Below are 54163 nucleotides of genomic sequence, written 5' to 3' on the forward strand. Positions count from 1 at the left end.
GGCAGCCGTTCGTTCGTACCGCCTGATCGGCTACGAGAACCGCGCGATCGCCGACGAGGACTTCCGCGACGACCGGGTCGACGGCGGCGAGGTGGGCCCGGGCCACAGCGTGACCGCGCTGTACGCGGTGCGGCTCACCGCCGAGGCGGCCGGAAACGCGCGGGTGGCCCAGGTGCGGGCGCGCTGGCTGGATCCGGGCTCGCGGGACGCGGCCGAGGTGTACGAGTCCCTCACCGTCGCCGACCTGGGCGCCCGGTTCGACGCCGCCGGGCCACGGCTGCGGATGTCTTACGCCGCCGGCTATTTCGCCGAGGCGCTGCGCGGAAGCGGTGTGGTGTCACTCGGATCGCTCGCTCCCGTGGCCCGCCGGGCCGGCGACGACACCCGCGACCCCGCAGTGGACGACCTCGCCTCGCTCATCGGTCGCGCCGCCGAGCTGGACTGAGCCCGCCTCACCGCGCGCGGCGGGTGGCCCGCAGCAGCACGTAGGCGCCCGCCGCGAGCAGCACCAGGCCCACTCCGCCGGTGGCCAGGCCGATCCAGGCGGGCGTCTCGACCACGGTCGTGCCGCCGTTGTACCGCACGCGGACCGGCGCGCCGGGCACATACTGATCGCCGTCGAGGTCAAGCTGGGCGGTGCGGGTGTGCTCACCGTCCATCCAGGACACTTCACACCGCTGCCGGTACGTCCGGGTGCCCGACGTCCCGGTGCGGTTCGAGACGGTGGTGCACGACTGTACGGTGCCCGTGGCCGACGGCCACGTCTGGCTGGCGGTCAGCGTCGCGCCGACGATGGCCGCGACGACGCCGACCAGGATCACCAGGATGCCGGCGGCGACGCGGAACAGCCGGATCCGCCGTGCGACGCGGGCCGCCGGCGATAGCGGGTCGCTCATGATCCGAGACCCTAGGGCCGGGACGTGGGTGGCCGGATCCGACATCCGGCCCGCACTCGCTGGACCGTCGGCGCAGGTCCGCGACCGCTATCGACCGGCGAGTAGCGGCGCGCCGTCACCGTTCTGCGTTGTCAGCCCCGGTTGGGCCGGACCGCCGCCGTCGCGGGCCCGTGCCCGCGCATAGGGTGGGCGGCATGTTGCCCCACAGCCTCACCGTCCCGCGCGATACAAGTGCGGCGCTACTCACGTACTGCGACGACGCTACCGGCGAGCGCACCACCCTCACCGCGGTGGAACTGGGCGAGTGGGCGGCCCGCACGGCCGCGCTCCTGACCGAGGGCCGCCTGGTGGCGGGCGACCGCGCGGCCGTGCTGCTGCCGCCGCACTGGCAGACCGCCGCGGTGCTGCTCGGGGCCTGGTCGATCGGCGTCACCGTCTCGTACCGTTCGTGGGCGACCGCGGGTCTGCCGGCGGTGGGGCCGGGCGAGTACGAGCCGTTCGACGCGGTGTTCGTCTCCCGGCAGCGCCTCGACAGCTGGCTGGAGCGGGTGCCCGAGGCACGGCACCGCTTCGTGCACGACCTCGCACCCGGCGCGGCCGACGAAGTGCCCGAGGGCTACCTCGACTACATCTCCGAGGCCAGCCGCCACTCCGGCGACGTGCCGGCCCGCCAGGCGGTGCGGTACACCGACCCGGCCAGCCCGGACGGCACCACCTACCGCCAGTGGGGCGGCCTGGCCGCCGAAATCGCCACGACGCTCGGCCTCGCCCCGGGCGACCGCGTGCTGGTCGACGCCGACGCCGCGCATGTCCAGCCGGTCACCTGGCTACTCGCGCCGCTCGCGGCCGGCGCGTCGATCCTGGTCTGCGCCAACCTCGACCGCGACGAACTGGACCGGCGGGTCGCCGCCGAGGGCATCACCCACGTCCTCTGACGCGCACCCCGGCTCGCCCAGCGGCGGTCCGTTCAAGCGGAGCCGGCGCGGCGGTCACCCTCGGCCGATCGGCTCACCCGCGCGGCGGTCGCCGTCGGCCGGCGCGGCCCCGACTCAGCCGGCAAGCTCGCCCAGCGCGGCGGTGAAGATGTCGTGGTGCCGGGCCACGTCGTCGTGTGTCGTCTGTGGACAGGCCAGGGCCATGTTGTGGAACGGGGTGAGCAGGACTCCCCGGTTGGCCAGGTAGGCGTGCAGGTAGTCCTCCAGCTCCGCGTCGGCGTGCGCGGCCGACTCGCCACCGCTGCGGGGCGCGGGGGAGGCGAAGCGGTACTCCACGCGGGCGCCGAGCTGGCTGACCGACCACGGCAGCCCGTACCCCTCGATGATTTTCCGGGCTCCGGTGGCGAACCCGGTCGCCACCTCGACCATGCCCGCGAACGCCGCGTCGGTCAGCACCTCGCCCAGCGTCGCGCGGGCGGCGGTGAGGGAGAGCGGGTTGCCGGCGAGCGTGCCGCCCACGCCGCCCATGTCGACGAGGTCGAGGTCTGAGCGGCCACTCAGCGCGGCGGCGAGTTCCTCGGTGAGGCCGTACGCACCGATCGGGATGCCGCCCCCGATCGCCTTGCCGATAGTGACGACATCGGGCTGGAGGTCCCAAGCTGCGGTGGCGCCGCCCGGCCCGGCGGAGAACGTGTGCGTCTCGTCGTTGACGAGATACGTGCCGTGCTGGCGGGTCAGCTCGCGGACGCCAGCGAGATAGCCGGGCTCGGGTAGCACGATGCCGATGTTCGTGAGCGCGGGCTCCATCAGCACCGCGGCCACGTCGCCGTGGGCCAGCTCCCGCGCCAGGCCGTCGAGGTCGTTGTATTCGGCGACTCGGCTGGTCTCCGTCACGTCGTACGGGGCGCCCACGTTGCCTTCACGGCTTTGCGCCTGCCCGTCCGGCCCGACCACGATGAGCGACTCGTCGACCGAGCCGTGGTAGCAGTAGCTGTTCACGAGGATGCGCGGGCGGCCGGTCACCGCGCGCAGCAGGCGGATCGCCCACCGGTTGGCGTCCGTCGCGGTCAACGTGAAACTCCACTGTGGAACTCCGAAGCGCCGCGCCAGCTCGGCGCCGACCACGTCCGCTTCCTCGGTGGGCAGCATCGTGGCCAGTCCACCCCGCTCGGCCAGCCGCCGGGTGACCGCCTCGACCACCGGCGCGGGCGCGTGGCCGGCCATCGCGCCCGTGTCGCCTAGGCAGAAGTCGACGTACTCGTGTCCGTCCACATCGGTCACCCGCGCGCCGTACGCGGTCTCGAAGTAGATAGGGAAGCCGGCCGCGGTCTTGTTCATCCAGGTCATCGGCACGCGGCCGAAGAGGTGCCGGGCACGCTCGTACGCGGCGGCGGAGCGGGGATGCAGGTCCGCGTAGGCCGCGCGCTCGCGGGCCAGCAAGGCGGTCAGTCGGCTGCGATCGAACATCCGGAACGCTCCTCACCTGGGCTTTCACCGCAGCCTAACTGGGCATCCCGATTACTCACGACAGCGGCGCCCGCGGCTCCTACCCTTTCGGCAGGCCTTTCCGGAAGGAGTCACCCACATGTCCGCACGCCTCAGGCTGCGCCGGCTCGCCGTCGCGTCCACAGCACTCGCCGGGGCGGCGCTGATCGCCGTCGTCTCCGGCGGCGCGCAGATGCTCTCCACCGCCGCGACCGCCATCGAGTACGGCTTGATCGCCGCCCTCATCGCGGTGGCCTGAATCCGTCCTATCCCCTCGGCGACAGCGGCCGGGCCCACCGCGGGTCCCGGCCGCTCAGCCCGAGCGCACGGTCCAGCAGCGCCGCGTCCCGCGCCACCGGTACCGGGGCCGCGAAGATGCCCATCTGCCGGCCCTGCTCGCCGGTCTCCAGCACGAAGCGGTAGGTCAACTCGGCCACTTCCGGGTCGCACCGGTACTCCTGTCCGGTCGCGCGGGCCAGGTCCCACCCGTGGAGCACCGCGTCGCTGACCAGCATCGCCGCCACCACCGACGCCGGCATCTCCGCCTCGCCCACCCGCGCCATCCCCGCCCACTCGGCCGGTACCGCGGGCGCGGCCAGCGACTCGAACCGGTCGGCCCACCCGTCCGCCATCAGCTCCCGCCCCCACAACTCGCCCGGCACCGGCTCGCCCCGCCCGGCCAGGCTGAGCGCGGTGGCCACCTGGAGCAGGTGGTTGGCGAGCGTCTGTACGTCCCAGTCCCGGCACGGCGTCGGCAGCCCGAGCTGGTCCGGCTTCACACCCCGCATCACGGCCGCCGTCTCGGTGATCGCTTTCTCCAGTACATCGCGCATTGGCGAAGGCTAGACGCGGCCGTGCGGCACCGTCTTGAAGAAACGCGACGCTGCTACCGTGCCGGTATGCCGGCGATCCTGCACCCCGGCGCGGGGCTGCGAAAGTTCCGGTTCAGCACGCCCGAGGCCGCGCCGGCGCTGCGCCCGTTCGTCGCGCATTACTGGGTCGTGAGCTGGGACCTGCGCGGCGAGGAGCCGTACGAGCAGCACGTTCTCCCGTACCCCGCCGTCAACGTCACCTTCACCGCCGGCCGCTGCCGCGTCGCCGGAGTACCGCGCGGCCGCTTCTCCGAGGTGCTGCACGGCGTAGGTCGCGTGTTCGGCGCCCGCTTCCTCCCCGGCGGGTTCCGCCCGTTCCTCGACGCGCCGGTCTCGTCGATCACCGGCCGCTTCCTCCCGGTCGAGGCCGTCTTCGGCCCGGACGCGCGCGACCTCGCGGACGCCATCCGCGCCGCCGGCGACGATGCCGCCGCCACACTCATGGACGATTTCCTGGGTACCCGCGCCCCGCGCGAACCCGACCCCGCCGCCGAACTTGTCGCCGAAGTAGTGGCCCGAGTCGCGGCCGAGCCCGGCATCACCCGGGTCGACGACCTGGCGAGCGAGTTCGGTGTGGGGATGCGGCAGCTCCAGCGGCTCTTCTCGGAGTACGTCGGCGTCGGCCCCAAGTGGGTCATCCGCCGCCACCGGCTACACGAGGCCGCGGCCCGGGCCACGTCTGGCGCTACCCTCGACCTGGTAGCGCTCGCGGCTGAGCTCGGCTACAGCGACCAGGCGCACCTCACCCGCGACTTCGCCAGCCTGGTCGGCCTGCCGCCATCCCGCTACGCGAGGGCCCAGTGAGTCCCCAGCTGCGCTGGCGGTGGCTCCAGCCCGGCGTGTCCGGGCCCGGCTTGGTCGGTGGCGCCGGGGGCCGCGCGCGGTGGGCCGGGCGGCATAATGGCGACGATTCGGAGGTACCGCCAGCAACATGATCATCCTGATGCACAGCTCCAAGACCATGCGTCCGCCCACGTCCGGGCTCGCACCGACCGGCACGCCGGCCCTGCTCGACCGGGCGGAGGAGCTCGTCGCGCACCTGCGGGCCCACTCGCCGAGCGAGCTGGCCCGGGTCATGAAGGTCTCCGACGACCTCGCCGCCAAGGTGCGCGACCTGCATGATGAGTGGAGCACCAAGCCCGACCGCCAGGCGCCCGCGGCCGCCACCTTCGTGGGCGACATCTACAGCGGGCTTCAGGTCGACACCTTCAGCGCGGCCGACCGCGCGTACGCGGACCGGCACCTGCGCATCCTCTCCGGCCTTTACGGCATCCTGCGCCCCTTCGACGGCATCAGCCCGTACCGGCTGGAGATGGGCTACCGCCTCCAGCCCGGGCGGCACTCGAACCTGTACGCGTTCTGGGGCACCGCGATCGCCGAGCAGCTGCCGGCGAAGGGGCGGATCGTCAACCTCGCGGCGAACGAGTACAGCCGCACCGTCCTGCCGCACGTCGACGCCGCCCGCGTGGTCACTCCTCGCTTCCTGACCGTGGACGCGGCCTCTGGCGAGGCGAAGTTCGTGGTCGTCCACGCGAAGATCGCGCGAGGTGCCTTCGCGCGGTGGCTCGTGACCGGGCGGGTCAAGGAGGGCGCGATCCGGGAGTTCGCGGAGATCGGCTACCGGTACGACGAGGCGCTCAGCACGCCGGCCGAGCCCGCATTCGTATGCGAGGAGTTCGGCGGCAAGGGCCTGTCGGTCCGCCTGACCTGATCTCGTCTACCTCCACGTGTGGACGCCGATCTCCACCGCGGTGGGCGCGTAGGTCAACCCCGCAGGTACGCCAGCACTGCCCGCACCCGGCGGTGGTCGTCCTCCGCGGGCGGCAGGTCGAGCTTGGCGAGCAGGCTGCTGATGTGCTTGGCTACCGCCGCCTCGGTGACGAAGAGCGCGCGGGCGATCGCCGTGTTGGAACGCCCCTCCGCCATCAGCGCCAGCACCTCGCGCTCTCGCGGCGACAGGCGGGCGAGCGGGTCGCGGCGGTCCCTGATCAGCTGCCGCACCACCTCCGGGTCGACCACAGTGTGGCCGCTGGCAACCCGGTCGAGCGCCTCGACGAAGTCCACGATGTCGCCGGTCCTCGAACGCCTGCCGTGGGGCTTCCTCGCCCTGTATCTGGCGGTCGGCGCCGCGGTCGGCGTGCTCGCCGCCCTACTGCCGGCGGTTCGCGCGTCCAGGGTCGACGTTCTGCGGGCGATCTCCTATGAGTGACCGGAGCACGGCGCCGGAGCCGGCGCGGTCAGGGCTTCGGCGGGTGCGGCCGCAGCCGCCCGGCCGGGGGAGCGGCGAGCACCCGGGCCCAGAGCGACTCGTAGCGTGCCGCCATCCGATCCGCCGTGAATGCGGCCAGTGTCCGCTTCCGGGCCCGCTGGCCGAGCTGCTCCCGGGCGGCTGGATCGGAGGCAAGCCGGCTGATCGCCTTGGCGAGCGCGGCGCTGTCGCCGACCGGTACGAGGCGCCCACACCGGCCACCGTCGAGGAGTTCGGGCACGCCACCGGTGGCGCTCGCGACGCACGGCAGACCGTGCCCCATGGCCTCGATGAGGGCGAGCCCGAGCGTCTCGTAGCGGGACGGCTGACAGTAGATGTCCACGTCCCGGAGCTGTTCACTGACCTGGTCGGTCCAGCCGGTCAGCTCCACCCGGTCCGCGACACCGAGGCTCGTGGCCCGGGCCCGCAGCGCGGCCTCCTCGGCGCCCGCGCCGACCAGCCTGGCCCGCATCCCCGGCAGCCGGGGCAGCGCGTCGATCAGCACGTCCTGCCCCTTCACCGCGTCGAGCCGCCCGACGCAGCCGATCACGATCTCCCCGTTCGGGCGGCTCGCGGGTGCCGGACCCACCACTGTGGACTCCGCGATCGGCACGCCGTTGTGGATCACCTGGACCGAGCCACGGCCCAGGGCGTAGAAGTCCTCGACGCGCTTGGCGCCGTTCGCACTGACCGCGACGTTCCCGTCCAGCCGGAGCGCGAGCGCACGCGTGCGCAGCAGGAGCGCCAGGTCCACGGTGCGCGCGGCCATGTGCTGCACGGCGACCACCCGTGGCCGCCGCAGCGCGAGCGCCGTACCGAGCATCGTTGGCGACGCCCACGGCACCTCAAGGTTCGCCTGTACCAGGTCCGGGCGCACCCGCCGCAGCAGGCGTACGTGGGCCAGGGCCCCGGCCGCGGTCACGTGGCATGGCGTGCCGGGCGAATGCCCGGCCAGCCACCGCACCACTGGCTCGTCGGTGCCGGCAACGTGTACCTCGTACGTGTCGCCGAGCCCTCCGACGAGGTTGCCCAGCGCGACCTCCGCGCCGCCGATCGCGTCGACGCTGGTGTAGAGCAGGACCCGTGGCCGCCCGGCCACGCGTCAGGCGTCCTCGCGGTTGGGGTTCTCCAGCCGGAAGAAGTTGCTTTGGCGGCCGTCGCTGCGCTCCTCCTGGTACATGAAGTTCAGGTTGCGCTCGTCAAAGCTGCGAAACCAGTCGTCCCAGCTGATCCGTCGCAGCCGGCTGCCGCTGTTGCCGAGTGGAAAATCGAATGTCAGGACGCCCGCTCGATCTTCGGGCCCGGTCCCAGTAATCGTCGCCGGCGCGGCGTCTCGCCGATCCGCCCACTGCTGGATCACCTCGCGGCTGCTGGTGACCAGGCTGCGCCCTGGGCGCTCGGGCTGGTCGTCGGTCGACGTGATCTCCTGTGCGTACCGCAGCGACCGCGAGGTGTCCGGACCCGTGCGGATCCCGCCGCGCTGCCCCTTGTGCTGAGCCATCCTGCGTTCCTTTCCTCATCGTCGCTAAGCAGATGGCTACCCGCCACCGCGGATCCGATTCCTCCGTGCGGCCGCCGTTCGCCCGCGGAAACCCGAACCTCGGGCACGAACACCCCATGCAGCCGGGCGTGCCGAGGCAATGCACTCGTGGGACATACGGTCAGGATCAGGGCGTTGTCGAAGCCAGGTGACGCTGAGCTACGAGCTGGCAGCGGTCGCCGACGACCACCGGGCCGGGACCGGGCCAGTCCAATGAGGACGCGGGTACCCCGGCCACCCCCGACGCGGCCAAGCTGGCCGACGCCCGGGGCGCCGCCAGCGCGACCGCCGCCGGAGCGGGCGGTGCATAGCGGTGCCGGCCCTGGGTATCCGCGCGGCGTGAACACAGCCAATGAGCCGAACCCCTACGGCTACGCCGGTGGGGGCACGTCGCCGGACCCGCGCCTGGAGGACCTCGAGGACACGGCCGAGAGCATCACCGTGCCCGACGACCTGGCGGAGCCGATGGGCGATACCGACGACGAGCAGTAGCGGCGGAACGGCCGGCGGCGAGGGCGGTAGCCCGGGTCACAGACCCCGGGCGAGTCGGTAGTAGGCCGCGTTCCAGCGCAGCTCCTTGGCGAGGCCTCGGCGGGTGGTGTCGGCGTCGATGTGGACCAGTTCGATGCCGAGGTGGTCGGCCAGGATCTGGATCTCGTCGCCCTGTACCGCGGTGGACAGCACGGTGTGGTGCGGTCCGCCGGCGTTCAGCCAGCCCTCCGTGGCGGTGCCGAAGTCGGGGCGAGGCTGCCAGATCGCGCGGGCTACCGGCAGGTTGGGCAGCAGCTCGTCGGGCGGTACAAGGTCGATGTCGTTGGCGACCCAGCGAAACCTGTCGCCGAGGTCCGCCCAGCCGACCACGACGCCGGGGCCTGTACCGGCGGTGAACACAAGCCGGGCCGGATCCTCGCGGCCGCCGATGGACAATGGGTGCACCTCGACGCGGGGGCGTTCGCCGGCGATCGTCGGGCAGACCTCGAGCATGTGCGCGCCGAGCACCTTCGGAGTGCCGGGAGCCAGGTGGTACGTGTAGTCCTCCATGAAGGACGTGCCGCCGGGGCGGCCGGCGCCGACCACCTTGAGGACGCGCAGCAGGGCCGAGGTCTTCCAGTCGCCCTCGCCGCCGAAGCCGTACCCGGCCGCCATCAGCCGCTGCACCGCGAGGCCGGGCAGCTGGCGCAGGCCGCCGAGGTCCTCGAAGTTCGTGGTGAACGCCCCGAACCCGCCCTCACCCAGAAACTGCCGCAGCGCCGCCTCGACCCTCGCCTGGTAGCGGACGCTCTCGTGCCGGTCGCCGCCGGGGCGCAGGTCGGGCGCGATCTCGTACGCGTCCAGGTACTCGTCGACAAGCGTGTCGACCTCGCTGCTCTTGACCCCGTCGACGATCTGGACGAGGTCGTTCACGCCCCAGGTGTTGATGGATACGCCGACCCGCAGCTCGGCCTCGACCTTGTCGCCCTCGGTCACCGCGACGTCCCGCATGTTGTCGCCGAACCGGGCCAGGCGCAGCGACCGCGCCTCGGCAACCCCGGCGGCGGCGCGGGCCCAGGAGCCGATCCGGGCCGCGACGGCGGGGTCGCTCACGTGCCCGGCGACCGTGGTACGCGGTACCCGCAGCCGGGTCAGCGCGAAGCCGAACTCGCGGTCGCCGTGCGCGGCCTGGTTGAGGTTCATGAAGTCCATGTCGATCGTCGCCCAGGGCAGGGCGGCGTCGGCCTGGGTGTGCAGGTGCAGCAGCGGGCGGCGGAGCGTGTCGAGGCCGGAGATCCACATCTTGGCGGGGGAGAAGGTGTGCATCCACGCGATCACACCGATGCAGGCAGGGTCCTCGTTGGCCCGGCCCATCAGCTGGCGGATGGCATCCGCGCTGGTCAGCACCGGCTGCCAGGTGACCTTGACGGGTACGTCGCCGGCGCTGTCCAGGGCCGCCGCCACCCGCTGGGACTGCTCGGCGACCTGGCGCAGTGTCGCCTCGCCGTACAGTCCCTGGCTCCCGGTGAGAAACCAAACCTCTTTGCCGCTGTAGAAGTCGCCGGTCACGGCCGTCCTTTCGAAGTGCTCCAGAAAAATCCTCAACCAGGACGCTGCGCTGGGCGCGGCGGACGCCAGCGGCGGGGTCACGATCGGCGCGACGAATCAGCGCGTAGCCCCGGCGCGGCGCTTGTTGTAGATGTCGAATGCCACGGCCAGGAGCAGGACCAGGCCCTTCACCACGTACTGCGTCGACTGGTCGACGCCCTCGAGCTGCATGCCGTTGCTCATCACCGCCATGATCAGACCGCCGACCATCGCCCCGACGACGGTGCCGACACCGCCGGCGACGGCCGCGCCGCCGATGAACGCGGCCGCGATCGCGTCGAGCTCGAACATGTTGCCGGCGGCCGGCTGCGCCCCGTTGGAGCGCGACGAGTAGATGACGCCCGCGATGCCGGCGAGCAGCCCCATGTTCACGAAGATCCAGAAGTTGACCTTGCGGACCTTGACGCCGGAGAGGGTCGCGGCGGACAGGTTGCCGCCGATCGCGTAGATCTGGCGGCCGAAGACGGTGTTCTGCGTCATCAGCCCGTACACGATGACCAGGGCGGCCAGGATGATCAACACGATCGGCAGGCCGCGGGCGTGGGCGAGCTGCCAGGCGAAGTACATGACGACCGCGGCGACCAGCAGCACCCGCGCGACGAAGAGCGGGAACGACTCCACCGACTGCTGGTACCGGATCCGGGCGAGCCGCGTGCGGAAGACGCTCACCGCGTACCCGATGATGGCGAAAGCGGCGATGAAGAGCGTGAACGCGTCGTAACCGTGACCACCGAGCAGGCCGTTCAAGAAGCCGGTCGCGACCTTCTGGTATTCGGCCGGAAACGGCGAGAGCGAGACGTTGTCGAGCACCCGCAGCGTCAGGCCGCGGAAGAGCAGCATGCCGGCGAGCGTCACGATGAACGCGGGCATACCCACGTAGGCGACCCAGAAGCCGTGCCACGCCCCGACCGCGACGCCGACGGCGAGCGCCGCCGCGACGCCGATCCACCACGGGTACCCCTGCTGGATGACGAGCACGGCCGAGACCGCGCCGGTGAGCGCGACCACCGATCCGACCGACAGGTCGATGTGTCCGGCGATGATCAGGATCACCATGCCGATCGCGAGCACCAGGATGTACGAGTACTGGAGCACGATGTTGGTGATGTTGCCCGGACTGAGCAGCACCCCGTCGGTCAAAAACGCGAAGAGTGCCACGATGACCACGAACGCGATGTAGATGCCGCTCTGGCGCAGGTTGCGCAGGATGAGCGTGCGTGGGTCGCGGATCCCGCCGTGCAGCGCCGCCGCGGGGGCGCTGCCCTCGGACGCGGTCGGGGGCGGCTTGAGGCTGGTCATCCGGCGAGCTCCTTCTCCTTCGTCATGAGCGCCATGAGGTTTTCCTGGGTGGCCAGCTCGACCGGCAGCTCACCGGTGATCCGCCCGGCCGACAGCGTGTAGATGCGGTCGCACATGCCGAGCAGCTCGGGCAGCTCGGACGAGATCACGATGACCGCCTTGCCCTCCGCCACGAGGCGATTGATGATCGTGTAGATCTCGTACTTGGCGCCGACGTCGATGCCGCGCGTGGGTTCGTCCAGGATCAGCACGTCCGGGTCGGTGAGCAGCCACTTGGAGAGCACGACCTTCTGCTGGTTGCCGCCGGAGAGGGTGCCAACCGGGTCCATGACGCTCTGCGTCTTGATGTTCAGGTCCTGCCGGCTCTGCTCGGCGACCTTGATCTCCTCGTTGCCGTTGACCCAGCCGGCGCGCGAGAGCTTGTCGAGGGCGGCGGCGGAGACGTTGGCCCGCACGTCGGCGATGAGGTTGAGGCCGTACCGCTTGCGGTCCTCCGTCGCGTACGCGATGCCGTTGTCGATCGCCTCCGCCACGGTGCGCGCCTTGATCGGCTTGCCGTGTTTGTAGAGGCGGCCGCTGATGTCCCGCCCGTAGGCGCGGCCGAACACGCTCATCGCCAGCTCGGTGCGACCGGCGCCCATCAACCCGGCGATGCCGACGACCTCGCCGGCCCGCACGTTGAGGCTGGCGCCGTCGACGACCTTGCGGGGCTGGACCGGGTGCCACACGGTCCAGTCCTCGATCCGCAGCACCTCCTCACCCGGCGCCGACTCGCGGCTGGGGTAAAAGCTGTCCAGGTCGCGGCCGACCATGCCGCGGATGATCCGCTCCTGGGTCACGTCACCGGAGCGCATGTCGATCGTCTCGACGGTACGCCCGTCGCGGAGCACCGTCGTGGAGTCGGCGATAGCGGTGATCTCGTTCAGCTTGTGCGAGATCATGATGCAGGTGATGCCCTGGTCCCGCAGCCGCCGCAGCAGGTCGAGCAGGTGCGCGGAGTCGATGTCGTTGAGCGCGGCGGTCGGCTCGTCGAGGATCAGCAGACGCACCTCTTTGGACAGTGCTTTCGCGATCTCGACAAGCTGCTGCTTGCCGACGCCGAGCTGGATCACCGGCGAGACCGGGTTTTCGTCCAGGCCGACCGAGGCCAGCAGCCCGGCCGCGTCGGCGTTGGTGCGGTTCCAGTCGATGAAACCGGCACGCCCGCGGCGCTCGTTGCCGAGGAAGATGTTCTCCGCGATCGACAGGTACGGCACCAGCGCGAGCTCCTGGTGGATGATGACGATCCCGACCGCTTCGCTGTCCCGGATACCGCCGAAGTGCACAGCCCGCCCGTCGAAGACGATCTCACCGTCGTAGCTGCCGGCGGGGTACACACCGGACAGTACCTTCATCAGCGTGGACTTGCCCGCGCCGTTCTCCCCGCAGATCGCGTGGATCTCCCCGCGCCGGACGGCGAGCGACACGTCCTCGATCGCGGTGACACCGGGGAAGCGCTTGGTGATACCGCGCATCTGGAGCAGTACGTCGGCGTCCAATCCGTCCTCCGTTCGTGGCCCGGTGCCCGGCGGCCACCGACCGCCGGGCACCGAGTCGCGGCCTACTTGGCCTGGCCGGCGGCGACTTCCTCCGCCGTGTAGTAGCCGGAGTCGACAAGTGCGGTCTTGATGTCCTCCTTGTAGACGGTCTGAACCGGCAACAGGTAGGACGGCACGACCTTCACGCCATTGTCGTACGTCTTGGTGTCGTTCGCCTGCGGCTGCTTCTTCTGCAGGAACGCCTCCGCCGCGACGACCGCCTGCTCGGCCAGCAGCCGGGTGTCCTTGAAGATCGTGGAGTTCTGCACGCCGTCGTCGATGAGCTTGACCGAGGCGATCTCCGCGTCCTGCCCGGTCACCACCGGAATCGGGTTGGCGGCCGTGCCGTAGCCGGCGTTCTGCAGAGCGGTGATGATGCCCCGGGACAGCCCGTCGTACGGCGACAACACACCATTGACCTTCGTGCCGTCGTTGTACGTGGAGGTCAGCAGATCCTCCATCCGCTTCTGCGCGGTCTCCTGCTGCCAGCGCAGGATCGCCACCTTCTCGATGTCGGTCTGCTTCGACTTGACCACCAGCGAACCGTTGTCGATGAACGGCTTCAGCGTCTCCATCGCACCGTCGAAGAAGAAGTGCGCGTTGTTGTCGTCCAGCGACCCCGCGAACAGCTCGACGTTGAACGGCCCGGTCTTCGTGCCCTTCGCGCCGTCCTTCGTCTGCAACCCCAGACCGACCAGCAGCGCGTTGGCCTGTGCCACGCCCACCTTGAAGTTGTCGAAGCTGACGTAGAAGTCAACATTCTGGCTGTCCCGGATCAGCCGGTCGTAGGCGATCACCGGAATCTTCTTGTCCGCCGCCGCCTGAAGCTGGCCACTCAGCGCGGTGCCGTCGATGGCCGCGATGATCAGCACGTCGGCGCCCTGCGTGATCATCTGGTCGACCTGCTGCGACTGCGTCGGGATGTCGTCGCCCGCGTACTGGAGGTCGACCTTGTAGCCCTTCGCCTCCAGCTTCTCCTTCACCGAGTTGCCGTCGGCGATCCAGCGCTCCGAGGTCTGCGTCGGCATCGACACGCCGATCGTCAGGTCCTTAGGGTCCTGAGCGGACGTGTCGGTATCCCCTCCGGCGCCCTCACCGCCACAGGCCGCGAGGCTCAGGGCCAGGGCGGCGGCTCCCAGCGTGGCCAGGAGTTTTCTGTTCACGTGATCTCCCCTCCGGAACAGGTCACATCCATGGACATGATGATCAGGACGAGCACATTGTTAGCGCTCACATCTATGCTGGTCAAGCCCCTCTCTCGACCTCCAGTCGTCACGGTCTCGTAACGAGTGCTCCGCCTGTCCGCGCACGGCTTTCCACATAGAAATCGAGCTACCGCGATGTCCGCGGTGGTCCGGACCGTCGCTCCCGCGGCCTCACCCTGATCGTTTCCACACCGCCGTGACGACCAGGGCCAGCCAGCGCGGTCGCAGACCTTGTCCCGCCGCCGCGCCGTCGCGGAAAGATCGGATCGGGCGGCAGACCAGGTGGCACCGGGGCCCGCGGGCCGCAGCCTTGATCGCGCGGTGGGCCAGGTGGCGCGGGATGGCCCGCGCGGTGCGCGGGCCGCAACCCCGAGTGCGCGGTAGGCCCGGTCCTGCCTCGCGGCTGGCTTTCATTGCTTGCGTGGCGTGATCAGGCGCTGAAGGAGGATGAACGCGAACAGCAGCGCGCCGATCACGATCTTCGTCCACCATGAACTGAGCCGGCCGTCGAACGTGATCAGCGTCTGGATGATGCCCAGCACGAGCACGCCCAGCACCGTCCCCAGCACGAAACCTGACCCACCCGTCAACAACGTGCCGCCGATGACGACCGCGGCGATCGCGTCGAGCTCCATGCCGACCGCGTGCAGGCTGTTGCCGGAGAGCATGTAGAAGCTGAGCAGCACACCGCCGAGCGCGGAGCAGAAGCCGCTGATCGTGTACACCCCGATGCGGGTACGCGCGACCGGCAGGCCCATGAGGTGCGCGGAGCGCGGGTTGCCGCCGATCGCGTACGTGTTGCGGCCGAGCCGGGTGAACGCCAGCACGTACGCGGCGACGAGCACCACGACAAGCGCGATGACGACGCTGGGGGAGATGAAGTTGTCCCCGAAGCGGACCTTCGACTGCGCCATCGTCGTCCAGAACGGCTCGTCGATGGTGATCGACGAGGTGCCGATCGTGTAGCAGAGGCCGCGGGCGAGGAACATGCCGGCGAGCGTGACGATGAACGGCTGTATCTCGAAGTAGTGGATGATGCAGCCCATGCCGAAGCCCAGCGTGGCACCCATCAGCAGCACCAGCGGCAGCACGGCGAACGCGGGCCAGCCCTGACCTTCCAGCAGCGTGGCCGACACCATCGTGGTGAGCGCCACCACCGCGCCCACCGACAGGTCGATGCCACCGGTCAGGATCACGAACGTCATGCCGACCGCGACAACGAGCAGAAAGCCGTTGTCGATGAACACGTTCAACACAACCTGCGGATCGCTGAACGCCTCGTACTGCACCACGCCGCTGCCGTACATCAGGGCGAGCAGGGCGAGGGTGGCGTAGAGCGGCAGGTACCGGCGCTGCCGCGTCCCCGCCAGCCGGGACCGCACCTCGGCGAACGTGGTCACGCCGGCACCTCCACCTTCTCCGTCGTGGCCGCCGCGGGGCCAGCCGGTGGCGCCGAGGGTCGCCGGCGCCGGCCCTTGAAGACCTTGGCCCGGAACGCGGGCGACTGGACGAGGCAGACGACCGTCACGACGAGCGCCTTGAACAGCAGCGTGGTCTCCGGCGGGATGCCGGTCGTGTAGATGGTCGTGGTGAGCGTCTGGATGAGCAGCGCGCCGACGACCGTACCGGCGATGGAGAACCGCCCGCCGGCCAGCGACGTACCGCCGATGACGACCGCGAGGATCGCGTCGAGCTCGTACCAGAGGCCGGCGTTGTTGCCGTCCGCGCTGGAGACGTTCGAGCTGATCATCAGGCCGGCGATGCCCGCGCAGAGCCCCGCCACGATGTACGCCATCAGCGTGATCCGCCGCGAGTGGATGCCGGCGAGGCGGCTGGCCTCGGCGTTGCCGCCGACCGACTCGATCAGCATGCCGAGTGCCGTGCGCCGGGTAAGCAGTACCGCCAGCGCGGTGACCGCGAGCGCGACGAGGATCGCGAACGGCACGGTGAACAGGTAACCGCCGCCGATCAGCTTGTACGGCGAGCTGTTGACCGTGATGATCTGCCCGTCCGTGATCAGCTGGGCCAGGCCGCGGCCGGCGACCATCAGGATGAGCGTGGCGATGATCGGCTGGATGCCGACGACCGCGACGAGGAAGCCGTTCCACGCGCCGAGCAGCAGCGCCAGCCCCAGCGCGAGCGCGACGGCGACGAGCACCCCGGCCACGCTGTTCTGGTCGCCCTGCTCGCTGATCCGCCAGCACGCGAGGGCGCCGCAGATCGCCACGACCGAGCCGACCGACAGGTCGATGCCGCCGGTGGCGATGACAAGCGTCATGCCGAGCGCCACCATGATCAGCGGAGCGCCGAAGCGGACGATGTCGATCAGGCTCCCGTAGAGGTGGCCGTCCCGCACCTCCACGCTGAAGAAACTTGGGGTGAAGGCCAAGTTGGACAGCAACAGGGCCACCAGCATGGCGACCGGCCAGAAGAGGCGATGTTTGACCAAGGTGTTCACGGCTTGGCTCCACTGGCGATGGTTTCCATGACGCGGTCGACGTCGAGGGTGTCGTCGTTGGGCAGCTCGGCGATCAGGTGGCGGTCGCGCAGCACCGCGACCTTGTGGCTGAGCCGCAGCACCTCCTCCAGCTCGGCCGAGACGAAGAGCACCGCCATGCCGCCGTCGGAGAGCTGGGCGACCAGGCGCTGGATCTCCGCCTTGGCGCCGATGTCGATGCCGCGGGTCGGTTCGTCGAGGATCAGCAGCCGCGGCTCGGTGATCAGCCACCGGGCCAGCAGTACCTTCTGCTGGTTGCCGCCGGACAGGTCGCGGACCGGTGCGTCCGGGTTGGCCGGCCGGATGTCCAGCGCCTTGATGTACCTGTCGACGAGCTCGTCCTGCCGCCGGCGCGGGATGGGCCGGGTCCAGCCCCGCGTGGCCTGCATGGCGAGGACGATGTTCTCCCGCACGGTGAGCTCCTCGATGAGCCCTTCGGTGCGGCGGTTCTCCGAGCAGAACGCGATGTTCTTCGCCATCGCCGACCGCGGCCCGCGCATCGTGACCGCCCGGCCGTCGACGGCGAGCTGGCCGTGGTCGGCCCGGTCCGCGCCGTAGAGCAGGCGGGCCACCTCGGTGCGGCCGGAGCCGAGCAGGCCGGCCAGGCCGACCACCTCTCCCTTGTGGATGGTCAGGCTGAACGGTGCCACCGCCCCCTTGCGCCCCAGCTCCCGCGCGTCCACAAGCGGTACGTCACCCTCCTGCGCGCGCTTGGGCCGGTCCTCCAGCCGCTCCAGGACCTCCAGCTCCTTGCCGATCATCTTGCCGATCAGGTCGATCAGCGTCAGCTCGGCGGTCCGGTACTCGCCGACCCGCCGGCCGTTGCGCAGCACGGTGATCCGGTCGGCGATCTCGTACACCTGGTCCAGGAAGTGCGTGACGAACAGGATCGCGATGCCCTCGTCCTTGAGCTGCCGCATGACCCGGAAGAGCTGCCCCACCTCACCGGCGTCCAAGCTCGACGTCGGCTCGTCGAGGATCAGCACCTTGGCCGAGATGTCGATCGCTCGGGCGATCGCGACCATCTGCTGCACCGCGATCGAGTACGTGCCGAGCATCGCGGACACGTCGATGTCGAGCTGGAGCCGGCGCAGCAGCTCGCTCGCCCGTCTCTCGACAGTGGACCACCGGATGTGGCCGAGGAGGCGCGGCTCGCGCCCGATGAAGATGTTCTCCGCCACCGAGAGGTTGGGGCAGAGGTTGATCTCCTGGTAGACGGTGCTGATGCCGGCGTGCTGGGCCTGGAGCGGCCCGCTGAACTCCACCGGCCGGCCGTCCAGCACGATGCTGCCCTGGTCGATGTCGTACACACCGGTGAGCACCTTGATGAGGGTGGACTTGCCGGCGCCGTTCTCGCCCATGAGGGCGTGCACCTCACCCGGCAGCAGCCGGAAGTCGACCTCGCTCAGCGCCTTGACGCCGGGAAACTCCTTGCCGATCCCGGTCATCGTCAGGATGGCCTCGGTCACCTGCCTGCCCTTCTCGGGAGCGGCCGCCCCGCCCGCCGCGCTGAGGACGGGGCGGCCGCTGTGGGGTCAGTACTGCCGCTCGGGCAGGACGGCTTTGGCCTGCTCCTGGGTGAAGGTGGTCTCCTTGGTGATCACCCGAGGCTCGACGGTCTCACCCGCGTTGACCTTCTTGACCAGCTCCATCAGCTGTGGGCCGAGCAACGGGGAGCACTCGACGATAAAGTTGATCTTTCCGTCGGCCAGGGCCTGCATGCCGTCGCGGACCGCGTCCACAGTGATGATTTTGATGTCGGTGCCAGGTTTCTTGCCCGCGCCTTCGATGGCCTCGATCGCGCCCAGGCCCATGTCGTCGTTGTGGGCGTAGAGCACGTCGATGTCCGGGTTGGACTTCAGGAAGGCCTCCATGACCTCCTTGCCCTTGGCGCGGGTGAAGTCGCCGGTCTGTGAGGCGACGACCTTGAACTTCGGCTCGGCGGCGATGACGTCGCCGAAGCCTTTCTTGCGGTCGTTGGCCGGGGCGGAGCCGGTGGTGCCCTGGAGCTCGACGATGTTCACCGGATCGGTCGCCGAGGCGTACTCCTTGACCAGCCAGTCACCGGCCTTCTTGCCCTCCTCGACGAAGTCGGAGCCGATGAAGGTCTTGTACAGGCTGGTGTCGGGGGAGTCGACCGCGCGGTCGGTGAGGATGACCGGGATGTTGGCGTCCTTGGCCTCCTTCAACACCGTGTCCCAGCCGGACTCGACGACCGGGGAGAAGGCGATGATGTCGACCTTCTGCTGGATGAACGAGCGGATTGCCTTGATCTGGTTCTCCTGCTTCTGCTGGGCGTCGGAGAACTTGAGGTCGATCCCAGCTTCTTTCGCCGAGTCCTGGATGGACTTGGTGTTCGCGGTGCGCCAGCCGCTCTCGGCGCCGACCTGGGAGAACCCTAGGGTGATCTTCCCGTCGTCGGAACCGGAGCCGGCGCCGTCATCACCGCCGCCGCACGCCGTCACGGTGACGGCGGCCAGCAAGCCGGCGACCACCGCCGCGGACCATCTCCTGATCATCGCTTCCTCCTGCCACGAAACTTGGTGCGAACCGCGCTAGGTGAGCGTTAACATTGACAACCGTGACGATCCTCGTCCGCTGAACGAGGATCGTCGTACCGCTGGCCGTATCAGGTCTTTGAAGATCCACACGCCATGGGAGATCGACATGGGTCGCGGAAGTGGCCTGTATCACCCTCCGCGAACGTGAATGTTACCGTTCTCCACACGCGCGTCAAGAGATGGTTCCGAATCTGTTGCCGATGCGTTGTCACCGGGCAGGACTCACGCATTGCGGCTCCGAGCGCTAACTTGTGATCGGTAACAACTGGGCTCAAGGGGGCGATGTGTCAGGGAAGCGACCGGCGGCCGACGACGGGCAGGCCGCCCGGACCGAGGGGGCGGCGCCGGCCCAGCCCCGCGGCTCGGTCATGCGCGACGTGGCCCGGCTGGCCGGGGTCTCGCACCAGACCGTGTCCCGTGTGCTCAACGAGCACCCCAACGTGCGTCAGGAAACCCGGCGGCGGGTCCTGGAGGCGATGCAGGCGCTCAACTACCGGCGAAATCTCGCCGCCCGCACGCTTGTCACCCGCCGTTCCGGGACGCTCGGCGTGGTCGGCCTGGAGACCACGCTCTTCGGGCCGGCTTCGATGCTGTACGGGATCGAGGACGCCGCCCGCACCGCCGGCTACTTCGTCACGGTCGCCTCGGTCCGCACGCTGGAGCGCCGCTCGGTGGTCGAGGCCGTCGACCGGCTGTGCCAGCAGTCGGTGGAAGGCATCATCGCGATCGCGCCAAAGCCTGCGGTGACCAACGCGCTCGTCCAGGTGCCGCCCGGGCTGGCCAGCGTCGGAGTGGGCGGCGGCGCGGACGACGACGCCGTGCCGACCGTCCGGATCGACAACGCCGCCGGCGCCCGCCTCGCCACCCAGCACATGCTCGACTTAGGACACTCCACAGTGCACCATGTGGCCGGCCCGGCGGACTGGCCGGAGGCGCGCGAGCGCGTCGAGGGCTGGCGCAGCACGCTGTACGCGGCCGGTGCGCCGGTGCCACCGGTCGAGCCGGGGTCGTGGAGCGCGCAGTCCGGGTACGAGCAGGGCCAGGTGCTCGCCCGCGATCCCAGTGTGACGGCCATCTTCTGCGCCAACGACCAGATCGCGCTCGGCGTGCTCCGCGCGCTGCACGAGGCCGGCAAGCGGGTGCCGCGGGACGTGAGCGTGGTCGGCTTCGACGACATGCCCGACTCCGGCTACTTCCTGCCCCCGCTGACCACCGTCCACCAGGACTTCGCCGAGCTCGGGCGGCGCAGCCTCGCCGTACTCCTGGACCAGCTCAAGCAGGGCGGCGAGCGACCGCCGGACCATGTCCTTCTCGCGCCGGAGCTGGTGGTCCGGGCGAGCACGGCCGCGGCCCGCCGGGCACGTCGCGGACCCGCGGGGCCGGCCGCGATCCGGTGACGCGCGTCGATCTGGCGCGGTGCTGATACCCTGCCGCGCGTGATCATCTTCGGACTGTCCGTCTTCTACTTCATGGGCCTGATCGCCAAGGGCCGGTTCGCCTGCCCGAACTGCGGCGGCGACCGGGACTACGAGCACCGCACCGCCCGCCGCTTCTTCACGCTCTTCTTCATCCCGGTGATCCCGCTGGACAAGGTGGGCGAGGTCGTGCGCTGCCAGACCTGCCGGGTCCGCTTCGACCCAGCCGTGCTCGCCGCGCCGACGAGCGCCCAACTCGCCAGCTCACTCCCCGCCGGCATGCGGGCCGTCGCGGCGGTGATACTGCGCGCCGGCGGGACGTCTGAAGCCGCCATCGGCGCCGCGCTCGCCGCCGTGCGTGCGTCCGGTGCGCAGGGGTACGACGTGGCGCACCTCCAGGCCGACCTGAACCAGCCCGCCGACGCGGCGGCCGAGCCCCTGCGCGCGCTCGCCGCACACCTGACGCTGGACGCCCGCGAGCGCTACCTCGCCGACGGCGCGCGGATCGGCCTCGCCGACGGCCAGCTCACCCCGGCCGAGCGGGAGGCGCTCGGCTGGCTGGCCAACGCCCTCGGCCTGACCCCGGCGCACGCGCTCGGCATCATCACCACCGTGGAGCAGTCCGCGCGTCTGGGCTGATCACGGGTGGCCCGGCGGCCGCCGCGGTTGAGGCACGGACCCCTCGGGTAACCGGATGGAACGGCACAACCGAACCCGCCGGGAGGGTAACAATGTCACGGTACGGGGACGAGGTCGCCGCGCTTGCCGCGCCACTGGAAAGTGCCGACGACTTCGACGTACTGCTGGACCGGGTCGGCACGGCCCGGGTCGTGATGCTGGGAGAGGCCAGCCACGGTACGCACGAGTTCTACCACTGGCGTGCGCAGCTCACCGAGCGGCTCGTCGAGGAGGCCGCCTTCTCGTTCGTCGCCGTCGAGGGCGACTGGCCCGACTGCGACCGCGTCAACCGCAGTGTCCGCTTGGAGGACGGGGCACCCGAGGACCCGCGGGCCGCGCTCGCGACGTTCGAGCGGTGGCCCACCTGGATGTGGGCGAACGACGAGACCGCCGACTTCGCGCAGTGGCTGCGCTGGCACAACGCCCAGCGCGACCCCGAGGTGCGCGCCGGCCTGCATGGCCTAGACGTGTATTCGCTGTGGGAGTCGCTCCGCGAGATCCTCGTGTATCTGCGCGAGCACGACCCGGAGCAGGTGCCGGCCGCACTCGCCGCGTACCGGTGCTTCGAGCCGTACGCGGATGACGCCCAGCTGTACGCGCTGTCCAGCCGCTTCGTCACGGCCTCCTGCGAGAACGAGGTCGTCGACCTACTGGTGCGACTGCGCGAGCGGGCTCAGCAGGAGGACGGCCCGGAACGCTTCGCCGCATGGCAGAACGCCGAGGTGGTCGCCGGCGCCGAACGCTACTACCGCGCCATGGTGCACGGCGGCCGCGAGTCGTGGAACGTCCGCGACCGCCACATGGACGCCACCCTCGCCCGCCTGCTCGACCACTATGGACCGGAGTCGAAGGCCGTCGTGTGGGCGCACAACACGCACGTCGGGGACGCCCGCGCGACCGACATGGGCGAGCGCGGCGAGGTGAACATCGGCCAGCTCGCCCGCGAGCGGTACGGCGAGGACGACGTCGTGCTGCTCGGCTTCGGCAGCCACCACGGCACTGTCGTGGCGGGCGACGGCTGGGGCGCGCCGATGGAGGAGATGCTCGTACCACCGGCCCGGGAGACCGCGCTGGAGGGCGTGCTGCACTCGGCGGCGCCGAAGCGGGGGCTGTTCGTGTTTCCGCCCCGTGAGGACCGTCCCGACCTGCTGACGGACACGCTCGACCACCGCGCGATCGGCGTGGTCTACCACCCGGAGCAGGACCAGTGGAGCAACTACGTGCCCACGGTCCTCGGCGACCGGTACGACGCGTTCTGCTGGTTCGACGAGACCCGCGCGGTGAGTCCGATGCGGGTGCCGCCGGCGCCGATCTTCGAGCCCGAGACATACCCCTCGGGCGTCTAACCGCTCCGTCCACAGTGCGTAGACATAGGACGACCGCGGCCCAGGCCGCGGTCGTCCGGGCGGATCATAAAGATTTGGGCTACCGCGACGTCCGTTGTGGTCCGGACCGCTGCTCCCGCGGCCTCACCCTCCGCGCTTCACAACCAAACCCGCCCGGGTCAGAGGGTGAGGACGATCTTGCCGGTGGTGTGGCCGCGTTCGCCGAGCTCGTGGGCTCGCGCGGCCTGTTCCAGTGGCAGCGTCCTGTCGATGGTGACCCGCAGGCGGCCGGACTCGGCGAGGGCGGCCACCTCGCGCATGCCAGCCTGGTCGGCCTCCACGACCATGAACGCCGCGCGTTTGCCGGCCTCCCGTGCGGGGCCGGTGAGCGCCGCCTCGGCCGGTGAGGCGAGCGAGACGACGAGCCCGCCCGGCTTGAGGACGCGCAGTGAGCGTGGACCGTACTCGCCGCCGATGGTGTCGACGACCACGTCGACGTCCCGTACGGCGGCGGTGAAGTCGACCGTCGTGTAGTCGATGACCTCGTCGGCGCCGACTCCCTTGACGAACGCGTGCTTCGCGCCGCTCGCCGTGCCGATCACCTCCGCGCCGAGCACCTTGGCGATCTGCACCGCGACATGGCCGACCCCGCCCGCCGCGGCGTGTACGAGAACGCGCTGCCCCGGTCGTACCGCAGCGGTGTCCACAAGCGCCTGCCACGCGGTTAGGGCGACCATCGGCAGGCCGGCGGCCTCCACATGGGACAGTGACGCGGGCTTGCGGGTCAGGTGGCGGGCGGGGGAGGCGAGGTACTCCGCGTACGCGCCGGCCGGCCGAGGCTGCCACGGCATGCCGAACACCGCGTCGCCGGGCGCGTGCAGCGTCACGCCCGGTCCCACCGCCTCGACAACGCCGGAGACGTCCCACCCCAGCCGGATCGGCCGCCCGGCGAGGCCGCCTGTGGCGCGGTGCCAGTAGTCGGTCGGGTTCACCGCTGCCGCGTGTACCCGTACCAGCACCTCGGCGAAGCCCGGCTCCGGCCGCGGCACCTCGACCACCTTCAGCACCTCGGGCCCGCCGAGGACGTCCTGTCCAATCGCTCGCATGTCCGGCAGCCTGCCGGCCGGGGTGCCGGGCAAGCGAGTGGCCAGACCGCCAATATGTGCAAGGATCGCGCCATGCACCGCGTCGCCGTACTCGCCCTCGACGGGGTCTACCCGTTCGAGCTGAGCATCCCGAAGCGCATCTTCGGCACCGCCACCGGCCCCGACGAGCGCCCACTGTACGAGGTGCTGACCTGCGGCGTCGACGGCGGGCCGGTCACCACCGACGCCGACTTCACGCTCTCCGTCGAGCACGGACCCGAGCTGCTGGCCACCGCCGACACGCTGGTGATCCCGCCGTTCGCGCGGTGCGAGGAGGTGGACCGCGACTGGCTGCCGGGGCCGCTCGCCGCCGCGCTCGCCCACCGAAGGCCCGGCACCCGCGTCGTGTCGATCTGCACGGCGGCGTACGTCCTGGCGGCCGCCGGCCTCCTCGACGGCCGCCCGGCGACCACCCACTGGAACCAGGCCCGGCACTTCCAGCGCACGTTCCCGGCCGTCGACCTGCGCCCCGGCGTGCTCTTCGTGGACGACGGCGACCTGCTCACCGCCGCCGGTGTCGCGGCCGGCATCGACCTCTGCCTGCACCTGGTCCGCCGCGACCACGGCACCGAGGTGGCCAACCGCGTGGCCCGCCTGTGCATCGTGCCGCCGTGGCGGGACGGCGGGCAGGCGCAGTTCGTGGAGCGGCCGGTACCCGAGCCGGACACGGCCACCACCGCCGGGGTACGGGAGTGGGCGCTGGGCCGGCTGCGCGAGCCGCTCTCACTGTCCACATTGGCGGCGCGGGGGCGGATGAGCGTGCGTACGTTCAGCCGCCGCTTCCGGGACGAGGTCGGCATGACTCCCGGGCAGTGGCTGATCCAGCAGCGGATCGAGCACGCCCGCCACCTGCTGGAGACCACCGACCTCGCGGTGGACCGGGTGGCCGCCGAGGCGGGGCTGGGCACCGGCGCCTCGCTGCGCCAGCACCTGACCGCCGCCGTGGGGCTGCCCCCGACCGCGTACCGCCGCCGCTTCCGCGGCACGCCCGCAGCGCTCGCCGACTGAGCGGCACACGGGCGGGATTGATCGGCGCGCTCGCGGCCTGGGTCGGCACGCCGGCGGCGTGAGAGGGCACACTGACGGCATGATTTTGACTGCCGCCAGTGTCGTGCTCGCCGCCGGCGCGATCGTCCTGATCTTCGTCGGCCAGTGGCTGCCCGCCAGCGCCCTCCTGTTCGTCGCTACCGTGACCGCGCTGGTCGGCAGTCACCGGACGAAGACGCGGCGGGAGGCCGAGTTCCGGTCCCGGTTCCACTCGGTGGAGCGGATCAGGGAGACCCACGACCTGAGCGGCTTCCAGCGGATCCGCGAGCAGGCCGGCGAGCTGGCCGCGGTACGCGCTGTGCGCAAGGAGTTCCCCGGCATCTCCCTCACCGACGCGGTCCTCCTGATCCGCACCTGACCGGCGCGCCGCTCAGCGGGCCACCGCGAGCGCGAACGGCACCGGGCCCAGCGCGCCGATCAGCGGCCGCACCATCAGCGCGAACGACTCGGGCCACCACGCGTTCGCCACGCCGCCGAGGTCGACTATCCACTCCGGACGCCAGCCGAGGTCGGCGAGCAGGCCGGCGACCACCCGCTTCGCGGCCGGGTCGTCGCCGCACAGGAACGTCGACGGGGGTGTACCGAGGCTTGCCGGCGCGGCCATCAGCGGCGCCGGTCCGACCGTGTTCAGCGCCTTGACCACCCTGGTCCGGGGCAATGCGTCCTGGATGGCGGCGGCCAAGTTGGCGTGCAGCAGCCTGCTCGCGAAGCCGTCCGGACCGATCTCGACCGGATTCGCGACGTCGACGAGGACGGCGCCGGCCAGCACCGGGGCCAGGCCGCGCAGCACCTCCAGCGAGACGGCGCCGGGCAGCGCGTTGACGACGACCTCGGCGCCGGCCGCCGCGTCCGCCAGCGTGCCGCGGGTGCCGGTCCGCACGTCGTGGCCGGCCGCGCTGAGGGCGGGGACGAGCGCGCGGGCCACGTTGCCGGCGCCGAGGACAGTGATCATGCTCATGTCCCCGACGCTAGAGTTGAACTTGTTCAACCGGCAGTACGCACTTTGAGGTGCGCGACGCACCGGAAGGTGCCCCGCTGTCACCGGCCCATCGGCGAGCTGGCCACCGTTCGCTCGAAGATGTCGGCCTCGTAGGCGGGCGTCATGCCGACCGCGCGGTAGAGGCGCGCGGCCTCGGTCGGGTTTTCGAGGTCGACGCCGAGCCCGACATTCGCCCGGCCCTTGGCCGCGTAGAGCGCGAACGCGTGGCGCAGCAGCGCCTCACCCACCCCGCGGCGGCGGTACTCCCGCGACACGGCGAGCATCTTCACCCAACCTTCGCCGTCCTCGAGGGACTGGTCGGCCGACTGGAGGATGCCGGCCGGCCTGCCGCCGACGGCGGCCACGAGCCACTCGTCCCAGGCCACCGAGGCCTGACCGTCGACCCACTCGCGCCACCGCTCGTACGCGCGCGGCTGGTAGTCCGGCGTGTCCCGGAACGCCGTGTCGAGGATCCGGTGGAACAGCCGCATGTCGGCGTCCTCGCCCGGGTCGACCGGCCGGATCGAGATCCCGTCCGGCACCGGCGGCGGCGTAGCCGGGACGTCCGCCAGCGAACGCCGCATCCGGGCGTAGCGCTTGACGAACTCGAACCCCGCGGCCCGCAGCGCGGCGATGTACGGCCGTTCCGTCGGGATGGCACCGGCCCGGACGGTCATCGTGCCGTGACCGAGCTCGCCGGCGCGCTCGGCCACCCGGGCGAGCGTCAGCGCCAGCAGCGGCGCCTGTGCCGGCAGCCCGGTCTCCGGATGGGTGTAGACCTCCAGGAAGTCGCGGTCGCCGCCGCTCTCGTTCTCCAGGTAGGCCCAGCCGGCGAGCGACCCGTCCGGCGCGTACGCCAGCAGGGAGTCGCGCTCGGGGGCGACGTGCGGGCTGCCGGCCAGCGCCTCTCGCACGTCGTCACTGCTGAAGTCGGCCTGACCCACCGCGGCCAGGTCGCTCGCGTGCACCAGCGCGAGGATCTCGGTCAGGTCGTCGAGGGTCGGTCGGCGCGTGGTCCAGCCGGCGGGAAACGTCACACCCCCGATTATCATCGAGCTATCGAACGAGCCCGGAGGTGGCTGCGCTGGACGAGGACGCCGACGACCCGTACCTCTGGCTCGAGGAGTTGGACGCGGCTGACGCCGTGCGATGGGTCACCGAGCGCAATACCGAGACGCTGACCGCGCTGACCGACCCGGGCTTCGCCGCCACCCGGGACGCGATCCGTGAGGTGCTCGACAGCAAGGACCGCATCCCGTACCCGAGCTGGCTCGGCGACGGCTTCTACTACGACTTCTGGCGGGACGCCGACCACCCGCGCGGGCTGTGGCGGCGGACCACTGTGGACGAGTACCGGCGCGACGAGCCCGCGTGGGACGTGCTGCTCGACGTCGACGCGCTGAACGAGGCGGAGGGCGAGCACTGGGTGTGGGGCGGCGTGGCGATGCTCCGCCCCAGCTACGACCGCTGCCTGGTCAGTCTCTCCCGGGGTGGCGCCGACGCCGTGGTGGTCCGCGAGTTCGACCTGCGTGGCCGCGCCTTCGTCGAGGACGGGTTCGCGCTGCCCGAGGCGAAGAGCGACGTCGGCTGGATCGACGTCGACCACATCTACGTCGGCACGGACTTCGGGCCCGGCTCCCTGACCTCGTCCGGGTACCCCCGGATCGTGAAGCGGTGGCGGCGCGGGACGCCGCTGTCGGAGGCGGAGCTCGTGTTCGAGGGGCACGTCGACGACGTCTCGGTCAGCGCCGGCCACGACCCGACACCCGGCTACGAGCGCGACTTCGTCGGCCGATACCTGGACTTCTACCGCAGCCGGCTGTACCTGCGCCGCCCGGCGGGTGACCTCGTCCGGATCGACGTCCCGGACGACGCCGCCTGCGAAGTACACCGCGACTGGCTGCTGATCCGCCCCCGGACGCCGTGGACGGTCGAGGGCGTGACGTATCCCGCGGGCGCGCTGCTGGCCACCAGGTTCGAGCCGTACCTCGACGGCCGGCGGGACCTCACCGTCCTGTTCCGGCCGGACGACCGCACGTCGCTCAGCTCGTACACCTGGACCCGCAGCCACCTGATTCTCGTCACGATGACGGATGTCCGGACCCAGGTGCACGCCCTCACCCCGGACGCGTCCGGCTGGCATCGGCAGCCGTTGCCGGGTGCCGGCGAGTTCGATGACACGTGGATCGTCGACGCCGACCCCGACAACAACGACTCGTACCTGGTCTCCTCGGACGGCTACCTCCAGCCGGCGGCCCTCAGCCTCGGGACCGTCGGCGGCGAGGTCGAGGTCATCAAGCGGCAGCCCACCTTCTTCGACCCGGACGGCATGGCGGTTCGCCAGTTCTTCGCGGTCTCCGCCGACGGTACGCGCGTGCCGTATTTCGTCGTCGGCCCCGACACCGCCGGGCCGACGCTTCTGACCGGCTACGGCGGCTTCGAGATCGCGCTGACCCCTGGCTACAGCGGCGTCATCGGGCGCGGGTGGCTCGCCCGCGGCGGCACCTACGCGGTGGCGAACATCCGGGGCGGCGGCGAGTACGGTCCGGCATGGCACCGGGCTGCCCTGCGCGAAGGCCGGACCAAGGCGTTCGAGGACTTCGCGGCGGTCGCCGCCGACCTGGTGGCGCGCGGGATCACGACGCCGGCCCAGCTCGGCATTGAGGGCGGCAGCAACGGCGGGCTGCTGATGGGCGCCATGCTGACCCGCTACCCGGCGCTCTTCGGGGCGGTCGTCGCCGCGGTGCCGCTGCTCGACATGCGCCGGTACACCAAGCTTCTCGCCGGCGCGTCGTGGATCGCGGAGTACGGCGACCCGGACGACGAGGCCGACTGGGCGTACCTGCGCGAGTTCTCGCCGTACCACAACGTGCGACCCGGCCAGCCGTACCCTCCGGTCCTGTTCATCACCTCGACCCTCGACGACCGTGTCCACCCTGGACACGCCCGCAAGATGGCGGCCCTGCTGCGCCAGCACGGCTACGACGTGTCCTACTACGAATACGTGGAGGGCGGGCACGGCGCGGCCGCGGACAACGAGCAGGCGGCCACCATCTGGGCGCTGACCCTGGAGTTCCTCTGGCGCCGGCTCCAAGCCGCTTAACCCCGTCACGGACCGCTACGCTCACCGCGAAATCGGTGCTCGGCGGTCCGGCACGCACGTATCGTGAGCGAATGGCGGACGTGGCGTACATCGGTCCCGGCGGGTCTCGGCGGCACCAGCCGTTGCTGCGCATGCTCGTCGGTGACGTGCTGCGGCGCAGGCGGATCGCGCAGCGGCGCACGCTCGCCGACGTCGCGCGGGCGGCCCGCGTGTCCGTGCCGTACCTGTCGGAGGTGGAGCGCGGCCGCAAAGAGGCCAGCTCCGAGGTCCTCGCCGCCGTGTGCGAGGCATTGGGGCTCGACCTCGCCGACTTCCTCACCGAGGTGCGGCTGCACCTGGTCACCCAGGTCGCGCCGGCGCACGGCTCGCGGCAGTACCCGATGGCGCCGAATGCGCACCGGGCCGGCGACGTGATGCTCCTGGCCGCCTGACCCGGCCGCGGGTCAGGCCGCGCGGCGCAGCTGGTTCGGGCGGCGCTCGATGACGCGGTCGGCGAGGCCGTACGCCACGGCGTCCACTGCGGACAGTGTCATGGTGCGGTCGGTGTCCTCGCGGATCCGGGCCACGTCGTGCCCTGTGTGGCGGCTCAGGATCTCGTCCATCTCGGCCCGCACCTTGGACACCTCCTTGGCCTGTACGGCGAGGTCGGGCAGCGTGCCACGGGCCTGGCTGGACGGCTGGTGCAGCGTGACCTTCGCGTGCCGCAGCACCGAGCGCCGGCCCGGCGTGCCGGCCGCCAGCAGCACCGCCGCGGCCGAGACGGCCTGGCCGACGCAGATCGTGGAAATGTCGCAGCGGACGAAGTTCATCGTGTCGTAGATGGCGGTCAGCGCGCTGAACGAGCCACCCGGCGAGTTGATGTACATGCCGATCTCCTGCTCGTTCTGCGCCTCCAGGTGCAGGAGCTGGGCGATCACCACGTTGGCCACGCCGTCGTCTATGTCGGTGCCCAGGAAGATGATGCGTTCGGAGAGCAGCCGCGAGTAGATGTCGTAGGCCCGCTCGCCCTGCGACGTCCGCTCGACGACCGTCGGGATCAGGTACTGACTCATCCGATCATCCCCACGAGCGTCCGCGCGCCGGCCGGGCGTACGTCCTCGACGCGGGTGAGGACGTGGTCGATGAGGCCGTACGCCCGCGCCTCCTCGGCCGTAAACCACTTGTCCCGCCGGCTGTCCCGCTCGACCTTCTCGATCGGCTGTCCGGTGTGCTCGGAGGTCAGCCGCAGCACGGTGGTACCGAGGCGGTCCAGCTGCTCGGCGTAGATCTCGACGTCGGCGGCCGTACCGCCGAAGCCGGCCGAGCCCTGGTGCATCAGGACCTGCGCGTGCGGCAGGCTGAACCGCTTGCCCTCGGTGCCCGCGGTCAGCAGGAACTGCGCCATGCTGCCGGCCAGCCCCATGGCGAGGGTGCTGACGTCGTTGGGGATGAGGCGCATCGTGTCGTAGATGGCCAGGCCGGCGGTGACCGAGCCGCCCGGCGAGTTGATGTACAGGCTGATGTCGCCGCGCGGGTCCTCCGCCGACAGCAGGAGCAGCTGCCCGCAGAGCCGGTTGGCCACCTGGTCGTCCACCTCCGCGCCGAGCACGACGATGCGCTGGTGCAGCAGCCGCGCGGCCACCTGGTCGTCGAGCGTGCCAGCCGTCAGTCCGGCCACGTTCTGCATGAGCTTTTCCTCCTCGATGAGCGCCGTGCACCCACCATGCGGCCGGAAAGCGCACCACGCCAAAGGAATCTGCTCTCAGCAGACGCTGGCATCCGTCAGCCAGGGCGAGCCGGCCCGCCACGCGGCGAAGCCGCTTTCGCGGACTCGCCGGCCGCTGGCTCGCCGGACAGCAGTGGGCGCAGGAAGTCCAGCTGGCGCCGCACCTGGTGGAGGCCGCCGCCCTCGTGGTCGTTGAACTCCCAGACCACCATCTCCTTCGGCCCGGCGTAGTGGTGGTAGGCGGCGTAGACCGTCGAGGGTGGACAGACGCGGTCCATCAGCGCGACCGAGAAGAGCGCGGGGGCGGTACAGCGCGCGGCGAACGACATGCCGTCGAAGTACGCCAGCGTCGCGAACACCTCGTCGACCGGCTGGCGGTGGTTGGCGCACCAGCGGGCCACGTCCGTGTACGGGCCGCGGTCGCTGATCCGTACCGCCCGGCGCCAGTGGCACAGGAACGGCAAATCGCACAGCACAGCGGCGACGTGGCCGGCGAGCGCGGCCGCGGCGAGCGCGATGCCCCCGCCTTGGCTCACGCCGCCGACCACGATCCGCTCGGCGTCCACCATGGACAGCTTCCGGACCGCGTCCACCGCACACGCGGCGTCCACGAAGGCTCGCCGGTAGTAGTACGCCTCCGGATCGTGCAGGCCGCGGACCACCGGGGGTGCCGCGTCGCCACAGGCCGCGTCGGGTGTCTCGCCGCCCTGGCCGCGCGCGTCGACCACCACGTGGGCGTAGCCGGCGCTGGCCCACAGCAGGTGCTCCAAGGGCAGGCCACGGCCACCGCCGTAGCCGACGAACTGCACCAGGCAGGGCAACGGCCCGTCCTGTCGCGCGGGCAGCGTGAGCCAGGCCTTGACCGGCTCGCCGCCGTACCCGGCGATCGTCACGTCGTGGGTGACCACCGTGGACAGTCCGTTGTCGACGGCCTCGAGCCGCGCGGAGGCGGCGCTTCCGGTACGGCCGTAGGCGAGCGCGTGCTTCCAGAAGAGGTCGAAGTCGTCCGGCTCGTCGCGCGGTGGCCGGTAGCCGGACAGCACCTCAGGATCGAGGTCGTACGCGGTCGGCGCCGGCGGATCGTCGCCGTAGGGCACGTCGGCCATGAACAGTCCCTCACTTCCCCGACCCGGCCAGCAGGCCGCGGACGAAGTACCGCTGCAACGCGAAGAAGATCACCATGGGCACGGCCATCGCCACGAACGCCGCCGCGGTCAGCAGCTGCCAGCCCTGGCCGGTGGTGGCGCTGACCAGGTTGCTCACCGCGACGGTCAGCGGCGCGACACCCGGGTCGCCGCCGAGGAAGATGAGCGCGATCAGCAGGTCGTTCCAGACCCAGATGAACTGGAAGATGGCGACCGAGGCGATGGCCGGCCCGGAGACCGGCACCGCCACCCGCAGGAAGGTGGTCAGGGTCGACGCCCCGTCCAGCGCGGCCGCCTCGAACACCTCCTCCGGCAGCCCGGCGAAGAATGTCCTCAGTAGATAGATGGCGAACGGCAGCCCGAAACCCAGGTGTACCAGCCAGATCCCGGCGAACGTGCCGGTCAGCCCGGCCGCGTTGTAGAGGCGTAGCACCGGTACGAGCGTCATCTGCACCGGCAGCGCGAGTAGTGCGATCATCGCGACGGTGACCGCTCGGCGGCCGGCGAAGGACATGCGGGCCAGCGCGAAGGCGGCCACCGAGCCGATCGCCACCATCGCGACGACCGCCGGCACGGTGATGAGCAGGCTGTTGGCGAGCGCCGTGCCGAACCCGCCGGTGGCGAGCACGTCCCGGTAGTTGTCGGTGGTGAGCCGGCCCTCGCCGGCCCGCCACCAGCCGGTGGTGGAGATCTCGTACGCCGGCCGGAACGAGCTGACTAGCAGCCCCAGCACCGGTACCGTCCACACTCCACAGACGAGCAGGAGCGTGAGGTGGGTCGGGAGGCGGCGCGGGCGGGCCCGCTTCGGGACGGCGGGCGCGGCGGTCACGGGGGGCGCGGGTCGGGTCAGTAGCTGGGTCATCGGCCGGCCCTCCCGGTGGCGCGTGCGTTGAGGACGAGGATCGGCGCGGCGAGCAGGGTGAGGAGCACCGCGATCGCGCTCGCCCGGCCGTAGTCCTGGGCGACGAAGAGCTGCCGGTACATGAGGTTCGCGATGACGTCGGTGCGGTAGTTGCCGTTCGTCATCACGTACACGATGTCGAATGCCTTGAAGGCGCTGACCGCGACGAGCGTCGCGGTGACCACGACGGCCGGGCGCAGCTGTGGCAGCGTGACGTGGCGGAAGGCCTGCCACGGCCCGGCACCGTCGATCCGCGCCGCCTCGTGCAGGTCGGGCGGGAGCGCCTTGAGCGCGGCGGAGAGGATGACGGTCGCGAAGCCGGCGGTCATCCACACGCCGACGCCGATGAGTGCGGCGTTGTTGGTACGGGTGTCCACGAGCCAGGCGAGCGGCGCGGCTCCGGCGGCGGTGAGCACGGCGTTGAGTGTGCCGGTCTGTGGCAGGCCGGGCGGGCGGTACTGGTACATGAACCGCCAGATCACCGCGCCGGCCACGAACGGGATCGCGGTCGGCAGCACCACCGCCGCCTTGGCCACCGCCTCGTACCGCACCTTGTCGGTCAGCACCGCGACGAGCAGCCCGGTCACCAGGCAGCCGCCGGTGAGCAGCACCAGCCACAGCAGGTTGTTGCGGAGCGCGGTGTGCACCTCGGTGCTGGTGACCAGGTACCGGTAGTTGTCCAGCCCGGCCCACGCGCCCGAGCCGGCGTCGCGCAGCGAGAGCCAGACGGTGTTCGCGAGCGGCCAGGCGAGGAAGACGCCGACCGGTACGAGCGCGGGCGCCAGCCACAGCCAGGGCACCAGCCGGCGCTGGAGGCGGTGGGGGAGCACCGCCTCCAGCCGGCCGACCACCCAGAGCCAGCCGAGGAGGAACGCCGGTACGGCGACCGTGAAGGCGAGCGCGGCGAGGACGCGGGTCGTCGGGACCATGGCTCAGCTCTTGTACGCGCCGGCGCGGGCCTGCTCCAGGCCGGCGAGCTGGGCGTCCAGTGTGGACGGCTTCTCGACGTACGCGAGGACCGCCTTGAGGAACGCCTGGGTCATCGCGAGCGGCATCGCGTTCTGGGCCGCGTACTGCACCGTCTTCGCGTCGGCGTAGACCTCGGCGGCCCGCCGGGACAGCACGGACGTGTAGGCGTCGAGCGGGGTGCGGCGGTTCGCGGCGATCCACTGCCCGGTGCCGGCGACAAGGGCGCTGAACTCGGGTGTCGCCACGTACCGCATGAATGCCCGCCCCTGCGGGCTGTCCTTGAGCAGCGCGAGCGTCTCGCCGGAGATCTCGACCGAGCCGGCCCGCGCCGGGTCGACCGGCGGGAACGGGAAGAAGTCGATGTCGGTGCCGGGCACCACGCCGGGCACGGTCTGGGCGAGGGCGTTGCCGAGGAAGTCGGCCTGCACGTGGAGGTGGCAGGCGGGCGGGTCGGCGTAGAGCCCCTGCGGGCTGGAGTTGAAGTCGGTGGTGAGTACGGCGGTGGGGCCGCCGCTGACCTGCTCGGCGTCGGTGGCGATCGCGCCGAAGCGCTCGAACGCCTGCCGGATCTCCGGCGCCGTCCAGGGCAGCTCGCCCTTCCACCACTTCGTGTAGACCTCGGGGCCGGCCTGCTGGAGCATGAACTCCTCTATCCACACCGCGCCCGGCCAGCCGCTGCTCGGCCCGGACTCGAGGCCGATGCACCACGGGGTGGTGCCGGCGGCCGACTTCTGCTGGGCCCAGGTCGACAGCTCGTCCCACGACGCGGGCGGCTTGGGTCCCTGGTAGGTCTTGGGGTCGTACCAGACGAGGCCCTGCACGGCCGTGTTGTAGAAGACGCCGTGCAGCTTGCCGCCCATGGTGGACAAGTTGAGGAGGCCCTCAGGATAGTCGGCGCGGACCTCGTCCATGTCGAGGAACGGGTCGAGCGCGACAAGCTTGCCCTGCTCGGCGAGCTGGGCGACCTGGCCCGCGCTGGGGTTGGAGACCACGTCCGGCGGGTTGCCGCCGGCGATGCGGGTCTGGAGGACGGCGAAGACGTCGCCCGTGCTCTCGTACTTGATCTTTATGCCGGTCGCCTCCTCGAAGGGGGCGAAAGTGCCGAGATAGGCGTCGAGCTGTGGACCGCTCAGGACGCCGAGCAAGTTGAGGGTGCCGCCAGGTTTCGTGCCGTCGGCCGCGCGGGTGGCGGCGTCGCGGGCGGCCTGGAGCCGATCCGCCGCCTGCGCGGGTGGTGCCTGGGTCGATGATCCGGATCCGCCACACCCCGCGGCCAGGAGGACGGCGGCGAGTGTGGCGGTGAGGGGTCGCGTTCTCATGAGGGTGCCCTCCCTCAGTAGGTGGAGATCAAGCCATGACGGCAATGGAACGCTCGTGTTACAAACTTGTCAAGAGCTTCGCTCGAAGCACTTCGAAGACTCCGCTAACCTGTTCCGTGAGGAGGCGTGTGTGACCGACAAGATCACGATCTACGACGTCGCCGCGCGGGCCGGCGTGAGCATCTCCACCGTCTCGCTCGTGCTCAACTCGCCCACCCGCGTGCGCCAGGCGACCCGCGAGCGGGTGCTCGTCGCCGCCGACGAGCTGGGCTTCGTCCCCAAGGCGGACGCGGTCACCCGGGCCCGCAAGGGCGTCGGCCGGATCGGCGTGATCGCGCCGTTCAGCTCGTACCCGTCGTTCAGCCGCCGCCTCGGGGGCGTCTTGACGGCGATCGGCGCGGAGGCCCTGGAGGTCGTGGTCTTCGACCAGCCGTCGGCCGCCTCGGCCGCCTCGCCACTGCTGTCCAGCCTCCCGATCACCCGCCGCCTCGACGGCCTGATCATCATGGGAGTCCCGCTGGAGGAGTCGGTCGTCGAGCGGCTGCGCGCCCAGCGGCTGCCCACGGTGGTGATCGACTCGCCGCGCCCGCGCTTCGAAGCCGTGGTCACCGACGACGAGGCCGGCGGCGAGCTTGTCGCCAGGCACCTGCTCCACCGGGGCCACCGCCGCCTCGGATATATGGGGGAGGCGCAGCGCTCGCACGCCTACGTGTCACCGTCCGAGAGCCGCCTCGCCGGCTTCCGCCGGGTGGTCGGCGCCGGCCTGCCCGACGAGGCGGTGCGGCTGGTGCCGCACGACGTCGCCCAGGCGCGCGCCGCGACCCACGAGCTCCTCGACCTCGCCGACCCGCCGACCGCCATTTTCGCCCACGACGACATCCTCGCCGGCGGCGTGCTGGCCGCCGCCCGCGACCGCGGCCTGGCGGTGCCCGACGGCCTCGCCGTGGTCGGCTTCGACGACTCCGACCTGGCCCAGGCGCTCGACCTGACGACGGTGCGCCAGCCCTTCGAGGAGTCGGGGCGGCTGGCACTGCGGGCGCTGCTCGACCAGATGCAGGGCAGCCCCACGGCCCGCCGCACCACCGTCCTCGACCTCGACCTGGTCGTCCGCGCCACCACATAGGACGATCCAGAAGAAGATTCGAGCTACCGCGACGTCCGCGGTGGTCCGGACCGCTGCTCCCGCAGCCTCACCCTCCGCGTCGCGGGGCGTCAGACCCAACCAGCGCGCCGCGATACGGTGCCGGCGATCAGATCGACATCGAGGATGTCGGGAAAACGCAGGTCCGCCCAGAACTCCGCCGGCGTCGGCACAAGCGACATCCGGCTGGCCAGCCAGATCGTCGGCGCGAGGCCGTGCGTGCCGACAACCAGCGTGAGCCCCCGTTCGGCAGCGACTGCCGCATGGCGGGCGACGGCCGCGTCGAATCGGCTGGCCACCTGCCCATGCGCCTCCCATCCGTGATGCCGCACGCCCACGACGTAAGCGCGGGCCACCGCCCGATAGTCGTGGTCGTCGGACCACACGTGCGGACGCCGGACCTCGCCAAACCCGGATCGACAGCCACATCCAGGCCCGCGGCCATCTCCCGCAACGTCTGGACCGCCTTGGGCTCCTCGCTGGCGACGTAGTACGCCGGCTCGGCCAGCAACGGACCCAACGACCGGGCGGCCACACGGCCCGGATCGCCGAGCTCCCAACGCTCGGCCGGTACCTCCGGATCCAGCTCAGGCATCGCATGCCGGACCAGAACCAGGCGATCCACCGCGTCCTCACAAACCATCGGCACGTTGGCCGCCACCGCGCTGTCCCACTCCGGACATGTCAGCCCGCGCCATCCACCGCCGGCTTCTGCCCCGCCTTATGCAGCGCGGCGCTGGCGCGGAACCGTACCCGCCCACACCGCTCCTTGTCCTCGTCCGCGGTCGCTTCGGTGCATCCGCACTGCGATGCCAGCCAGCCCAAGTCCTCCGGGCTGAGCCACAGGGCGATACGCCCAAGCCCTCGCTCCCGCTCACCATCGGTCGGCTCAACGGCTCTCGGCACACGTCACATGCTAGCGAGAGAGCCACCTACACGATGTGGGTCGCAGCCGGCGCTACCTGGGCGGTATTCCGTTGCTCGATGTCCGGCCTCGTTCGTAACATCGGCGCGACCAGCCGGAAGGATCAGCTGCATGCGCATCTCCGTACGCCGTCTCGGCCCCGATGACTGGCAGACCTGGCGCGATGTCAGGCTCGCCGCACTTGCCGAGGCGCCGCACGCCTTCGCCTCCTCGTTGGCCAAGGAACAGGGCTACGACGAAGCGGGCTGGCGCGACTGGCTCCACCCAGACCGGGGGATGAAGGCGGTTGCGTACGCTCACACCGATGCGGCCGGCCTCGTCGGAGCCTGGCTGCCTGAAGACCGGCACGGCGCGGTAGAGCTCTACAGCATGTGGGTGCAGCCGTCCTGGCGCGGCCGAGGCATTGGCGACCTGCTCGTCACCGAGGTCCTCGACTGGGCCCGCGAACACCACCACAAGCGCGTCGAACTCTGGATCGTCGAGGCGAACCTGATCGCCGAGCGCCTCTACCAACGCCACGGATTCCGCGCTACGGAGGAGTACCAGCCACATCCAGGCGACCCCGACCTGCGCGAGCGCGTCATGATGCGGGACCTGACCCCTGGCCAGTAGCGCTGGCCGCAGAGTGGCCGCGCCGTCGGCGCGGTCGGGTTGGTGTACGCGAGAGATCGTGGTACCCAACCGCCCCTCCAAGGGCGGCTAGGTACCACGATCTGCCAGACGGCGTCCGAGCGCCCTTCGGGCGCATGTCTGCCTTGGGCGGCCCCCCGCCCAACCGCCATGCCAGGTCAAGGCTGGCCGGAACGCAGACCGGCAGCGAAGGTCGTGGTCGGCCGACCGCGACCCGGGGGGTGAGCTTGCCCAACCGCGGAGGGTGAGGCCGCGGGAGCGACGGTCCGGACCACCACGGACATCGCGGTAGCCCGCCTTCCCTTGATTTTGGATCTTTATCCGCGACAAGACGCCGAGGCCGCCCCAACTCCAGAAGGTCTCTATACGGATACCTGGCGGAAGCGGTGCACAGCCGCGGGTACGGCGACCGCGAGGATGGCGGCGGTCCAGGCCAGCGCGGCGGCGACCGCGCCCGCGGCGGGCTGGCCCTGCGTCAGCGCGCGCACGGCGTCGATCACCGCGGTCAGCGGCTGGTGTGCGGCGATCGGCCGCAGCCAGGCGGGCATCGACTCCACCGGTACCAGCGCGCTGGAGGCGAACATCAGCGGGAACACCACCAGGATGCCGGCGGCGAGCGCTGCCTCACCGCCCCGGGCGCGCAGGCCGAGGTACGCGAAGAGCCAGGTCAGCGCATACCCGAAGGCGACCGTGAGCGCGACCGCGCCGGCCACCGCCACCGGGCCGCCGGGCAAACGCAGCCCCACCAGCGTGCCCGCCGCCAGCATCGCCAGCACCACGAAGAGGTTGCGGGCGGCGTCGGCGAGCGTACGTCCGGCGAGCACGGCGGGCGCCGACATCGGCAGCGTCCGGAACCGCTCGATCGTGCTGCTCGCCAGGTCCTCCGCGACGCCGACCGCGGTCTTCGCGCTGTCCCAGGCGACCACCTGTACGAGCACGCCGGGCACGAGCCAGTCGACGTACCGCATGCCGGGCGTGGCCACCGCGCCGCTGAACACCTGCGAGAACAGCAGCACCAGCAGCACCGGCTGGGCCGTGGAGAGCAGCAGCAGCTCGGGCTGGCGGCGCCAGTGCCGCAGGCTCCGCCCGGCCAGGACGAGCGTGTCCGTGACGCTCCACCGTAGAGTGTCCACTGTGGTCATGCGGCCGCTCCGGTCAGCGCCAGGAACGCGGCGTCCAGCGACGACCGCCCGGTCCGGTGCTTGAGCTGCTCCACCGTACCCTCGGCGACCACCCGTCCCTGGTCGACCACCACCACGCGGTCGGCGAGGCGGTCGGCCTCCTCCAGGTACTGAGTGGTGAGCAGCACGCTCGTCCCCGCCGCCACGAACTCGCCGACGATCGCCCACAGCTGGTCGCGGCGCAGCGGGTCGAGCCCGGTGGTGGGCTCGTCGAGGAAGAGCACCGGCGCGTGCGCGACGAGGCTCGCGGCGAGGTCGAGGCGGCGGCGCATGCCACCGGAGTACGTGCGGGCCAGCCGGTCGGCGGCGCCGCCGAGGCCGAAGCGGTCGAGCAGCTCGCCCGCCCGCCGCAGCGCCGCCCGGTGGGACATGCGGTGCAACCGTCCGAACAGGACGAGGTTTTCCCGTCCGGTGAGCCGCCCGTCGACCGCCGAGTACTGGCCGGCGACGCCGATCGCCGACCGTACCCGGCGGGGATCCCGGACCACGTCGAAGCCGGCCACCTGCGCGCGCCCGCCGTCGGGCGCGACGAGCGTGGTCAGGATCTTGACCGTGGTGCTCTTGCCGGCCCCGTTGGGGCCGAGGAGCGCGAGCACGCTGCCCGCCGGCACCTCCAGGTCGACGCCCCGCAGCGCCGCGACGCCGTGGTACCCCTTGCGCAGCCCTCGGCGCGGATGGCCGCCGTCACGCCGCGACCCGGTGTCGCGGCGGGGCCAGCTCGTGCAGCAGTGCCAGGCGCTCCGGGGTGAGTGGCTCGCGGAAGAGCGCCAGGTGCTCCCGGATCACCGCCGGCGGCCACTCCCACCAGCGCAGCGCGAGGAGGCTCTCCACCATCGCGGCGGGGAAGCGCGGGCGCAGGTGGCGGGCGGGCACCCCGACCACCACCTCGTAGTCGGCCACGTCGCGGGTCACCACCGCGCCGGCGCCGACCACCGCGCCCACACCGATCCGCACGCCGGCACGGATCGTCGCGCCGGCCCCGATCCACGCGTCCGCGCAGATCGTCGTACGCCCGACCGCGGGCCACGGGTCGTCGCAGAAGCCGAACTCGTGGTTGACCGGGAACACGTGTGTCGTGGGCAGCTGCGGCCAGTGCGGGCTGGCACCCACCGTGACCTTCTCGGCGATGCCCGCGTACGGGCCGACGTCCGTGTTGAACAGCGAGGCGAACCGCCCCACGATCGAGTACGGCTGGACGCTGCTACGCCACAGCAGCGAGTACTCCATGATCAAAGCGTTGCGCTCGACGACGGTGTCCTTGAGCTTCACCTGGTTGAGGCTGACCGTCGCGCCGTTGCGCCGGGCCCGCAGCACGGTGAGGAGGTTGGACAAAGAATACGTGCGTGGCCACGCATTGACGGTCTTCGGCATGATCGCGCCGGCCGGCGGTGGCGCGGTGGAAACAAGTCCACCGGTGAGCGTGGCGGGACTGCTCGTCATTCCGTACCCCTCGTGATCGGATTACCCGTTCGCTGAGCAACGATAGGGTCGGACCCCACAATGCGTCGTCCGCCGCCCGATCGAATTCGCCATTCCGCCGGTCGACGGAAAATGTGAATTGGGCGTGTCAGCTAGGTCAAGCCGTGGTGATGGGCGAAGACGGCTAGCTGCACGCGGTCGCGGAGCTCCAGCTTGGTCAGCAGGCGGGAGACGTGGGTCTTGATCGTGGACTCGCCGAGCACCAGCTCGTGGGCGATCTCCGCGTTGGTGCGGCCGTGCGCGACGAGGCGCAGCACGCTCCGCTCCCGCTCGCTCAGCCGCCGCCCACCGGCCGCGCGGGGCGCCATCGGGGCAGCCCGGTAGAGGTCGAGCAGCCGGCGGGCGAACGGCGGTGACAGCCACGCGTGCCCCTGCGCGACCGCGCGCACGGCGGCGATGAGGCTTGTGCCGGCCTCGGCGGTGAGCACGAACCCGTCGACGCCGCCGCGCGCGGCCGGGTCGACCGGAGCCTCGTCGACAGTGCCCGCGAGCAGGACGATCCGGGCGGCCTCACCCGCACGGCGCAGCGCGGCCGCGGTGTCGAAGGTGTCGGTCACGACGACGTCGGGGGCAAGGCGGGCGGCCTCGGCGACCGCGCCCGGCCCACCGGTGGTCTCGCCGGCGAGCGCGAAGTCGTCGACCGCACGCAGCACGGCACGCATGCCCTCACGCAGCATGGACGGCTCGGCCGCCAGCATGATCCTGATCATCGGCATGCGTCTGGTCCCCCGGATGCGGACCAATTGTAGCCCGCTCCGGGAGGACCCACGGCGAACTGGAAATGTGATTTCCAGCCCTCCGGTAAATTGCGCGTGAAGTAGATCCTGAAATCGTAACGTCCGATTTATGTTACCGGCGGATTATGTGTTGCGGTCCAGAATATTGCCCGGCCGACCTGTGCGAAGAGGCCCTTCGGGTGGGCCCGGAAGAGCGGCTCCGTGCCGAAGAGCACGGCCGCCGTGCCGCGCGGCCCGACCCCGGAGACCACCGCCGCCTGTCCGCTCGCGTCGGTGGGGCCGCCGGTACCGTCGTCCGGGTCGGCGATCCAGTGCCCGGCGACGAGCGGCGTGGCCGCGTACCGCTGGTCGGCCGTCACGCCCGCGCCGAGGTCGGTGAACCACAGCGGCGCGTACACGAACGAGTGCGGCAGCGCGCCGGTGCCGACCGGGCCACCGCCGCCCGTGACCGAGACCACGCCGTTCGCGTCGGAACGGCCGGCGACCGCCCGAGCGGGCAGCACACCGGCGTCGGCGTTGAACCGGGCACCGGTGGCACCCCGGGTGACGACACCGCCCCGCGCGAGCAGAGCGTCCACTTGGGACTTGGCCGCGGCGTTGAGGCCCGCATAGGACAGTCCGGAGGAGACGAACAGCGTGTCCACATCGGACAGGTCGTAGCCGGCGTTGAGTACGGCGGTGGAGACCGGGCGCACGTCGAAGCCGAGGTCGCGGAGCACAAACAGCTCGTCCGCGGCGACCGCCGCCGCCAGCACCGGCTTGGTCAGCGCCTCACCCCGGGCCGGCCAGCGGGCGGCCGTGAAACGTACCCCCAGCCGTTCGGCCACCTCGGACGCCGAGCGCCGGGCGGAGGCCGGGACCACGATGGTGCCGTCGTCCTGGCGGCGCAGCGCCACGCCCGCGTCGAGGAGCGCGTTGACCGCCTGGACGTCCTTGCCGTCGTCGACGGTGAGGGCCAGGTCGCGGCCGTACGGGGCGAGCACGCCACCGGTCGGCGAGGCCACCGCGACGGGTGTGGTGGGCACGCGCGGCGACTCCCGCCGGCTCGTGTGGACGGTCGCGCCCCAGAGCAGTCCGTGGCTCCAGCCGGAGATGTCGTACATCTGCGGGACGAGCGCTGAGATGTCCCGCCCCGCTTCGAGTACCGCGTTCGCGAGGCCGCGCTTGGGCTGGTGCATGTCGACCACATAGGACCCGGTCGGGTACCAGTGGCCGGCGAGCTTGAACGGCGCCTTCGCCCGCCGCACCCGCACGTCGTGCGCGACGAGGTGGTCGACGAGGCGGGCCGCGGCGGCCGGGGAGCGCTGACCGTCGCCGGCCGGGATCACGTACGCGCGCGGGAACTGTGTCGTGTACCTGTCCTCCGGCCCGAAGCCCGGCACGTACCCGTCCGGGATGTACCGCTGCGCCTCGCCGGCCCACCCGCGGCGGAACAGCTCGATCTGGTCGGCGAGCAGCGCGGCGCGGTGGCTGTCCGCGTACCCGATGGCGGCCCGGATCGTCGCCGCGGCCACGTCGGTGTTGATGCCTGAGCGGCGGCGCAGCTCTTCGACCGGGAGGCTGTTGTACGAGCCGCGGTTCACCTGCATCGGCACCTCGACGGTGTGGCCGACCGCGCCGTGGTACATGGAGTACATCGGGGTGAAGATGGGCGGCCAGTCGTCCCAGTCACCGGGCGCGTCGTCCCGGAACGGGATGTTCGCCCGCGCCGTCTCCGGGTGGCCGAGGGCGGCGATCGCGGCCTCCATGCCGAGCGCGTTCGGGTACGCGTGCCGGATGTAGAGGTCGTAGTCGTAGTTCTGCCCGTGCGGCGCGGTGCTCGGCTCGATCAGCGTGGTGCCGGTGTAGCCGTGCTCGTCCAGCATCAGCACCGGTTGGGTGGCGATCAGCACGTCCCGTACCGCCCGGGACTCGGGCTGGCTGGAGGTGATGTGGTCGCGGTTGATGTCGAAGCCGGCGCCGTTGACCCGGGTACCGGCCACCCGCCCGTCCGGGTTGTTGGTGACCGTGAAGTAAAGCCGGCTCCGCTCCAGCAGCCGCCGCGTCGCGGTGTCCGTGGCGGTGGCGAGCTGGGTGATCACCCGGAGCGCGCCGTCGGTACCCTCCCACTCGTCACCGTGGATGTTTCCGTTGAACCAGACCGGCGTCTTGTACCCGTCGCGCAGCTGCCGGTCGCGCGCCGCGGCCCGCGGGTCGTCCTCGATCAGCTGCCGCCACCGGTCCTGCCGCCGGGTCTCGCTCACGTGCTCCGGCGCGGTCACCGTGACGAGGTAGAGGTCACGGCCCAATGTGGACTGACCCGCGACCTCGACCGAGACCCGGTCGCTGCGGGCCTGGAGGTCGTTGAGGGCGGGCGCGATCCCGTGGTAGGGCACGAGGCCCAGCTTGATGGCGCGGTCGGTGGGGTCCTCCGGGTACACCCGGAGCTTGGTCTGTTTGGGGTAGCCGGCCGTCTTCGTCGGCTGGTTGTGGCCCTGCGTGCGGGCCATGGCCCCGGCGGTCAGGAGCGGGTCAGTCGCGGCGACCTCGTTGCGCTCGGGCCCGTTGCCCGGCTCGCGGGTGGCGCGGTCGCTGGGTGCCACCGGATCGGTCGGCACGGCTCCGGCCGGCGTAGCGGGTAGGGCGACGGCGAAGGCGAGGAGGGCGGCGAGGACGCGGGGGGTTCGGGACACGGGCGGCACCTCCGAAGTGGACGTGCACATGATCGTTCCGGCCGCATCGACCCCGGTCAACCGACCCGATGTTGCGATTCGCGCACAGGCGCGCGCTGTCGCACGCGGGTAGCGGCGGGCCCGGCCGCCGGCCGGTGTCGGGAGCGCGGAGAGGGATCAGCAGGTCGAGTGGAAGAGGCCGCCGACCGGGTGGGTCGCGGCGAGCTCGTTGTAGAGGCGGACCGCCTCGTTGGTCTCGGCCACGTGCACCTCTACGCCGCGCTCCGCCAGCAGCGCGAGCGTGCGCGGGTCGACCTCCATCTGGAGCCGCATGCCCTGGGAAAGCACCACGACCGTGGCGCCGTGGGTGAGGAGCTCCTCGACGTCGGCGGGCTGGATGCCGGGGGAGTGCTGGGTGCCCGTCTCCGTCCAGTCCCACGCCCGGCCGCCGCCCGGGTAGAGCTTGATGTCCTTTGCCGGCGGCAGGCCCTCCACGTCCATGTGCCCCCACGAGACCGACAGGATCCGCGGGGAACGCGCCGCATCGTTGGCCACGGCCGACACGGTACCCGGCTATTTCCCCTATTACGGCAGTGGCGGATCCGTTCGTACGAACGGCTGACATTCGCCGTACCCCGGGATGGTGTTTCTGCTCGTCTTCCTTAACATCTCTCTCACGGAGTCCTCTCTGATGAACGTTCGTACCCGCGCCCTGGCATTCGCCGGTGCCGCGGCCATCGGCTTCGTAGCCGCGGGCGCCCTCGCCGCGCCGGCGCTCGCCGCGGGCTCGACCGACCTGTCGCTCACTCTGAGCGGTACGACGCTGGCCGCGACCACCTCGGGCAAGCTTGCCACCGCGAGCGTCACCAACAAGGGCACCGAGACCGCGACCGGGATCGTCATCACCTTCGACCTGAGCGACCTCGACACCGACGTCGTCAGCGTGCCCTCGCCCGACGAGGAGGCCTGCGAGCAGGACGGCAGCAAGTTCACTTGCGGCGTGGTGGACCTCAAGCCAGGCCAGAACGCCGACCTGCCCTTCGTGCTCATCCGAGTGGGCGACGGCGAGCCGGGCAGCGTGACCGCGACCGTCGCGCACGAGGGTGAGGACCCGGAGGCGGGCAACAACAAGGCCACCGCCAAGGTGAACATCAGCGACACCACCGGCCCCGACCTGACGGTCCTCGCGCCGGACGTGCCGATCGAAGAAGGCGGCATCGGCACCGTGGCGCCAGGCGAGCAGGCCGAGCTGTTCTACCGCGTGGCGAACTTCGGCGACGAGGCGGTCCACGGCCTCAAGCTCACCATCCAGCTTCCCGAGCACGTGACGTTCGTGGAGCAGGAGGACGGCTGCGAGTACGACGCGGACAACCGCAAGGCCACCTGCGGCTACGACTTCGGGCTGATCCCGGCCGACGAGGACTCCAACACGGAGGATGAGCTGTACTCGCTCGCGGACTTCGTCAACCTGATCAAGGTCGCCGAGGACGCGCCGGCGCCGGCCGTGCTCGACGGCGGCGTGGTGAGCGCCGAGGGCATCGTCCTGGAGAAGCAGCCGGAGGTGGCGGCGCAGCGGATCACGGCCGCGGCCCTGCCGGAAGGCGTCGAGGGCGGCTCGGCCAAGGACGTCGACGAGAGCGACAACACCGACGAGTTCTCCGTGCACGTGGCGAAGGCCGGTGGCGGTGGCGGTGGCGGCGAGCTGCCCGTCACCGGCGTGCAGGCCGGCCTGATCGGCGGCGTCGGCCTCCTCGTGGTGGCCGGTGGCGGCACGATGCTGCTCATGGCTCGGCGGCGGCGCGTGGTGCTCGCCGTCCCGGACGACGAGAAGCCGACCGCCTGAACCAGCGGATCCAAAGAAGGGCCCGGCGCCGGTGGCGCCGGGCCCTTCTGCCTGGACACCCTGCCCAACGGGTCTATCCCATCATCGTGAGCAGCTTCTCCACCGTGTTCCAGTTGCGCACCGTGGTCGACGGCCCGTTCTTCGCCTTGCCGAGGATGGTCATCAGCGGGCTGTCGCGCAGGCCGCCTGGGCACCAGATGTACATCTCCGTGTGGTCGACGATGTAGCGGTCGTCGCCGATGTCAGCGCCATCCAGCACGGCGCCGACGGGCGTTTGCGGAGGCTCCGCCATGAACGCCACGAGGTACTTCGAGCCGTCGGTCGCCACGTCGGCGAGGGGGTTCTTCGCCACGATGCGCGTCATCTGGTCGTGGCTGCGCAGGATCGTGTCGACGGCGAGTCCGAACCGCTTCTCGATCAGCTGCTCGATCGTCCTGCCTAGCTCGTCGGCCGGCTGGTCGGCGTCCAGCACCACGTTGCCGCTCTGTAGCAACGTGGCGACGTTCTCGTACCCGCTCTGCGTAAGCACCGTGCGAAGGTCGGCCATGGCCACGCGCCTGGCCTTCCCGAGGTTGATACCGCGCAGGAAGACCGCGTAGCGGGCCATCGCCTCACCCTCACTGGCCTTTCGGGCCTGTCGTCGCGCGAGCGACCGAGAACGGCAGGCTACCGGGCGTGGCGTTTGGCGCGCCACATGTGCACGACCGCGACGGTGCCGGCCACCGCGAGCACGGCGCCTGCCGTGGCGACGGCGGGTCCAGGGCGGTGCCGTACCGTCTCGGAAAGCTCGCCCGCCCGCATCGCCGCCTGCTTCGTCGCGGCGTGGGCGGTGTCCTGCACGCGGTCCCGGGCGTCGGCGGCCGCATGTTTCGCGCGGCCGCGAGCGTCAGCGGTCGCATCCTTGGCACGGCCGCCAGCATCGGCGGTCATATCCTTCGCGCGACCCTTCGCGCGGCCACGGGCGTCCGCGACGGCACCCTTCGCGCGATCCTTCGCGCGGCTACCGGCATCCTCGGCCGCGTGCTTCGCCCGGCCGCGAGCGTCGGCGGCCATGTCCTTGGCGCGGGCCTTGACGTTCGCCTTCGACGCCAGGACGTCCGCCTTCGCCGCGAGCGCCGAGACGGTGTCGCCCAGCTCCTCGCGGGTGCGGTCGATGTCCGCGCGGATGAGGTCGCGTTCGCTCGGCGAGGGACCGCCGGATGATGTGGGTTCGTTCGCGCTCATCGGTGGGCCCTCTCCCGTACCTCGTCAATGTCGGCGCGTACGCTGCGGACCGCCTCCTGGGGCACCGGTGGCACGCCCCGCACGACCTGGCGGCGGCCGGCCAGCGCCAGCACCCCCGCCATCGCGAAGAGGGCAACCGCGACGATCAGCGCCGCCAGCCACCCGGGTAGTCCTTCGGCGATGCCGAGGATGGCGGCGGCGATCAGGGCCGCGACGCCGAACATCGCGATTACGCCGCCGCCGCCCAGCAGGCCGGCGCCGGCTCCGGCGCGCTTGCCCTTTTGCATTACCTCGGCGCGGGCCAGGGCCAGCTCGTCGCGGACCAGGCGGGAGATCTGGTCGGCCGCCTGGCGGACGAGATCAGCGGTACCCGCGCCACGCATGGCATCGGACATGATCAGCAACTCCTCACTCCCTGTGAGTTAGTCATGCCCGGTGCCCACCAGGTCAAACACGGCCGGGTAACGCCGGCGGCGCGCGCGACGCTCTTCCCTACGGTGCGCCCGAACCGAGCCCGGAGGCTGATCATGATCGACGAACTCGGCCCCGCGCCGGCCGCGCTGCTCGTGTCCGCCGTACGGGACCGCCGCGGCATGCGGCTCGTGGTGGCGGGCGACGTCGACGTGATATCCGCCTGGCAGTTCCGGGAGTACCTGGCCGGGGCCCTCGACACGACCCCGGCCTCGCTCACCGTCGACCTCGGCGGTGTCACGTTCCTCGACTCGACGGGTCTCAGCGCGCTCGTCTACGCCCACCAACGCGCCCGCCATGAGGGCGTCCCCTCGTGGTGGCCGATCCGCAACCGCAGGTACGCCGGCTCCTCGATGTCACCGGCCTGCTGACGGTGCTCACCGAGGAGGGCTGACCGGGCATTTCCCCCGCCGGCTGGTCAGCCCGGACCCTCCCCCTCGTCGCTGGCTGTGGGGGCGACGAGGAGGAGGGTCACTTGCTACTCAGGTCGGGGCGGCTCAGCCCAGCACGATGCTGACGCCGTACGCCGCCTGGGTCTCCAGCCACGGGGTGGCGTAGCTCGTCCCGCCGCCACCGGCGATGTGGTGGCCGCGGATCCAGATGTTGCCCGACGTGTCCTTCGCGTAGAACGCGCCGCCGGAGTCGCCGCCCTGCGGCAGCGTCCCTCCGTTGTAGACGATCACGGGCGACTTGCAGCCGGTCGCCGTGCACACCTGGCCGCTGATGCTGGTCGCGGTGTGGCCGCAGTTCTCACCCGTGGTACGGCCGCTGGTGCAGTAGTCCGTGTACCCGACGAACGCGGTGCCCGCCGCCACCACCGGACCGCTGGTGGTGCTGGTGACGCCGCCGGTGAACACCCGACCCCAGTACCCCTGGCCGCCGATCAGCTCCATGTCCTGCGCGTGGCCGGTCACGGTGGGCAGCCGGCGGTTGGAGACAGTGCCGTACGTGTTGTTGCCCGACTCGGTCAGCACGGTCGCGCCGTTCGCGAAGCAGTGGCCCGCGGTCACCATGAAGCGGGTGCCCGCGCCGTTCTGCACCGTGTACCCCGAGGAGCAGAGCCCGCCGCCGGACTGGATGCCACCACCGCCGTAGTAGTTCGGGATGTCGTCCCGCCGGTGCCACGCGTCGTCGATCGTGGTCGGCCGCACCTGCGTCGACACCGCCACCTGCGCCTGCGCCGCGGTCAGCCCGGAAGTGCTGGTCAGCGACGACACCACAGCGTCCGGCGCGTCCGTCTCCACCACGATCCGGCCGGTGCCGGCGTCGAAGTAGCTGCCGAACGTGTACTTGGTCCCGTTCTTCGCCACGTACCCGGCGATCCGCTTCTGGATCGCGGCGAGCGTGGCCGCCGTGGTCGCCGACTCGGCCGCCTTGGGCTTGGCCAGCCGGTCCGGCGCGAGGCTGGCGTCCACCCGCGCGGTCCCGCGGTCGCCCCCCTTGTCCTTGTCCCCGTCCGGCGCGGCCTGGGCCGCACCGGCACCGAGCCCGGCGAACACGACGGTAGCTGCGACGACGGCGCCGAGAAGCCCCCTCTTCGTCACGAGCATGTGGTTCCTCCCCCTGTTGCGCCACGGCCGGTCGCCGTGGCACAGGACAGGAAGGAGTTGGGTACCGCACTGATAGCGCGGTGTCGATGTTGTGACAAGGTGTATCACGCAAGATCATCGCGTGACGGTAGCCCGCGCGGTGCCGCTGAGCGGCGCTTTTGCCGCGCTTGAGACCGCCCACGAGTGACGGTCCGGCCGAGGGGAGGGTTTCTCCACGATCTCTTCGCGGACCCAAACCAAGATGAAGATTTGGGCTACCGCGATGTCCGCGGTGGTCCGGACCGCTGCTCCCGCGGCCTCACCCTCCGCGGTTCACAACCAAACCCCGGCCGGCATCGCCGGCGGTGACGCCCCGGGTTGTTGCCGGCCGTCACGGCCGTTCGCCAACCTCGGTGAGTCGCTTGTAGCGCCGCTGCCGGCGTCGGGCGTCCCGCATCAGCGCCGGCACCATTGGCGTGGCGAGCCGAGGGAAGAGATCCACGAAGCGCATCATCAGCCCCCGCCGGCGCGGCACGATCGTCACCGGGCGGGGGCGCTCGGTGAGGCGGCCGACCACGCGGCCGATCACGTCGGCGGTGAGCAGCGGCGCGGTGAAGGAGGCGGCGGCTTCGGGATCGTCGACGCGGTTCCCCAACAGCGGTGTCCAGACTCCGCTGGGGCAGACCGCGCAGATGTCGATGCCTCGGTGGCCGCCGCGCCGCAGGTCGAAGAGCGTGCTGAGGGTGAAGGCCATCGCCGCGTGCTTGCTCGCCGCGTAGACCGCCTGCCCGGGCGTGGCGACGATCCCCGCGAGCGAGACTACGTTGATCACTTGGCCCCGCCCGGCCGGGATCATGTGGGCCAGAGCGGCGACGGTGCCGTTGATCGTCCCGGTCGCGTTCACGGCGAGGACGCGCTCGTTGCTCGCCTCGCCGATCTCCCAGGCGTATCCCACGGCAAGCACGCCGGCGTTGTTGACCCAGAGGTCGAGGTGACCGCGTTCGGCGACGATCGAATCGGCAAGCGCGCGGCTGGCGCTCGCGTCGGTGACGTCGAGCACCGCCGCGCGGCACTGTGGGCCGAGGCCGTCGACTGCCGGCTCGGCGATGCCGAGTTCGACGTCGGTCGCCCAGACCGCGAAACCGCGCCGTGCCAACTCTGCCGTGATGGCCCGTCCGAGCCCACCCCCCGCCCCGGTGACGACCGCGGTCTTCATCGGCCGCCTCCGTGGGCGGCGATGGCGAGCCAGATGATCCCGAAGATCAACGCCGCCACCGGCACGAAGAACGACAGCACGAACGCCCAGATGTCGAGCGCCCCTCCGGGCATGTCGTGTACGGATCGACTCTTGGCAGCCGCCTCGGAACCAATGGTCTGTTTCATCTCCCGCCCCTTCCTGCCAGTCGCCTGGAAGGGAAACTACGGTGGTCCACTGAATGCCTTGTGAAAGACAAGTGGACGCCGTCACCGGGCGCCAGTCGAGGGGCGACGGAGCGGTGGCGTGCGGGAGGGCTCGGCCCGGCTTGCGCGGGCCTCGCTGGTTAGCGGCGGGTGGTGCCGCTCGTGGCCAGCCTGCCCAGGTCCTGTGGCAGCTGAGCCATCGCGTCCATGAACTCCTTGTAGCCGACAACGTCGCGCAGCGCGTGCAGCACCGCCTCGACGCCGGACTCGGCGGTGGCGAGGTCGACGTTCGCGTACTCGCCGATCCTGCGGATGAACTCCTGGTACGGGAACGGCTCGGGAGGCTCCTGGGCCTTCGTCAGGTACGGCCGCAGCTCGTCCGGCACGCGGTCGGCCAGTTCGGCGGCCTCCCCGCCGCTGATCCGCTGGGTGAGCGTGCGCAGCGTCGCCTCGGTCAGCGCCTCGGCGACGTCCGTGGTGGTACCGGTCCACTCGGCGACCTTCTGGATGAACGCGAGCTCCATATGCCCAAGGTCCCGGCGATGGGGGTGAGCCCGTATCGCCCGCGGCGGGTGGGTAGCACTTCGAAGCGGCCTGTGTTGAACACGTTCAAATCGCGCCGAGGTGAGGGGTGGGCCCGCTCCCGGCCGCACTCGACCGTGACTGTCTCGGGGGATGGCGGGGTCGGGACACGGCCTGTCCCGGCCCCGCCGCGGGCCTACAGCACCTCGCGCAGGGCGTCCACCGCGTCGCGCTCGGCCTCGTACACAGTGGACAGGCACGTGCCGAGCGCCGCGAAGTCCGTGTCGGCCGGCGGCTTCTCGTACAGGTCGGCCCGCAGCGTCCACAGCTCACCCGCCGCCGTGGCCCGCGCCTCCGCGCCCTCGTCGCCCGCCGCGACCCCGGCGGCCAGGTCCGCGGTCAGCTCGCGCAGCCGCTGGTACTCCGGCACGTCCGCGGGCAGCGCCGCCTCGGCCAGGTCGTGCCACCGCCGCCCCGCCTCGCGGAACGCCGAGGCCGCCGCGGCCGTGTCGCCGACCAGGGGCGCCGCCTCGTCGAGGAAGTCCGCGTACAGGTCGCGCAGGTGCCCGCCGCTCATGCCGACCGGCTCGATACCCTCCCAAATCGACAGTAGTGCGTCGGTCAGCCCGCGGCCGTCGGCGAAGACCCGCGGCCAACCCTTGGCGTTGCGGGTGTCGGTCACCAGCCGCGCCCACTTGCCCCAGGCCGGCACCGCGAAGGACGCCGACGGTGCGCCGAGGTGCGCCACGCAGTCCGCGATCCCCGCACGCACGAGCGGCGCCAGGTCCGCGGGGACGGTCACCGCCTCGACCGCCACCAGATTGTTCTTGTACGAGGAGACCCGCCCCCGGGCCCGGTCCAGAGTGGACCGTTCGACGGTGAGCGGAGCGAGGTTGCGGTCGTCCACGCGCATCGCGTCGCCGGTGGCGGCGTACACGACGACCGGGTGCCCGCCGAACCCGTCGAGGTGCGGCGGCAGGTGCCAGTACCCGATCAGCTGCCGGTCCGGCCACACGATCGCCGGCTGGCCGGCCTCGAGCCGCGCGGTCAGCTCGCCGGCCGCGCCCTTCGCACCGGACGTCGCGTGCACGTGCGCGGTGGCGCCCAGCCGGTCGAGGGTACGGGCGGTCCAGTCGATGTAGTTCCACCGGTACCGGTAGCCGAGCGTGAGGTTCGTGTACCGGTGCTGCTTGAACTCCCACAGGATGTAGCCGGCGCCCAGCCCGCCGCCGATGCCGAGGACCATGGCCTCGGAGAGGTTCGATACGCCGGCGTGCGCGAGCACGTTGGCGATGTTGGCGGAGTCGGGGTGGGTACCGCCGCGCAGTGCCCAGCCGTGGTCGCTGGGTGCCGGCTCGGCGGCGCCGACGACGTGCCGCCGGGCGGTGCTGTAGCGCTCGCCGGTCCGGGCCATGCGCGTGCGGATCCGCGCCTTGAGGTGCTTGCCGCTGGTCATCGTGCGTCCTTCACCTGGCCGCGCGCCACCGCGGACCCACGCTCACACGGCCGCTGCGACCATCCGGTGCGAACAGACGACACGGACCTGACCACATCCCGAGGCCGGACACCCCTTTGCCTCCGCGCCGCCGGGTCGCGTGGGGACCCGGTCAGGAGGTTGGGCGCGGGAGCACGCCACGCGCAGCGTACCGCCTCAGCTGGGTGGTCGGGGGATCGCCGGGTGGAGGTGGGCCGTGGTGCCCCGGCGGTACAGCTCGGCCCAGCCCCGCCCGGTCGCCAGCTTCTCACCGGTCGGCTCCACGAACCCGGGCGTCGACAGCACCTTGCGCCGGAAGTTGGCCGCGTGCAGCGGCACCCCCCACACCGTCTCGTACACCCGGCGCAGGTCGCCGACCGTGAACGGCTCGTCCAGGAACGTCGTCGCCAGCCCCGTGTACTCGAGCTTGGCCCGGGCCCGCTCCACCCCCTCGGCGAGGATGCGCCCGTGGTCGAAGGCGAGCCCGGCGCCGTTGCCGCCGAGCTCGGCCACCGGGCGGTAGTGGGCCTCGCTGGCGTCGGTGCCCGCGATCGGCATGGGCAAATCTGGGACCAGTGCCAAGTACGCGACGGACACTACCCGCATCCGCGGGTCGCGCCCCGGGTCGCCGAACGTGGCGAGCTGCTCAAGATGCGCGCCGGGCCGGATCCCGGTCTCCTCGGCCAGCTCCCGCGCGGCGGCCTCGTCGAGCGTCTCGTCCGGGCCGACGAAGCCGCCGGGCAGCGCCCATCGCCCCCGCTGAGGAGGCTCGCCCCGGCGGATCAGCAGCGCGCACAGCTCACTCTCGCGCACGGTGAGAACCACGAGGTCCACCGTGACGGCGACCGGTGGGAACGCGCGCGGGTCGTAACCGGCGAGGAAGGCGCGGTCCTCGTCGGTGAGGAAGTTGTCGACGGTCACACAGAGCAGTGTACTCATGATGAGTTGTGTAGCGACTCAAAGTGAGTCATGATGATGTTCGTGTTCTGGGGCATGTCCTACCTTGAGGTCGCCGGCTTCGCCGCCGGTGCCGCGTCCGTCTGGCTCTACGTTCGGCAGAGCGTGTGGGCCTGGCCGGTCGGCATCGTCAACAGCGGCTGCTGGCTCGTGCTCTTCTGGACCTCGCGTCTGTACCTCGACGCGGGGCTCCAGGTCGTCTACATCGCGCTCGGCGTCGCCGGTTGGTACTGGTGGCTCCGTGGCGGCGACCGTCCCGGCCGGCTGCCGGTGCGCCGGACCGGACGGCGGCACGCGCTCGTCCTGTGGGCGGTCGGCGGCATCGCCACGCTCGTGCTGTGGTGGGCGATGACGCTCGCCGGTGACGCGTCGCCGCTGCTGGATGCGGCCACGACGACGGTTTCGCTGATCGCGCAGTACATGCTCACCCGCAAGCTCCTCGGCAGCTGGTGGTGCTGGATCGCGGTCGACGTCGCCTACCTAGGGATGTACGCGCACCAGGAGCTGTACCTGACCGCCGCCCTCCAGCCGCTCTTCGTCGCGATGTGCGTGGTGGGGCTGCGGCAGTGGCGGGCCAGCCTGCGCGCCGGCGAGGCGGACGCGGTCCCGTCGACGGGTGCCGAGCGGGTGGCGGTATGACAAGCACCGGCGTGGTGGTGGGCAAGTTCCTGCCGCCGCATCTCGGACACTCGTACCTGATCGACACGGCCCTGGCGGGCGCGGACCGCGTCGTGGTCGTCGTCTGCGCCCGCCCGGACGACCCCTTTCCCGCGGAGCGGCGGGCGGCCGTGCTGCGCGAGCTGCACCCGGCGGCGACCGTCGTGGTCACCCCGGACGACATACCGGACGGCCAGGGGGACGCCACGTCGGAGGCGTGGGCGCACCGCACCGTCGCGCTGCTCGGGGGTACGCCTCCGGACGTGGTGTTCACCTCGGAGGGGTACGGCGAGCGGTACGCCGCGTTCCTCGGCGCCCGGCATGTGTGCGTCGACCGGGAGCGGCGGCGCTTCCCCGTCTCCGGTACCGCCGTCCGCGCCGACCCGTGGCGCTACGCGAACCTGCTGTCGCCCGCG

General features: G+C 71.3%; 58 protein-coding genes and 2 pseudogenes (2 of these 60 cut by a window edge). 20 read left to right on the forward strand and 40 right to left on the reverse strand.

The features are described 5' to 3' along the window. Positions 1-445: the end of a vWA domain-containing protein gene (locus Pflav_RS11095; RefSeq protein ID WP_173035963.1), read on the forward strand. The gene continues 1031 nt to the left of window position 1, outside the view; 445 of the gene's 1476 nt are visible here — the last part of the coding sequence; its start codon lies off the left edge, out of view; its stop codon occupies positions 443-445. Positions 446-452: 7 nt separating this feature from the next. Here Pflav_RS11095 and Pflav_RS11100 read toward each other — a convergent pair whose 3' ends face one another. Continuing rightward, positions 453-896, reverse strand: coding sequence for a DUF3592 domain-containing protein (locus tag Pflav_RS11100; RefSeq protein ID WP_173035965.1), 444 nt, complete (start codon positions 894-896; stop codon positions 453-455). A 194-nt stretch (positions 897-1090) separates the two neighbouring features. Between Pflav_RS11100 and Pflav_RS11105 the strand changes: the two genes are divergently transcribed. Continuing rightward, positions 1091-1831, forward strand: a complete 741-nt coding sequence (locus Pflav_RS11105) for a TIGR03089 family protein (protein ID WP_173035967.1) — start codon at positions 1091-1093, stop codon at positions 1829-1831. 114 nt (positions 1832-1945) lie between these two features. Here Pflav_RS11105 and Pflav_RS11110 read toward each other — a convergent pair whose 3' ends face one another. Continuing rightward, entirely contained in the window at positions 1946-3298 is a 1353-nt protein-coding gene (locus Pflav_RS11110) for a transaminase (protein WP_173035969.1), read from the reverse strand. Positions 3299-3416: 118 nt separating this feature from the next. On the opposite strand from Pflav_RS11110, the gene Pflav_RS11115 reads away from it, so the two are divergent. After that, positions 3417-3575 carry a hypothetical protein gene (locus tag Pflav_RS11115; protein WP_173035971.1) on the forward strand — a complete coding sequence of 53 codons (159 nt, stop codon included), beginning with the start codon at positions 3417-3419 and terminating at the stop codon, positions 3573-3575. Positions 3576-3582: 7 nt separating this feature from the next. On the opposite strand, the gene Pflav_RS11120 is transcribed toward Pflav_RS11115, so the two are convergent. Further along, a complete protein-coding gene (locus Pflav_RS11120) occupies positions 3583-4149 on the reverse strand; it encodes a TIGR03086 family metal-binding protein (RefSeq protein WP_173035973.1) in 567 nt (188 codons plus the stop codon). Between the two features lie 66 nt (positions 4150-4215). Between Pflav_RS11120 and Pflav_RS11125 the strand changes: the two genes are divergently transcribed. Together Pflav_RS11125 and Pflav_RS11130 are read left to right on the forward strand one after the other, a co-directional pair. Continuing rightward, on the forward strand, positions 4216-4992 hold the full coding sequence (locus Pflav_RS11125; protein ID WP_173035975.1) for an AraC family transcriptional regulator: 777 nt from the start codon (positions 4216-4218) through the stop codon (positions 4990-4992). A gap of 127 nt (positions 4993-5119) precedes the next feature. After that, positions 5120-5899 carry a YaaA family protein gene (locus tag Pflav_RS11130; protein ID WP_173035977.1) on the forward strand — a complete coding sequence of 260 codons (780 nt, stop codon included), beginning with the start codon at positions 5120-5122 and terminating at the stop codon, positions 5897-5899. A 53-nt stretch (positions 5900-5952) separates the two neighbouring features. Here Pflav_RS11130 and Pflav_RS11135 read toward each other — a convergent pair. Continuing rightward, a pseudogene (locus Pflav_RS11135) lies at positions 5953-6261 on the reverse strand (response regulator transcription factor); the annotation flags it as partial. Here Pflav_RS11135 and Pflav_RS45260 point away from each other — a divergent pair. Continuing rightward, complete coding sequence (locus Pflav_RS45260) at positions 6254-6397, forward strand: hypothetical protein (protein WP_173035979.1); 144 nt, start codon at positions 6254-6256, stop codon at positions 6395-6397. The pseudogene Pflav_RS11135 and the gene Pflav_RS45260 overlap by 8 nt on opposite strands. A gap of 28 nt (positions 6398-6425) precedes the next feature. Here the strand turns inward: Pflav_RS45260 and Pflav_RS11145 are convergent, their stop codons facing one another. Then, a complete protein-coding gene (locus tag Pflav_RS11145) occupies positions 6426-7535 on the reverse strand; it encodes a glycosyltransferase family 4 protein (protein WP_173035981.1) in 1110 nt (369 codons plus the stop codon). A 3-nt stretch (positions 7536-7538) separates the two neighbouring features. Beyond that, a complete protein-coding gene (locus Pflav_RS11150; RefSeq protein WP_173035983.1) occupies positions 7539-7937 on the reverse strand; it encodes a hypothetical protein in 399 nt (132 codons plus the stop codon). Between the two features lie 378 nt (positions 7938-8315). Between Pflav_RS11150 and Pflav_RS11155 the strand changes: the two genes are divergently transcribed. Further along, positions 8316-8468 (forward strand): hypothetical protein, encoded by a 153-nt coding sequence (locus tag Pflav_RS11155; RefSeq protein ID WP_173035984.1) that lies wholly within the window; start codon positions 8316-8318, stop codon positions 8466-8468. Positions 8469-8504: 36 nt separating this feature from the next. Here Pflav_RS11155 and araA read toward each other — a convergent pair whose 3' ends face one another. From araA to Pflav_RS11195, 8 genes are all read right to left on the reverse strand, one after another. Beyond that, the gene (araA, locus tag Pflav_RS11160) at positions 8505-10016 is read right to left on the reverse strand and encodes an L-arabinose isomerase (protein WP_173035986.1); all 1512 of its coding nucleotides are present in this window, start codon (positions 10014-10016) and stop codon (positions 8505-8507) included. 96 nt (positions 10017-10112) lie between these two features. Further along, positions 10113-11354: a multiple monosaccharide ABC transporter permease gene (mmsB, locus tag Pflav_RS11165; protein ID WP_173035988.1), complete on the reverse strand. Its 1242-nt coding sequence runs from the start codon at positions 11352-11354 to the stop codon at positions 10113-10115. Beyond that, positions 11351-12868: a multiple monosaccharide ABC transporter ATP-binding protein gene (gene mmsA / locus Pflav_RS11170; protein WP_197938946.1), complete on the reverse strand. Its 1518-nt coding sequence runs from the start codon at positions 12866-12868 to the stop codon at positions 11351-11353. Before mmsA ends, mmsB begins: the two co-directional genes overlap by 4 nt. A gap of 86 nt (positions 12869-12954) precedes the next feature. Then, the gene (gene chvE, locus Pflav_RS11175) at positions 12955-14094 is read right to left on the reverse strand and encodes a multiple monosaccharide ABC transporter substrate-binding protein (protein WP_173035992.1); all 1140 of its coding nucleotides are present in this window, start codon (positions 14092-14094) and stop codon (positions 12955-12957) included. Between the two features lie 452 nt (positions 14095-14546). Next, positions 14547-15536 (reverse strand): galactofuranose ABC transporter, permease protein YjfF, encoded by a 990-nt coding sequence (gene yjfF / locus Pflav_RS11180; RefSeq protein WP_197938331.1) that lies wholly within the window; start codon positions 15534-15536, stop codon positions 14547-14549. Beyond that, positions 15533-16552, reverse strand: coding sequence for an ABC transporter permease (locus Pflav_RS11185; RefSeq protein ID WP_173042356.1), 1020 nt, complete (start codon positions 16550-16552; stop codon positions 15533-15535). Before Pflav_RS11185 ends, yjfF begins: the two co-directional genes overlap by 4 nt. A 38-nt stretch (positions 16553-16590) precedes the next feature. Next, positions 16591-18081 carry a sugar ABC transporter ATP-binding protein gene (locus Pflav_RS11190; RefSeq protein ID WP_173042355.1) on the reverse strand — a complete coding sequence of 497 codons (1491 nt, stop codon included), beginning with the start codon at positions 18079-18081 and terminating at the stop codon, positions 16591-16593. Between the two features lie 87 nt (positions 18082-18168). Further along, complete coding sequence (locus tag Pflav_RS11195; RefSeq protein ID WP_173035994.1) at positions 18169-19152, reverse strand: ABC transporter substrate-binding protein; 984 nt, start codon at positions 19150-19152, stop codon at positions 18169-18171. A 410-nt stretch (positions 19153-19562) separates the two neighbouring features. Here Pflav_RS11195 and Pflav_RS11200 point away from each other — a divergent pair, with 410 nt between their 5' ends. From Pflav_RS11200 to Pflav_RS11210, 3 genes are all read left to right on the forward strand, one after another. Continuing rightward, the gene (locus tag Pflav_RS11200; protein WP_173042357.1) at positions 19563-20591 is read left to right on the forward strand and encodes a LacI family DNA-binding transcriptional regulator; all 1029 of its coding nucleotides are present in this window, start codon (positions 19563-19565) and stop codon (positions 20589-20591) included. Positions 20592-20630: 39 nt separating this feature from the next. Further along, the gene (locus Pflav_RS11205) at positions 20631-21248 is read left to right on the forward strand and encodes a zinc-ribbon domain-containing protein (protein WP_173035996.1); all 618 of its coding nucleotides are present in this window, start codon (positions 20631-20633) and stop codon (positions 21246-21248) included. Positions 21249-21340: 92 nt separating this feature from the next. Continuing rightward, a complete protein-coding gene (locus tag Pflav_RS11210) occupies positions 21341-22633 on the forward strand; it encodes an erythromycin esterase family protein (protein WP_173035998.1) in 1293 nt (430 codons plus the stop codon). Positions 22634-22791: 158 nt separating this feature from the next. Here Pflav_RS11210 and Pflav_RS11215 read toward each other — a convergent pair whose 3' ends face one another. After that, the gene (locus Pflav_RS11215) at positions 22792-23718 is read right to left on the reverse strand and encodes an NADP-dependent oxidoreductase (RefSeq protein ID WP_173036000.1); all 927 of its coding nucleotides are present in this window, start codon (positions 23716-23718) and stop codon (positions 22792-22794) included. A 72-nt stretch (positions 23719-23790) separates the two neighbouring features. Here Pflav_RS11215 and Pflav_RS11220 point away from each other — a divergent pair, with 72 nt between their 5' ends. Further along, positions 23791-24765: a GlxA family transcriptional regulator gene (locus Pflav_RS11220; protein ID WP_173036002.1), complete on the forward strand. Its 975-nt coding sequence runs from the start codon at positions 23791-23793 to the stop codon at positions 24763-24765. Between the two features lie 79 nt (positions 24766-24844). Further along, a complete protein-coding gene (locus Pflav_RS11225) occupies positions 24845-25162 on the forward strand; it encodes a hypothetical protein (RefSeq protein WP_173036004.1) in 318 nt (105 codons plus the stop codon). A 12-nt stretch (positions 25163-25174) separates the two neighbouring features. Here Pflav_RS11225 and Pflav_RS11230 read toward each other — a convergent pair whose 3' ends face one another. Next, positions 25175-25762, reverse strand: a complete 588-nt coding sequence (locus Pflav_RS11230; protein ID WP_173036006.1) for an NADPH-dependent F420 reductase — start codon at positions 25760-25762, stop codon at positions 25175-25177. 80 nt (positions 25763-25842) lie between these two features. After that, on the reverse strand, positions 25843-26820 hold the full coding sequence (locus tag Pflav_RS11235) for a GNAT family N-acetyltransferase (protein WP_173036008.1): 978 nt from the start codon (positions 26818-26820) through the stop codon (positions 25843-25845). Positions 26821-26858: 38 nt separating this feature from the next. On the opposite strand from Pflav_RS11235, the gene Pflav_RS11240 reads away from it, so the two are divergent. Continuing rightward, complete coding sequence (locus Pflav_RS11240; RefSeq protein WP_232071249.1) at positions 26859-28886, forward strand: prolyl oligopeptidase family serine peptidase; 2028 nt, start codon at positions 26859-26861, stop codon at positions 28884-28886. Between the two features lie 71 nt (positions 28887-28957). Continuing rightward, positions 28958-29215, forward strand: a pseudogene (locus tag Pflav_RS11245) (helix-turn-helix domain-containing protein); the annotation flags it as partial. Positions 29216-29329: 114 nt separating this feature from the next. Here Pflav_RS11245 and Pflav_RS11250 read toward each other — a convergent pair. The 6 genes from Pflav_RS11250 to Pflav_RS11275 form a co-directional block, all read right to left on the reverse strand. Continuing rightward, a complete protein-coding gene (locus Pflav_RS11250; RefSeq protein ID WP_173036012.1) occupies positions 29330-29938 on the reverse strand; it encodes an ATP-dependent Clp protease proteolytic subunit in 609 nt (202 codons plus the stop codon). Beyond that, positions 29935-30552, reverse strand: a complete 618-nt coding sequence (locus Pflav_RS11255) for a ClpP family protease (protein WP_173036014.1) — start codon at positions 30550-30552, stop codon at positions 29935-29937. Before Pflav_RS11255 ends, Pflav_RS11250 begins: the two co-directional genes overlap by 4 nt. 95 nt (positions 30553-30647) lie before the next feature. After that, the gene (locus Pflav_RS11260) at positions 30648-31697 is read right to left on the reverse strand and encodes an acetylxylan esterase (RefSeq protein ID WP_173036016.1); all 1050 of its coding nucleotides are present in this window, start codon (positions 31695-31697) and stop codon (positions 30648-30650) included. Between the two features lie 10 nt (positions 31698-31707). Beyond that, positions 31708-32598 (reverse strand): carbohydrate ABC transporter permease, encoded by an 891-nt coding sequence (locus Pflav_RS11265; protein WP_173036018.1) that lies wholly within the window; start codon positions 32596-32598, stop codon positions 31708-31710. Further along, positions 32595-33566, reverse strand: a complete 972-nt coding sequence (locus Pflav_RS11270) for a carbohydrate ABC transporter permease (protein WP_173036019.1) — start codon at positions 33564-33566, stop codon at positions 32595-32597. Before Pflav_RS11270 ends, Pflav_RS11265 begins: the two co-directional genes overlap by 4 nt. A gap of 3 nt (positions 33567-33569) precedes the next feature. After that, positions 33570-34925 carry an ABC transporter substrate-binding protein gene (locus tag Pflav_RS11275; RefSeq protein ID WP_173036021.1) on the reverse strand — a complete coding sequence of 452 codons (1356 nt, stop codon included), beginning with the start codon at positions 34923-34925 and terminating at the stop codon, positions 33570-33572. A gap of 130 nt (positions 34926-35055) precedes the next feature. Between Pflav_RS11275 and Pflav_RS11280 the strand changes: the two genes are divergently transcribed. Next, the gene (locus tag Pflav_RS11280; RefSeq protein WP_232071251.1) at positions 35056-36048 is read left to right on the forward strand and encodes a LacI family DNA-binding transcriptional regulator; all 993 of its coding nucleotides are present in this window, start codon (positions 35056-35058) and stop codon (positions 36046-36048) included. 89 nt (positions 36049-36137) lie between these two features. On the opposite strand, the gene Pflav_RS11285 is transcribed toward Pflav_RS11280, so the two are convergent. Together Pflav_RS11285 and Pflav_RS11290 are read right to left on the reverse strand one after the other, a co-directional pair. Beyond that, a complete protein-coding gene (locus Pflav_RS11285; RefSeq protein WP_173036025.1) occupies positions 36138-36452 on the reverse strand; it encodes a hypothetical protein in 315 nt (104 codons plus the stop codon). 298 nt (positions 36453-36750) lie between these two features. Further along, entirely contained in the window at positions 36751-36972 is a 222-nt protein-coding gene (locus Pflav_RS11290; protein WP_173036027.1) for a hypothetical protein, read from the reverse strand. 130 nt (positions 36973-37102) lie between these two features. On the opposite strand from Pflav_RS11290, the gene Pflav_RS11295 reads away from it, so the two are divergent. After that, on the forward strand, positions 37103-37603 hold the full coding sequence (locus Pflav_RS11295) for a GNAT family N-acetyltransferase (RefSeq protein WP_197938333.1): 501 nt from the start codon (positions 37103-37105) through the stop codon (positions 37601-37603). 380 nt (positions 37604-37983) lie between these two features. Here Pflav_RS11295 and Pflav_RS11300 read toward each other — a convergent pair whose 3' ends face one another. From Pflav_RS11300 to Pflav_RS11325, 6 genes are all read right to left on the reverse strand, one after another. Beyond that, positions 37984-38763 carry an ABC transporter permease gene (locus Pflav_RS11300; protein ID WP_173036029.1) on the reverse strand — a complete coding sequence of 260 codons (780 nt, stop codon included), beginning with the start codon at positions 38761-38763 and terminating at the stop codon, positions 37984-37986. Further along, positions 38760-39413 (reverse strand): ATP-binding cassette domain-containing protein, encoded by a 654-nt coding sequence (locus tag Pflav_RS11305; protein WP_415624316.1) that lies wholly within the window; start codon positions 39411-39413, stop codon positions 38760-38762. The genes Pflav_RS11300 and Pflav_RS11305 overlap by 4 nt, the downstream gene beginning before the upstream one ends. Before the next feature lie 73 nt (positions 39414-39486). Then, positions 39487-40242 carry an LbetaH domain-containing protein gene (locus Pflav_RS47340; RefSeq protein WP_269474490.1) on the reverse strand — a complete coding sequence of 252 codons (756 nt, stop codon included), beginning with the start codon at positions 40240-40242 and terminating at the stop codon, positions 39487-39489. A 131-nt stretch (positions 40243-40373) separates the two neighbouring features. Beyond that, positions 40374-40997: a LuxR C-terminal-related transcriptional regulator gene (locus tag Pflav_RS11315; protein WP_173036031.1), complete on the reverse strand. Its 624-nt coding sequence runs from the start codon at positions 40995-40997 to the stop codon at positions 40374-40376. A gap of 128 nt (positions 40998-41125) precedes the next feature. Continuing rightward, complete coding sequence (locus tag Pflav_RS11320; RefSeq protein WP_232071253.1) at positions 41126-43690, reverse strand: M14 family zinc carboxypeptidase; 2565 nt, start codon at positions 43688-43690, stop codon at positions 41126-41128. 156 nt (positions 43691-43846) lie between these two features. Then, positions 43847-44224, reverse strand: coding sequence for an Mth938-like domain-containing protein (locus tag Pflav_RS11325; RefSeq protein ID WP_173036033.1), 378 nt, complete (start codon positions 44222-44224; stop codon positions 43847-43849). Positions 44225-44360: 136 nt separating this feature from the next. Here Pflav_RS11325 and Pflav_RS11330 point away from each other — a divergent pair, with 136 nt between their 5' ends. Further along, entirely contained in the window at positions 44361-45512 is a 1152-nt protein-coding gene (locus Pflav_RS11330) for a COG1361 family protein (RefSeq protein ID WP_173036035.1), read from the forward strand. A 73-nt stretch (positions 45513-45585) separates the two neighbouring features. Here Pflav_RS11330 and Pflav_RS11335 read toward each other — a convergent pair whose 3' ends face one another. The 3 genes from Pflav_RS11335 to Pflav_RS11345 are packed head-to-tail and all read right to left on the reverse strand — an operon-like array spanning position 45586 to position 47131. Beyond that, positions 45586-46119, reverse strand: coding sequence for a DUF1697 domain-containing protein (locus Pflav_RS11335; protein ID WP_173036037.1), 534 nt, complete (start codon positions 46117-46119; stop codon positions 45586-45588). 59 nt (positions 46120-46178) lie between these two features. After that, complete coding sequence (locus Pflav_RS11340) at positions 46179-46736, reverse strand: DUF3618 domain-containing protein (protein ID WP_173036038.1); 558 nt, start codon at positions 46734-46736, stop codon at positions 46179-46181. Next, a complete protein-coding gene (locus Pflav_RS11345; RefSeq protein ID WP_173036041.1) occupies positions 46733-47131 on the reverse strand; it encodes a phage holin family protein in 399 nt (132 codons plus the stop codon). Before Pflav_RS11345 ends, Pflav_RS11340 begins: the two co-directional genes overlap by 4 nt. 132 nt (positions 47132-47263) lie before the next feature. Here Pflav_RS11345 and Pflav_RS11350 point away from each other — a divergent pair, with 132 nt between their 5' ends. After that, positions 47264-47578: an STAS domain-containing protein gene (locus Pflav_RS11350; protein WP_197938335.1), complete on the forward strand. Its 315-nt coding sequence runs from the start codon at positions 47264-47266 to the stop codon at positions 47576-47578. A gap of 126 nt (positions 47579-47704) precedes the next feature. Here the strand turns inward: Pflav_RS11350 and Pflav_RS11355 are convergent, their stop codons facing one another. From Pflav_RS11355 to Pflav_RS11380, 6 genes are all read right to left on the reverse strand, one after another. Continuing rightward, a complete protein-coding gene (locus Pflav_RS11355) occupies positions 47705-48757 on the reverse strand; it encodes a chymotrypsin family serine protease (RefSeq protein ID WP_173036043.1) in 1053 nt (350 codons plus the stop codon). A 370-nt stretch (positions 48758-49127) separates the two neighbouring features. Next, entirely contained in the window at positions 49128-49952 is an 825-nt protein-coding gene (locus tag Pflav_RS11360; protein ID WP_173036045.1) for an SDR family oxidoreductase, read from the reverse strand. Next, a complete protein-coding gene (locus Pflav_RS11365) occupies positions 49949-50119 on the reverse strand; it encodes a hypothetical protein (RefSeq protein WP_173036047.1) in 171 nt (56 codons plus the stop codon). Before Pflav_RS11365 ends, Pflav_RS11360 begins: the two co-directional genes overlap by 4 nt. Before the next feature lie 158 nt (positions 50120-50277). Then, on the reverse strand, positions 50278-50661 hold the full coding sequence (locus Pflav_RS11370; RefSeq protein ID WP_173036049.1) for a DUF2267 domain-containing protein: 384 nt from the start codon (positions 50659-50661) through the stop codon (positions 50278-50280). Between the two features lie 194 nt (positions 50662-50855). Then, positions 50856-52115: a BtrH N-terminal domain-containing protein gene (locus Pflav_RS11375; RefSeq protein WP_197938337.1), complete on the reverse strand. Its 1260-nt coding sequence runs from the start codon at positions 52113-52115 to the stop codon at positions 50856-50858. A 195-nt stretch (positions 52116-52310) separates the two neighbouring features. Next, positions 52311-53072 (reverse strand): NUDIX hydrolase, encoded by a 762-nt coding sequence (locus Pflav_RS11380; RefSeq protein WP_173036051.1) that lies wholly within the window; start codon positions 53070-53072, stop codon positions 52311-52313. A gap of 30 nt (positions 53073-53102) precedes the next feature. Between Pflav_RS11380 and pnuC the strand changes: the two genes are divergently transcribed. After that, positions 53103-53729: a nicotinamide riboside transporter PnuC gene (pnuC, locus tag Pflav_RS11385; RefSeq protein ID WP_197938339.1), complete on the forward strand. Its 627-nt coding sequence runs from the start codon at positions 53103-53105 to the stop codon at positions 53727-53729. Further along, a protein-coding gene (locus Pflav_RS11390) for an AAA family ATPase (RefSeq protein ID WP_173036053.1) crosses the window boundary here: on the forward strand, positions 53726-54163 show its 5' portion. It continues 540 nt past the right edge of the window; only the first 438 of its 978 coding nucleotides appear in the window; its start codon is at positions 53726-53728; the stop codon falls past the right edge of the window. Before pnuC ends, Pflav_RS11390 begins: the two co-directional genes overlap by 4 nt.

It is taken from the genome of Phytohabitans flavus (assembly GCF_011764545.1).
Classification (GTDB): Bacteria; Actinomycetota; Actinomycetes; order Mycobacteriales; family Micromonosporaceae; genus Phytohabitans; species Phytohabitans flavus.

Excerpts from the sequence above, each read along its gene's own strand:
- Pflav_RS11100 (WP_173035965.1), bottom strand. The coding sequence starts at position 896 with ATGAGCGACCCGCTATCGCCGGCGGCCCGCGTCGCACGGCGGATCCGG.
- Pflav_RS11105 (WP_173035967.1), top strand. The coding sequence starts at position 1,091 with ATGTTGCCCCACAGCCTCACCGTCCCGCGCGATACAAGTGCGGCGCTA.
- Pflav_RS11110 (WP_173035969.1), bottom strand. The coding sequence starts at position 3,298 with ATGTTCGATCGCAGCCGACTGACCGCCTTGCTGGCCCGCGAGCGCGCG.
- Pflav_RS11115 (WP_173035971.1), top strand. The coding sequence starts at position 3,417 with ATGTCCGCACGCCTCAGGCTGCGCCGGCTCGCCGTCGCGTCCACAGCA.
- Pflav_RS11120 (WP_173035973.1), bottom strand. The coding sequence starts at position 4,149 with ATGCGCGATGTACTGGAGAAAGCGATCACCGAGACGGCGGCCGTGATG.
- Pflav_RS11125 (WP_173035975.1), top strand. The coding sequence starts at position 4,216 with ATGCCGGCGATCCTGCACCCCGGCGCGGGGCTGCGAAAGTTCCGGTTC.
- Pflav_RS11130 (WP_173035977.1), top strand. The coding sequence starts at position 5,120 with ATGATCATCCTGATGCACAGCTCCAAGACCATGCGTCCGCCCACGTCC.
- Pflav_RS45260 (WP_173035979.1), top strand. The coding sequence starts at position 6,254 with ATGTCGCCGGTCCTCGAACGCCTGCCGTGGGGCTTCCTCGCCCTGTAT.
- Pflav_RS11150 (WP_173035983.1), bottom strand. The coding sequence starts at position 7,937 with ATGGCTCAGCACAAGGGGCAGCGCGGCGGGATCCGCACGGGTCCGGAC.
- mmsB (WP_173035988.1), bottom strand. The coding sequence starts at position 11,354 with ATGACCAGCCTCAAGCCGCCCCCGACCGCGTCCGAGGGCAGCGCCCCC.
- mmsA (WP_197938946.1), bottom strand. The coding sequence starts at position 12,868 with ATGCGCGGTATCACCAAGCGCTTCCCCGGTGTCACCGCGATCGAGGAC.
- Pflav_RS11185 (WP_173042356.1), bottom strand. The coding sequence starts at position 16,552 with ATGCTGGTGGCCCTGTTGCTGTCCAACTTGGCCTTCACCCCAAGTTTC.
- Pflav_RS11190 (WP_173042355.1), bottom strand. The coding sequence starts at position 18,081 with ATGACCGGGATCGGCAAGGAGTTTCCCGGCGTCAAGGCGCTGAGCGAG.
- Pflav_RS11195 (WP_173035994.1), bottom strand. The coding sequence starts at position 19,152 with ATGATCAGGAGATGGTCCGCGGCGGTGGTCGCCGGCTTGCTGGCCGCC.
- Pflav_RS11200 (WP_173042357.1), top strand. The coding sequence starts at position 19,563 with ATGCGCGACGTGGCCCGGCTGGCCGGGGTCTCGCACCAGACCGTGTCC.
- Pflav_RS11210 (WP_173035998.1), top strand. The coding sequence starts at position 21,341 with ATGTCACGGTACGGGGACGAGGTCGCCGCGCTTGCCGCGCCACTGGAA.
- Pflav_RS11215 (WP_173036000.1), bottom strand. The coding sequence starts at position 23,718 with ATGCGAGCGATTGGACAGGACGTCCTCGGCGGGCCCGAGGTGCTGAAG.
- Pflav_RS11220 (WP_173036002.1), top strand. The coding sequence starts at position 23,791 with ATGCACCGCGTCGCCGTACTCGCCCTCGACGGGGTCTACCCGTTCGAG.
- Pflav_RS11225 (WP_173036004.1), top strand. The coding sequence starts at position 24,845 with ATGATTTTGACTGCCGCCAGTGTCGTGCTCGCCGCCGGCGCGATCGTC.
- Pflav_RS11230 (WP_173036006.1), bottom strand. The coding sequence starts at position 25,762 with ATGAGCATGATCACTGTCCTCGGCGCCGGCAACGTGGCCCGCGCGCTC.
- Pflav_RS11250 (WP_173036012.1), bottom strand. The coding sequence starts at position 29,938 with ATGAGTCAGTACCTGATCCCGACGGTCGTCGAGCGGACGTCGCAGGGC.
- Pflav_RS11255 (WP_173036014.1), bottom strand. The coding sequence starts at position 30,552 with ATGCAGAACGTGGCCGGACTGACGGCTGGCACGCTCGACGACCAGGTG.
- Pflav_RS11260 (WP_173036016.1), bottom strand. The coding sequence starts at position 31,697 with ATGGCCGACGTGCCCTACGGCGACGATCCGCCGGCGCCGACCGCGTAC.
- Pflav_RS11265 (WP_173036018.1), bottom strand. The coding sequence starts at position 32,598 with ATGACCCAGCTACTGACCCGACCCGCGCCCCCCGTGACCGCCGCGCCC.
- Pflav_RS11270 (WP_173036019.1), bottom strand. The coding sequence starts at position 33,566 with ATGGTCCCGACGACCCGCGTCCTCGCCGCGCTCGCCTTCACGGTCGCC.
- Pflav_RS11275 (WP_173036021.1), bottom strand. The coding sequence starts at position 34,925 with ATGAGAACGCGACCCCTCACCGCCACACTCGCCGCCGTCCTCCTGGCC.
- Pflav_RS11295 (WP_197938333.1), top strand. The coding sequence starts at position 37,103 with ATGCGCATCTCCGTACGCCGTCTCGGCCCCGATGACTGGCAGACCTGG.
- Pflav_RS11300 (WP_173036029.1), bottom strand. The coding sequence starts at position 38,763 with ATGACCACAGTGGACACTCTACGGTGGAGCGTCACGGACACGCTCGTC.
- Pflav_RS47340 (WP_269474490.1), bottom strand. The coding sequence starts at position 40,242 with ATGACGAGCAGTCCCGCCACGCTCACCGGTGGACTTGTTTCCACCGCG.
- Pflav_RS11315 (WP_173036031.1), bottom strand. The coding sequence starts at position 40,997 with ATGCCGATGATCAGGATCATGCTGGCGGCCGAGCCGTCCATGCTGCGT.
- Pflav_RS11330 (WP_173036035.1), top strand. The coding sequence starts at position 44,361 with ATGAACGTTCGTACCCGCGCCCTGGCATTCGCCGGTGCCGCGGCCATC.
- Pflav_RS11335 (WP_173036037.1), bottom strand. The coding sequence starts at position 46,119 with ATGGCCCGCTACGCGGTCTTCCTGCGCGGTATCAACCTCGGGAAGGCC.
- Pflav_RS11340 (WP_173036038.1), bottom strand. The coding sequence starts at position 46,736 with ATGAGCGCGAACGAACCCACATCATCCGGCGGTCCCTCGCCGAGCGAA.
- Pflav_RS11345 (WP_173036041.1), bottom strand. The coding sequence starts at position 47,131 with ATGTCCGATGCCATGCGTGGCGCGGGTACCGCTGATCTCGTCCGCCAG.
- Pflav_RS11350 (WP_197938335.1), top strand. The coding sequence starts at position 47,264 with ATGATCGACGAACTCGGCCCCGCGCCGGCCGCGCTGCTCGTGTCCGCC.
- Pflav_RS11355 (WP_173036043.1), bottom strand. The coding sequence starts at position 48,757 with ATGCTCGTGACGAAGAGGGGGCTTCTCGGCGCCGTCGTCGCAGCTACC.
- Pflav_RS11360 (WP_173036045.1), bottom strand. The coding sequence starts at position 49,952 with ATGAAGACCGCGGTCGTCACCGGGGCGGGGGGTGGGCTCGGACGGGCC.
- Pflav_RS11365 (WP_173036047.1), bottom strand. The coding sequence starts at position 50,119 with ATGAAACAGACCATTGGTTCCGAGGCGGCTGCCAAGAGTCGATCCGTA.
- Pflav_RS11370 (WP_173036049.1), bottom strand. The coding sequence starts at position 50,661 with ATGGAGCTCGCGTTCATCCAGAAGGTCGCCGAGTGGACCGGTACCACC.
- Pflav_RS11375 (WP_197938337.1), bottom strand. The coding sequence starts at position 52,115 with ATGACCAGCGGCAAGCACCTCAAGGCGCGGATCCGCACGCGCATGGCC.
- Pflav_RS11380 (WP_173036051.1), bottom strand. The coding sequence starts at position 53,072 with ATGAGTACACTGCTCTGTGTGACCGTCGACAACTTCCTCACCGACGAG.
- pnuC (WP_197938339.1), top strand. The coding sequence starts at position 53,103 with ATGATGATGTTCGTGTTCTGGGGCATGTCCTACCTTGAGGTCGCCGGC.